This is a genomic window from Streptomyces sp. NPDC017979 (assembly GCF_044328175.1).
Lineage (GTDB): Bacteria > Actinomycetota > Actinomycetes > Streptomycetales > Streptomycetaceae > Streptomyces.
Map to the genome: position 1 here is coordinate 1,198,530 of NZ_JBIRGU010000001.1, position 56,987 is coordinate 1,255,516.

The 56,987-nt window shown below is 71.7% G+C and carries 52 protein-coding genes (1 of these 52 only partly in view); 14 read left to right on the plus strand and 38 right to left on the minus strand.

Annotated elements, in window-relative coordinates; all coding sequences use genetic code 11:
- Positions 1–201 precede the first annotated feature (201 nt).
- Positions 202–1,104: a hypothetical protein gene (locus tag ACH4E8_RS05175; RefSeq protein ID WP_398444423.1), complete on the plus strand. Its 903-nt coding sequence runs from the start codon at positions 202–204 to the stop codon at positions 1,102–1,104.
- Positions 1,105–1,125: 21 nt separating this feature from the next.
- On the opposite strand, the gene ACH4E8_RS05180 is transcribed toward ACH4E8_RS05175, so the two are convergent.
- Complete coding sequence (locus ACH4E8_RS05180) at positions 1,126–1,488, minus strand: DUF6401 family natural product biosynthesis protein (RefSeq protein ID WP_398444425.1); 363 nt, start codon at positions 1,486–1,488, stop codon at positions 1,126–1,128.
- Between the two features lie 597 nt (positions 1,489–2,085).
- Positions 2,086–2,709, minus strand: coding sequence for a CGNR zinc finger domain-containing protein (locus tag ACH4E8_RS05185; RefSeq protein WP_398444427.1), 624 nt, complete (start codon positions 2,707–2,709; stop codon positions 2,086–2,088).
- A 21-nt stretch (positions 2,710–2,730) separates the two neighbouring features.
- Between ACH4E8_RS05185 and ACH4E8_RS05190 the strand changes: the two genes are divergently transcribed.
- Together ACH4E8_RS05190 and ACH4E8_RS05195 are read left to right on the plus strand one after the other, a co-directional pair.
- Positions 2,731–3,180: a VOC family protein gene (locus tag ACH4E8_RS05190; protein ID WP_398444428.1), complete on the plus strand. Its 450-nt coding sequence runs from the start codon at positions 2,731–2,733 to the stop codon at positions 3,178–3,180.
- 316 nt (positions 3,181–3,496) lie between these two features.
- Positions 3,497–4,873 carry a M28 family metallopeptidase gene (locus tag ACH4E8_RS05195; RefSeq protein ID WP_398444430.1) on the plus strand — a complete coding sequence of 459 codons (1,377 nt, stop codon included), beginning with the start codon at positions 3,497–3,499 and terminating at the stop codon, positions 4,871–4,873.
- Positions 4,874–5,022: 149 nt separating this feature from the next.
- On the opposite strand, the gene ACH4E8_RS05200 is transcribed toward ACH4E8_RS05195, so the two are convergent.
- The 5 genes from ACH4E8_RS05200 to ACH4E8_RS05220 form a co-directional block, all read right to left on the minus strand.
- Positions 5,023–5,931, minus strand: a complete 909-nt coding sequence (locus tag ACH4E8_RS05200; RefSeq protein ID WP_398444432.1) for an ABC transporter permease — start codon at positions 5,929–5,931, stop codon at positions 5,023–5,025.
- Positions 5,918–6,862 carry an ABC transporter ATP-binding protein gene (locus tag ACH4E8_RS05205; protein ID WP_398444434.1) on the minus strand — a complete coding sequence of 315 codons (945 nt, stop codon included), beginning with the start codon at positions 6,860–6,862 and terminating at the stop codon, positions 5,918–5,920. The genes ACH4E8_RS05200 and ACH4E8_RS05205 overlap by 14 nt, the downstream gene beginning before the upstream one ends.
- Positions 6,863–7,073: 211 nt before the next feature.
- Entirely contained in the window at positions 7,074–8,456 is a 1,383-nt protein-coding gene (locus ACH4E8_RS05210; protein ID WP_398444436.1) for an outer membrane lipoprotein carrier protein LolA, read from the minus strand.
- A 209-nt stretch (positions 8,457–8,665) separates the two neighbouring features.
- Positions 8,666–9,451 (minus strand): nucleotidyltransferase, encoded by a 786-nt coding sequence (locus ACH4E8_RS05215; protein WP_398444438.1) that lies wholly within the window; start codon positions 9,449–9,451, stop codon positions 8,666–8,668.
- 205 nt (positions 9,452–9,656) lie between these two features.
- On the minus strand, positions 9,657–10,667 hold the full coding sequence (locus tag ACH4E8_RS05220; protein WP_398444440.1) for a polyprenyl synthetase family protein: 1,011 nt from the start codon (positions 10,665–10,667) through the stop codon (positions 9,657–9,659).
- 327 nt (positions 10,668–10,994) lie between these two features.
- Here ACH4E8_RS05220 and ACH4E8_RS05225 point away from each other — a divergent pair, with 327 nt between their 5' ends.
- From ACH4E8_RS05225 to ACH4E8_RS05235, 3 genes are all read left to right on the plus strand, one after another.
- Positions 10,995–13,223, plus strand: a complete 2,229-nt coding sequence (locus ACH4E8_RS05225) for a CocE/NonD family hydrolase (RefSeq protein ID WP_398444442.1) — start codon at positions 10,995–10,997, stop codon at positions 13,221–13,223.
- 149 nt (positions 13,224–13,372) lie between these two features.
- Positions 13,373–14,599 carry a fumarylacetoacetase gene (gene fahA / locus ACH4E8_RS05230; protein ID WP_398444444.1) on the plus strand — a complete coding sequence of 409 codons (1,227 nt, stop codon included), beginning with the start codon at positions 13,373–13,375 and terminating at the stop codon, positions 14,597–14,599.
- 112 nt (positions 14,600–14,711) lie between these two features.
- Entirely contained in the window at positions 14,712–15,335 is a 624-nt protein-coding gene (locus tag ACH4E8_RS05235) for a Uma2 family endonuclease (RefSeq protein WP_398444446.1), read from the plus strand.
- A 74-nt stretch (positions 15,336–15,409) separates the two neighbouring features.
- Here the strand turns inward: ACH4E8_RS05235 and nuoN are convergent, their stop codons facing one another.
- The 14 genes from nuoN to ACH4E8_RS05305 form a co-directional block, all read right to left on the minus strand.
- On the minus strand, positions 15,410–17,059 hold the full coding sequence (gene nuoN, locus ACH4E8_RS05240) for an NADH-quinone oxidoreductase subunit NuoN (RefSeq protein WP_361956441.1): 1,650 nt from the start codon (positions 17,057–17,059) through the stop codon (positions 15,410–15,412).
- Entirely contained in the window at positions 17,056–18,624 is a 1,569-nt protein-coding gene (locus tag ACH4E8_RS05245; RefSeq protein WP_398444448.1) for an NADH-quinone oxidoreductase subunit M, read from the minus strand. Before ACH4E8_RS05245 ends, nuoN begins: the two co-directional genes overlap by 4 nt.
- 5 nt (positions 18,625–18,629) lie before the next feature.
- Positions 18,630–20,525, minus strand: coding sequence for an NADH-quinone oxidoreductase subunit L (gene nuoL / locus ACH4E8_RS05250; protein WP_398444450.1), 1,896 nt, complete (start codon positions 20,523–20,525; stop codon positions 18,630–18,632).
- An 11-nt stretch (positions 20,526–20,536) separates the two neighbouring features.
- Positions 20,537–20,836 (minus strand): NADH-quinone oxidoreductase subunit NuoK, encoded by a 300-nt coding sequence (gene nuoK, locus ACH4E8_RS05255; RefSeq protein ID WP_093661653.1) that lies wholly within the window; start codon positions 20,834–20,836, stop codon positions 20,537–20,539.
- On the minus strand, positions 20,833–21,711 hold the full coding sequence (locus ACH4E8_RS05260) for an NADH-quinone oxidoreductase subunit J (protein ID WP_398444452.1): 879 nt from the start codon (positions 21,709–21,711) through the stop codon (positions 20,833–20,835). The genes nuoK and ACH4E8_RS05260 overlap by 4 nt, the downstream gene beginning before the upstream one ends.
- On the minus strand, positions 21,708–22,349 hold the full coding sequence (gene nuoI, locus ACH4E8_RS05265) for an NADH-quinone oxidoreductase subunit NuoI (RefSeq protein WP_398444454.1): 642 nt from the start codon (positions 22,347–22,349) through the stop codon (positions 21,708–21,710). The genes ACH4E8_RS05260 and nuoI overlap by 4 nt, the downstream gene beginning before the upstream one ends.
- Complete coding sequence (gene nuoH, locus ACH4E8_RS05270) at positions 22,342–23,769, minus strand: NADH-quinone oxidoreductase subunit NuoH (protein WP_398444456.1); 1,428 nt, start codon at positions 23,767–23,769, stop codon at positions 22,342–22,344. Before nuoH ends, nuoI begins: the two co-directional genes overlap by 8 nt.
- Positions 23,766–26,279, minus strand: coding sequence for an NADH-quinone oxidoreductase subunit G (locus tag ACH4E8_RS05275; RefSeq protein ID WP_398444458.1), 2,514 nt, complete (start codon positions 26,277–26,279; stop codon positions 23,766–23,768). The genes nuoH and ACH4E8_RS05275 overlap by 4 nt, the downstream gene beginning before the upstream one ends.
- The gene (gene nuoF / locus ACH4E8_RS05280; RefSeq protein ID WP_398444460.1) at positions 26,276–27,667 is read right to left on the minus strand and encodes an NADH-quinone oxidoreductase subunit NuoF; all 1,392 of its coding nucleotides are present in this window, start codon (positions 27,665–27,667) and stop codon (positions 26,276–26,278) included. Before nuoF ends, ACH4E8_RS05275 begins: the two co-directional genes overlap by 4 nt.
- Positions 27,667–28,425, minus strand: coding sequence for an NADH-quinone oxidoreductase subunit NuoE (gene nuoE, locus ACH4E8_RS05285; protein ID WP_398444462.1), 759 nt, complete (start codon positions 28,423–28,425; stop codon positions 27,667–27,669). The genes nuoF and nuoE overlap by 1 nt, the downstream gene beginning before the upstream one ends.
- Positions 28,422–29,744, minus strand: a complete 1,323-nt coding sequence (locus ACH4E8_RS05290; protein WP_398444464.1) for an NADH-quinone oxidoreductase subunit D — start codon at positions 29,742–29,744, stop codon at positions 28,422–28,424. Before ACH4E8_RS05290 ends, nuoE begins: the two co-directional genes overlap by 4 nt.
- Positions 29,741–30,469: an NADH-quinone oxidoreductase subunit C gene (locus ACH4E8_RS05295; RefSeq protein WP_398444466.1), complete on the minus strand. Its 729-nt coding sequence runs from the start codon at positions 30,467–30,469 to the stop codon at positions 29,741–29,743. The genes ACH4E8_RS05290 and ACH4E8_RS05295 overlap by 4 nt, the downstream gene beginning before the upstream one ends.
- Positions 30,470–30,563: 94 nt before the next feature.
- Positions 30,564–31,118: an NADH-quinone oxidoreductase subunit B family protein gene (locus ACH4E8_RS05300; protein ID WP_031035164.1), complete on the minus strand. Its 555-nt coding sequence runs from the start codon at positions 31,116–31,118 to the stop codon at positions 30,564–30,566.
- 39 nt (positions 31,119–31,157) lie between these two features.
- Complete coding sequence (locus ACH4E8_RS05305; RefSeq protein ID WP_073792966.1) at positions 31,158–31,517, minus strand: NADH-quinone oxidoreductase subunit A; 360 nt, start codon at positions 31,515–31,517, stop codon at positions 31,158–31,160.
- An 834-nt stretch (positions 31,518–32,351) separates the two neighbouring features.
- Between ACH4E8_RS05305 and ACH4E8_RS05310 the strand changes: the two genes are divergently transcribed.
- Positions 32,352–33,185 carry a C40 family peptidase gene (locus ACH4E8_RS05310; RefSeq protein ID WP_398444468.1) on the plus strand — a complete coding sequence of 278 codons (834 nt, stop codon included), beginning with the start codon at positions 32,352–32,354 and terminating at the stop codon, positions 33,183–33,185.
- A 166-nt stretch (positions 33,186–33,351) separates the two neighbouring features.
- Positions 33,352–33,795, plus strand: a complete 444-nt coding sequence (locus ACH4E8_RS05315; RefSeq protein WP_398444470.1) for a hypothetical protein — start codon at positions 33,352–33,354, stop codon at positions 33,793–33,795.
- Positions 33,796–33,869: 74 nt separating this feature from the next.
- On the opposite strand, the gene ACH4E8_RS05320 is transcribed toward ACH4E8_RS05315, so the two are convergent.
- Both ACH4E8_RS05320 and ACH4E8_RS05325 read right to left on the minus strand, forming a co-directional pair.
- Positions 33,870–34,682, minus strand: a complete 813-nt coding sequence (locus ACH4E8_RS05320) for an SDR family NAD(P)-dependent oxidoreductase (RefSeq protein ID WP_398444472.1) — start codon at positions 34,680–34,682, stop codon at positions 33,870–33,872.
- A gap of 27 nt (positions 34,683–34,709) precedes the next feature.
- Positions 34,710–35,615 carry an NAD(P)-dependent oxidoreductase gene (locus ACH4E8_RS05325; RefSeq protein ID WP_398444474.1) on the minus strand — a complete coding sequence of 302 codons (906 nt, stop codon included), beginning with the start codon at positions 35,613–35,615 and terminating at the stop codon, positions 34,710–34,712.
- Positions 35,616–35,801: 186 nt separating this feature from the next.
- Between ACH4E8_RS05325 and ACH4E8_RS05330 the strand changes: the two genes are divergently transcribed.
- Complete coding sequence (locus ACH4E8_RS05330) at positions 35,802–36,131, plus strand: winged helix-turn-helix transcriptional regulator (protein WP_398444476.1); 330 nt, start codon at positions 35,802–35,804, stop codon at positions 36,129–36,131.
- Between the two features lie 197 nt (positions 36,132–36,328).
- Positions 36,329–36,832, plus strand: a complete 504-nt coding sequence (locus ACH4E8_RS05335) for a hypothetical protein (RefSeq protein WP_398444478.1) — start codon at positions 36,329–36,331, stop codon at positions 36,830–36,832.
- Between the two features lie 150 nt (positions 36,833–36,982).
- Here the strand turns inward: ACH4E8_RS05335 and ACH4E8_RS05340 are convergent, their stop codons facing one another.
- Both ACH4E8_RS05340 and ACH4E8_RS05345 read right to left on the minus strand, forming a co-directional pair.
- On the minus strand, positions 36,983–37,930 hold the full coding sequence (locus tag ACH4E8_RS05340; protein WP_398444760.1) for a hypothetical protein: 948 nt from the start codon (positions 37,928–37,930) through the stop codon (positions 36,983–36,985).
- Positions 37,931–38,038: 108 nt separating this feature from the next.
- Positions 38,039–39,325, minus strand: a complete 1,287-nt coding sequence (locus ACH4E8_RS05345) for a geranylgeranyl reductase family protein (RefSeq protein ID WP_398444481.1) — start codon at positions 39,323–39,325, stop codon at positions 38,039–38,041.
- A gap of 100 nt (positions 39,326–39,425) precedes the next feature.
- Between ACH4E8_RS05345 and ACH4E8_RS05350 the strand changes: the two genes are divergently transcribed.
- Positions 39,426–39,965, plus strand: a complete 540-nt coding sequence (locus ACH4E8_RS05350; RefSeq protein ID WP_398444483.1) for a GNAT family N-acetyltransferase — start codon at positions 39,426–39,428, stop codon at positions 39,963–39,965.
- Between the two features lie 69 nt (positions 39,966–40,034).
- Here ACH4E8_RS05350 and ACH4E8_RS05355 read toward each other — a convergent pair whose 3' ends face one another.
- The 5 genes from ACH4E8_RS05355 to ACH4E8_RS05375 form a co-directional block, all read right to left on the minus strand.
- Positions 40,035–40,727 carry a demethylmenaquinone methyltransferase gene (locus ACH4E8_RS05355; RefSeq protein WP_398444485.1) on the minus strand — a complete coding sequence of 231 codons (693 nt, stop codon included), beginning with the start codon at positions 40,725–40,727 and terminating at the stop codon, positions 40,035–40,037.
- Between the two features lie 418 nt (positions 40,728–41,145).
- Positions 41,146–41,736 carry an imidazolonepropionase-like domain-containing protein gene (locus ACH4E8_RS05360; protein WP_398444487.1) on the minus strand — a complete coding sequence of 197 codons (591 nt, stop codon included), beginning with the start codon at positions 41,734–41,736 and terminating at the stop codon, positions 41,146–41,148.
- Positions 41,737–41,746: 10 nt separating this feature from the next.
- Entirely contained in the window at positions 41,747–42,946 is a 1,200-nt protein-coding gene (gene mqnC / locus ACH4E8_RS05365; RefSeq protein WP_398444489.1) for a cyclic dehypoxanthinyl futalosine synthase, read from the minus strand.
- 149 nt (positions 42,947–43,095) lie between these two features.
- Positions 43,096–43,893, minus strand: a complete 798-nt coding sequence (locus tag ACH4E8_RS05370) for a menaquinone biosynthetic enzyme MqnA/MqnD family protein (protein WP_398444491.1) — start codon at positions 43,891–43,893, stop codon at positions 43,096–43,098.
- 5 nt (positions 43,894–43,898) lie between these two features.
- On the minus strand, positions 43,899–44,066 hold the full coding sequence (locus ACH4E8_RS05375) for a hypothetical protein (RefSeq protein WP_398444493.1): 168 nt from the start codon (positions 44,064–44,066) through the stop codon (positions 43,899–43,901).
- Between the two features lie 332 nt (positions 44,067–44,398).
- Between ACH4E8_RS05375 and ACH4E8_RS05380 the strand changes: the two genes are divergently transcribed.
- A complete protein-coding gene (locus ACH4E8_RS05380; protein ID WP_030162033.1) occupies positions 44,399–44,602 on the plus strand; it encodes a cold-shock protein in 204 nt (67 codons plus the stop codon).
- A gap of 271 nt (positions 44,603–44,873) precedes the next feature.
- On the opposite strand, the gene ACH4E8_RS05385 is transcribed toward ACH4E8_RS05380, so the two are convergent.
- Entirely contained in the window at positions 44,874–46,199 is a 1,326-nt protein-coding gene (locus tag ACH4E8_RS05385; protein ID WP_398444495.1) for a M1 family metallopeptidase, read from the minus strand.
- Between the two features lie 93 nt (positions 46,200–46,292).
- A complete protein-coding gene (locus tag ACH4E8_RS05390) occupies positions 46,293–50,459 on the minus strand; it encodes a Pls/PosA family non-ribosomal peptide synthetase (RefSeq protein WP_398444497.1) in 4,167 nt (1,388 codons plus the stop codon).
- A 218-nt stretch (positions 50,460–50,677) separates the two neighbouring features.
- Here ACH4E8_RS05390 and ACH4E8_RS05395 point away from each other — a divergent pair, with 218 nt between their 5' ends.
- On the plus strand, positions 50,678–50,917 hold the full coding sequence (locus tag ACH4E8_RS05395; RefSeq protein WP_398444499.1) for a hypothetical protein: 240 nt from the start codon (positions 50,678–50,680) through the stop codon (positions 50,915–50,917).
- A 57-nt stretch (positions 50,918–50,974) separates the two neighbouring features.
- A complete protein-coding gene (locus tag ACH4E8_RS05400) occupies positions 50,975–51,826 on the plus strand; it encodes a MaoC/PaaZ C-terminal domain-containing protein (protein ID WP_398444501.1) in 852 nt (283 codons plus the stop codon).
- Between the two features lie 22 nt (positions 51,827–51,848).
- Here ACH4E8_RS05400 and ACH4E8_RS05405 read toward each other — a convergent pair whose 3' ends face one another.
- The 6 genes from ACH4E8_RS05405 to mqnE all read right to left on the minus strand — a co-directional run.
- Positions 51,849–52,496: a TetR/AcrR family transcriptional regulator gene (locus tag ACH4E8_RS05405; RefSeq protein WP_398444761.1), complete on the minus strand. Its 648-nt coding sequence runs from the start codon at positions 52,494–52,496 to the stop codon at positions 51,849–51,851.
- 625 nt (positions 52,497–53,121) lie between these two features.
- A complete protein-coding gene (locus ACH4E8_RS05410) occupies positions 53,122–54,474 on the minus strand; it encodes a dicarboxylate/amino acid:cation symporter (protein ID WP_398444503.1) in 1,353 nt (450 codons plus the stop codon).
- Positions 54,475–54,878: 404 nt separating this feature from the next.
- On the minus strand, positions 54,879–55,601 hold the full coding sequence (locus ACH4E8_RS05415) for a polysaccharide deacetylase family protein (RefSeq protein ID WP_398444505.1): 723 nt from the start codon (positions 55,599–55,601) through the stop codon (positions 54,879–54,881).
- 250 nt (positions 55,602–55,851) lie between these two features.
- Positions 55,852–56,208, minus strand: coding sequence for a DUF4229 domain-containing protein (locus ACH4E8_RS05420; protein WP_398444507.1), 357 nt, complete (start codon positions 56,206–56,208; stop codon positions 55,852–55,854).
- Positions 56,209–56,300: 92 nt separating this feature from the next.
- Positions 56,301–56,825 carry a GNAT family N-acetyltransferase gene (locus tag ACH4E8_RS05425; protein ID WP_398444509.1) on the minus strand — a complete coding sequence of 175 codons (525 nt, stop codon included), beginning with the start codon at positions 56,823–56,825 and terminating at the stop codon, positions 56,301–56,303.
- 11 nt (positions 56,826–56,836) lie between these two features.
- Positions 56,837–56,987, minus strand: partial view of an aminofutalosine synthase MqnE gene (gene mqnE / locus ACH4E8_RS05430; protein WP_398444511.1) — the 3' portion only. The gene runs 1,013 nt beyond the window's last position; the window shows 151 of its 1,164 coding nt (coding positions 1,014–1,164); its start codon lies off the right edge, out of view; its stop codon occupies positions 56,837–56,839.

Sequence of the window (56,987 nt, forward strand, 5' to 3'; positions counted from 1 at the left end):
GTCGTCCGGGCGGCGCCCGGCGACGGCCCCGCGGCCCGGCGACGTGCGACAACGGGCCCGCAGCCCACCGGAGCGGCGCAATCCGCCACCCGATCGGCCCTCGCGCGCATCCGGGCGCAGGCCCCGCGCCCCCGCCGGTGTTACGACCGAAGTCCGGGTCCCGGGACCGCCGGGGCCGTCAGCGGACGGAGTGAGTGCGCCATGTCCCTGCCCCAGCACCTGGCATCCCTGGGCCAGCCCCGGTCCGACCCCCTCGCCCTCTCCGTCGACTTCGGCGCGGGCTTCTCGCAGGCGTGGAACTCGGTGGCCGCGTTCATACCGAAGCTGATCGGCTTCCTCGTCATCCTGCTCATAGGTTGGTTCGTCGCCAAGGTGATAGCCAGGGTGGTCGACAAGCTGCTGCGCAAGGTGGGCTCGGAGAAGCTGGCCGAGCGCAGCGGGGCCGCTCACGCACTGCGGAACTCCACGTACGACGCCACCGGCATCATCACCAAGGTCATCTACTACGGCCTGCTGCTGATCGTGCTGCAACTGGCCTTCGGGGTCTTCGGCCCCAACCCCATCAGCGTGATGATCCAGGCCGTGGTGGCCTGGCTGCCGAAGGCGATCGTCGCCCTGGTGATCGTCGTGGTGGCGATGGCCATCGCGCGCGCCGTCCGCGACATCGTCCAGGACTCCCTGAGCGGGACGTCGTACGGGAAGGTCCTGGCCACCGTGGCCTGGGCGTTCATCGTGGCGCTCGGCGCGATCGCGGCGCTGGGGCAGGCGGGCATCGCGACCGCCATCACCGGGCCGCTGCTCCTCGCCGTGCTCGGCACGGTCGCGGGCGTCCTGATCGTCGGCGTCGGCGGCGGGCTCATCGGGCCGATGCGCTCGCGGTGGGAGCGCTGGCTGTCGAGGGCGGAGGAGGAGTCGTCGGGGGCTCGGGACAGGATCAGCGCGTACCAGCGCGGCCGGGAGGACGCGGCGGCCGGCCAGCCCGCGCCCGGCACGCGCACGACGGCCGGCGGTCAGGGCGGTACGGGTGGTACGGGTGGTGCCGGGCGTACGGGCGACGGCCGCACCGGTCGCCCGAACGACGAGGGTCCCTTCGACCCCATGTAGCCCGTACGGCCGCGGCGCAGCTCACCGCGACAACAGGTCGTGCTCGCGCACCAGCCAGCAGACCGCGGTGAGCCGCAGCGTGGCGAAGTCGTACCCCACGGGCTCGGTCCACTCCGCCTCCGCGAGCCGGTCCGTGAAGCCGAGGACGTAGTCCGCCAGGTCCTCCCGGCGTACGGAACCGGAATCCGACCAGCCGGGGCCCCGGCCCGCGCCCCGGCGCGGCCGCACCAGCGCGTCGCGGACGCTCGCGGCGTGCTGGTCGACCGCGGCGACGAGCCCCGGCTCGAAGGCGAACTCCGACAGCCGGGGCAGGTACGTGGCGACGACGCCCACCAGCGGGCAGTCGACGGCTCGGCCGTCGCCGTGTTCGGAGGGTTCGTGCATCGTCCCACCGTCGTCCGCGAGCCGATCCCGGACAAGTGGCCACGGTCGTGACATTCATCGCAGAACCACCGATCGCTCCCCGGTGCGGGGCTGAGCACAGCCGCGGCTTCCCTGCGGGAACGTTGCCCCCTGCGGCCCGGCGGGGGCTGTTCGCGTAGCACCCGCCTACGCCCAGAGGGCGTGGGCTTAGGTCGTGTCCGCAAGGTCCCGCGCACGTCCTTGTGCGTGTGGACGTACCCGCCGCAGTCCTGCGGGAGTGTTGGTCTCCACCGGCCGGTGGTGGGTTGTTCGCGCAGTTCCCCCGCGCTCCTAAACACCCTGCACTCAGCCTTCAGGCAAAGCAGCGGGGGAGGCACAACAGGGGCGCTGGGGGTCCCCCGTGCCCGCAGGGCACAGGGGACGGAACTGCGCGACAAGCCCACCACCGGGCCGCAGACGAACGGGGGTTTAGGGGCGCGGGGAACTGCGCGAACAACCCACCACCGGGCCGCAGGGACCAACGCTCCCGCAGGTAACGGTGCGTACGTCCAGGGGCGCTGGGGTCCCCCACGCGAACACAGGGGGCGGAACTGCGCGAACAGCCCCCGCAGGCGCCGCCTAGCTCGCGTCCGATTCGTCCGCGCCGCCCGCGGTCGCGTTGCGGGCGCGGTGGGCCCGCACCTTGTGGCGGTTTCCGCAGCGCTCCATGGAGCACCAGCGCCGGCGCCCCGGCCGGGAGGTGTCGACGAAGAGCAGGTAGCAGTTGTCGGTGGCGCATTCGCGGATCCGGTGGGCGTACGGCCCGGTGAACAGTTCCACCGCGTCCCGGGCCACCGCCGACAGCAGTTGCGTCCCGGTCGCGCCCGGCACCCAGCCCCGCGCGCCGTCCGCGCCGAAGCGCGGCACCGGCGGCGGCTCGGCCGCGGCCCGGTTGACCACCGCGAGGTCGTCCGAGGGCAGTTCCCGTCCGTGCGCCCGCGCAGCCGTCACGCGGTGCAGCGCGTCCCTGAGCGCTCGCGCCGCCTGTACCTCGCCCGGGGCGACCACCGGCGCCAGCCCGTCCGGCAAGCGGCTCCACTCGGCCCAACGCACCAGGTCGGCAGGCTCGTACAGCATCTCCCAGCGGGCCAACCGCCCCGGGCCGCCGGTGATGAGGAGATCGAGGCTGAGGGCGCCGGGGTCGAAGTGGAACGGGCGACCCGTCGGCGGACGGAGGACGAATCCCCTTGCGAGTTCGCTCATGTAACCACTATAAACGGTTTCATGGCACTGCACTGGAAAGTCACCATCGACTCCACGGACCCGCACGCCCAAGCCGACTTCTGGGCCGCCGCACTCGGGTACGAGGTCGAGGACCACAGCACCTTGATCGACTGGCTGCGCGGGGCCGGCCACCTGCCGGCGGACTCGACGCTCCGCCGGGCCGACCGCGACGCCTGGCGGGATTTCGCCGCCGTCCGGCATCCGGACGACCCGTACGACGAGCAGAAGGGCGTCGGGCTCGGCCGTCGACTGCTGTTCCAGCGCGTCCCCGAGGCCAAGTCCGGCAAGAATCGCCTCCACCTCGACGTCCACGTCGGTGCGGAACGGGTCGAGGACGAGGTCTCCCGACTCCAGGGGCTCGGGGCTTCGGTGCTGTACCGGCGGGAGCAGCACGGCGGATCGTGGACGACCATGGCGGACCCGGAGGGGAACGAGTTCTGCGTGGAGTGACCCTCGCACCGCAACGACGACTCCGTACGGTCCGCAACCCCACGCAATCCGTTCGGAGTTGTCCGTTCCGAATACGCGATGTGTCCGCTGGGCGAACACGACTGACCGGTTTCCGCCCTTGACGGTCCCGCCAACTCTCGCTGAACTCTGAGCACGCACCACGCGCCACTCCGTGCCACCCGCCCCACCCCGGTCTGTCACCGGGTGCACTGCTGCACGCTTTGCGCACCACCAGCTCCAGCGCCCTGGAACCCGCCGCTCCAGGGCGTCTCGCACGTTCCGTCCTGTCCCCGTACGGAATTCACGGAGCCCCCACATGAAGCTCTCCGTTCCCCTGCCGCGCGGTCCGCGGCGTCCCCAGCGCCCCAGACTCGTGCTGGCGACCGCGGCGACGGCCCTGGCCGGGCTGCTCGCCGCGGCGTCCCCCGCGGCCACTGCGGCAGCGACGCCGACCGCCCCTGCGTCGGCGACCTCCGCGGCCACCACCACCGCCGCCGCACCGGACATACCGCTCGCCAACGTCAAGGCGCACCTGAGCCAGTTCCAGTCCATAGCCCAGGCGAACGGCGGCAACCGCGCCCACGGCCGGCCCGGTTACCGCGCCTCGCTCGACTACGTCAAGGCCAAGCTCGACGCTGCCGGTTACACCACCTCCATCCAGCAGTTCACCTCGGGCGGCACCACCGGCTACAACCTGATAGCCGACTGGCCGGGCGGCGACCCGAACCAGGTCCTGATGGCGGGCGCCCACCTGGACTCGGTCAGCTCCGGCGCCGGCATCAACGACAACGGCTCCGGCTCTGCCGCCGTCCTGGAGACCGCCCTCGCCGTCTCCCGCGCCCAGCTCAACCCCACCAAGCACCTGCGCTTCGGCTGGTGGGGCGCGGAGGAACTGGGCCTGGTCGGCTCCCGGTACTACGTCAACAACCTCCCGGCGGCCGAGCGCTCGAAGGTCTCCGCGTACCTCAACTTCGACATGATCGGCTCACCGAACCCCGGCTACTTCGTCTACGACGACGACGTGGAGTTGGAGAAGGTCTTCAAGGACCACTTCGCCGGGCTCGGCGTCGCGACCGAGATCGAGACCGAGGGTGACGGCCGCTCGGACCACGCCTCCTTCAAGAACGTCGGCATACGCGTCGGCGGCCTGTTCACCGGGGCGGGCCGGACGAAGACGGCGGCGCAGGCGCAGAAGTGGGGCGGCACGGCGGGCCAGGCGTTCGACCGCTGCTACCACTCGTCGTGCGACACCACGGCGAACATCAACGACACCGCGCTGGACCGCAACAGCGACGCGATCGCCCACGCCGTGTGGACGCTGGGCACCGGGACGTCCGTCCCGCCCGGCGACAGCTACGAGAACGCCGCGGACGTCGCCGTGCCGGACAACGGCGCAGCCGTGACCTCCACCGTCACCGTCTCCGGACGCACCGGAAACGCCCCGCCCGCGCTCTCCGTCGGCGTGGACATCCGGCACACCTGGCGCGGTGACCTCGTGGTCGACCTGCTGGCGCCCGACGGCACCGCGTACCGACTGAAGAACTCCAGCAGCAACGACTCCGCCGACAACGTCATCGCCACCTACACCGTCAACGCGTCCAGCGAACCCGCCAACGGCGACTGGAAACTACGCGTCCAGGACGTCGGCCCGCAGGACACCGGCTACATCAACAGTTGGAAGCTCACCTTCTAGCTCCCCACCCCCCACACACGTCCCCGACCCTCGCCGGGCTCTCCCCGGAGCCGCCGCCCCCCACAGGCTGCATGCGTGTGCACCCACTGCACACGCATGCAGCCGTGTCCGGTCCCACCGGGCGATACGACCGGGCGTGATCAATACGGCTACGCGGTGATGTCCTTCGTGGTGAACCGCGCCCACGCCGCCGAGCCGAACACCGCCACGTACACCGCCTGGAGTCCGAGGTTCTTCTGCACCTCGTCCCAGAAGACCGGCTCCCGCAGCAGGTCCGAGAAGGACAGCCAGTAGTGCGGGAAGAGATAGGGGTGGATCTCGTCCAACTGCGGGATGGTGTCCAGGATCTGCACCGTGATCAACAGCCCGACGGTGGCGGCCATCGCCGCGATGCCGCTGCCCGTGAGCGTCGAGACGAACAGCCCGAGCGCCGCGAACCCCGCGAGCGAGGCCGCCACCACCCCGGCGACCAGCCCGGCCCGCACCAGCCCCTCGGTGAAGGGGATCGTCGTCCCGGAGATGGTGGTGACGTCCCCGAGGGGGAACAGCAGCGCCCCGACGGCGAGTGCCGACGCCGCCACGACCAAGGTCGCCACCAGACAGAACACCAGGGCCGTGGCGTACTTCGCGAGCAGCAGCCGGGTCCGTCCCGCGGGCGCCACCAGTAGGTACCGCAGGGTGCCGGCGGACGCCTCACCCGCGATCGCATCGCCCGCGACGACCCCGACCGACATCGGCAAGAAGACCGGCAGCGTCGCGGCGAGTGCGGCGAAGACCAGGAACAGGCCGTTGTTCGTGACTTGGGCGATGAAGGCGGGGCCTTCTCCGTCGCCGCCGGGTGGGCCGCCGCCCTCGCCACCGGTCTCGATCTTCACGGCGATGCCGATCAGGACGGGCACCGCCGCGAGCACCCCGAGCAGCGCCAGCGTCCGCCAGCGGCGCAGGGTGGTGACCAGTTCGGAGCGGAAGATCCCGAGGGTGCGCAACGGGCGCCCCCGCTCCGTCGCCACCGGCTCCACCGGCGCCGGGGCCCCGCCCTGCACATCAGCCCGCGACATCGAAGCCCTCCCCCGTCAGCGCCACGAACGCGTCCTCCAAGGACGCCCGCTCCACCCCGAAGCCGCGCACCCGCACGCCGGCTGCCACCAGCGCCGCGCTCAGCTCCGCCAACTCCGTCTCGGGGTCGGGCGGATCGCCGCTGACGCGTCCCTCCTCGGCTTCGACCGCCACACCCGTCACTCCCCGCTCCTTGAGGACCCGGGCGGCGTCGTGCGGGTCCGGGGTGAGGACCGTCAGCCGGCCGCGGGCCCTGGCCGCCAACTCGCCCACCGGCCCCTGCACCAGCAGCCGCCCCTGCGCCATCACGGCCGCATGGGTGCAGACCTGCTCGATCTCGTCCAGCAGATGGGAGGAGAGGAAGACGGTGGTGCCGTCTGCGGCGAGCTCCCGGACCAGGGAACGGATCTCCCGCATGCCCTGGGGGTCCAGACCGTTCGTCGGCTCGTCGAGGACGAGGAGCCGACGCGGGCGCAACAGCGCCGACGCCAGCCCCAACCGCTGCTTCATCCCCAGGGAGTACGCCCGGGCCTTCTTCCCCGCGGCCGAAGTCAGCCCCACCCGGTCCAGGGCGGTGGCGACGCGGACGCTACGGGTGCGCGGGTCGGCGGTGGGGTCCGCGGAGTCGTACCGCAGGAGGTTGTCCCGCCCGTTCAAGAACCCGTAGAGCGCCGGCCCCTCGATCAAGGCACCGACCTGCGGCAGTACGGTGCGGGCGGCCTTCGGCATCGCAGCGCCGAGCACCGTGGCGCTGCCGGCCGTCGGCTCGATGAGGCCCATCAGCATCCGGATGGTCGTCGTCTTCCCGGAGCCGTTCGGGCCGAGGAAGCCGAAGACGCTGCCCGCCGGCACGCTGAGGTCGAGCCGGTCGACGGCCAGCTGGCCGCCTCGGTAACGCTTGGTGAGCCCGCGCGTCTCGATCACCGCTGTCATTACGCTCCCCGTCCTCTCGGGCGCCCAGGTCGCCCGACCGCGGCGCCGTCCGCCCACCGTACGACCTGCACGGCGGGACGAACGGCAACCGCTGCGTCTGCCTGTCGGAGCCCGCGGCGGTGAGCGCAGGCGCCGGGCATCGGCCACTCGTCGGCGTCAGCCACTCGTCAGCATCGGCCACTCGTCAGCCTCAGCGACTTCTCCGCATCGGCTACTTGTCCGCGTTCGCCGCCTTCACCAGCTCGTCCTTGGTGACGGCGCCGACGTAGACCGTGCCGTCGTCCGTCATCAGGGCGTTCACCAGGCGGGTCTTGAAGACCGTGCCCGAGCCGAACTTCCCGCTGACGGGGTCACCGAAGGAGTTCAGGAAGCCCTCGGCCGCCGGCGGCAGCTCGCCCTTCTTCGGCGGAGCGAAGCCTTCGCCCGCGGGGGACTCGATCTTCCCGATCGTCGTCCAGCCCTCGCCGATCACCTGCGGACCGCCGAAGCCCTCAAGCCCCTCAAGACCCTCCAGGTCCTTCAAGCCCTCCGGGTCCTTGAGGCCCTCCAGATCCTTCAGGCCCTCGCCGCCCTTCAGGCCGTCCTTCAGCTCCTTCTCCAGTTCCTTCGGCAGCTCCGGCAGCTCGCCTTCCAGCTCCGGCACCCCGAAGTCCTCGGGCGACTGCTTCGCCAACTCGTCCGACTCCGTCACCTTCGCGCCCTTGGGCGGGGCGAAGTCGAAGGTGGACGCGGCGGGCCGGGAGAAGTCGACCTTGGTGAAGCCGACGTCGACGGCCGCCTTGCCGCCGCTGGACGGCAGCAGCGTGAACTTCAGCGGCGTACCCGTCTTGGAGTCCACCGCGACCTTGATCGAGCCGATCGTCGAGCCGCTCTGCTTGGGCTTGATGACCAGTTGGTAGGCGGAGCGGCCGGCCACCTTCGCGGTGCCGTCGACCGTCACCGACGTGGTCTTGTCGGCGGCCTCCAGCGCCTTGGCGGCGAGCTCCTTCGGCGTGGTCGGCAGGTCCTCGGGCCCGGCGAAGCCCTTCCCGTCGCCCTTGGCGCCGCCCTTGCCCGGGCCCTCGCCCTTGTGGTGCACGACCTCGTTCGCCTTGCTGTCGTACGCCCACACCTCGGCGCCGTTGCGGATCAGGCTGTACTCGGCGGTGTCCTCCAGGATGGAGAGCTTCTGCCGCTCCGGGCCGTCGACGGCGACGCGGAGCGTGTGCGATCCGGACGCCAGCTCCATCAACTTGGCGTCCGGGGACGCGGACGAGCCGCCCTTGCCCTCGCCACCCGCGCCGGCCTCGCCCATGCCGGAGAGGAAGGAGTCCGCCAGCCCGCCGAAGTCCGGCAGGCCCAGGTCCGTGTTGACCTTGATCGTGCCGGAGAGCTGCTGGGTGTCGGACGCGGCGATCTTCTCGATCAGCTCCTGAGCGCTGACCTTCGGCAGCTCCGGGTCGCCGGAGGCCGCGAGCGCGGGGACCAGACCGATGGTCGCCGCGGCCACCCCCGCCACCGCGACCGGGAGGGCGTAACGAGCCGCCTTTCGCCGGCGCACCGGGCCGGCGACTCCCGCCTCTTCGGTGGTCTGTGCGCTGTCGTTCGGTGCCATGGTGTGCCCTATCCTCCGTGAACGGTCACGAGCAGTAGTGCGGACTGGAGCAGTGGTTCGACTGATTCGAATGGTTCGAGCAGTGGTTCAATCTGACCAAATCGATGCCGCTCGGGCGTCAACCCCCGGGAGCAAGTTGGCGTACTGCTCAGGGATGAGGGATCCATCCGTCGCCTCCCCCGACCGATAGGGAACAGCCCTAGGGGGCATCAACCTTCGTCGTACGTATCCACGATCCACCGCAACTGTGGGCGTAGGAACGCCAACGTGAGCTGCGCCCTACGGTCCAACCACTCCGGCGAAGCAGGCCCGACGCCCGCCTCGGTCCCGTACCGCCGCCGTCTGATGTCCGCGACGACCTCGGCGGGCGCCCCGAGCCTGGCCAGGACGCCGAAAGCCTCGGCCTTCGTGATCAGGGTGCCGTCGCGCAGCGTCACCAGGGCCCGCGCCGACGACAACATCCCGTAGTCCACCCACGGGTCCTCCTGGAACAACTCCTCCCGCTCCAGACAGGGCAACAGGTACTCGCGCGCGTTCCGCACGATGTACTCCTTTAGTTGACCGTCGGTCACCTCGGGGAGTAGCCCGGCGACCGGCCGCCCGTACAGCACCCGCCCGAAGCGGTGCAGCTCGGCGCGGGTCACCGGGTCCACCGGGCGCCGGAAGAGCTCCCGCATGGCCCACGTGAGGTGGTCCCGCTCCGGCCCGGCCAGCTCTTGCCGCGGGACGTAGCTGCAGTGCAGCTTCTCCGCGAGCGGCCGGGCCCGCTCCAGTCCCTCGTGGAGCGCGGCGAGTTCCTTCTCCTCGGCGTCCGTGCAGGGCCGCTCCACGACCGCGATCAGGTCGAGGTCGCTGCGGCCCGGCTGGTAGTCCGCCCCGGCGGCGATGGAGCCGTGGACCCAGACCGAGACCAGCGGCACCAGTGGCCGGACCCCGTCGATGAAACGTTCGAGCAACTCGTTGGTGGCGGCATCATCCGTCGTCGCGAGAACCATGGTGACAGTCTGACCACCAGTTCCCGTTCGCGGCAGACCGCATCGGCCCATCCAGCCGGGACCACCGGCCCTGACGTGGCCGGGGACGTGCTCGGGGACGCTGCGCTACGGCTGCGTACGCACCCACGGCACCAGCACCTGACCACCCAGCACCCAGCACCCAGCACCCAGCACCCAGCACCCAGCACCCAGCACCGCAACGCGCTCAGCCCGCGCGGTGCACCACCGCGTCGCACAACTCCTCCAGCGCCGCCCGCGCGTAGCACTCCGGCAGCGGGGCCAGCATCGCCCGCGCCTCCTCCGCGTACCGCACGGTGTCCCGGCGGGCCTGCTCCAGCGCGGAGTGGGCGCGCAGCCGCCGGAGCACCTCCGCGTGCCGGCCGTCGTCGGTGAGGTCGCCCGCGAGCAGTTCGACCAGCTCCAGGTCTTCCGGCAGTCCCTGCGCCTCGGCTCGGGCGCGCAGGTGCAGCACCGGCAGCGTCGGGATGCCCTCGCGCAAGTCCGTGCCCGGCGTCTTGCCGGACTCGTGGGAGTCGCTGGCGATGTCGAGGACGTCGTCGGCGAGCTGGAAGGCGACCCCGAGCCGTTCCCCGTACTGGGTCAGGATGTCCGTGACGCCCTCGTCGGCGCCGGACATCATCGCGCCGAAGCGGCCGGAGACCGCGATCAGCGACCCGGTCTTGCCGCCGATCACGTCCAGGTAGTGCGCCACCGGGTCGCGTCCGTCCCGCGGCCCCGCGGTCTCCAGGATCTGCCCGGTGACCAGCCGCTCGAACGCCTCGGCCTGGATGCGGACCGCCTCCGGGCCCAGGTCGGCCAGTATGTGCGAGGCGCGGGCGAAGAGGAAGTCGCCGGTCAGGACCGCGACGGAGTTGCCCCAGCGGGCGTTGGCGCTGGCCACCCCGCGGCGCACGTCCGCCTCGTCCATCACGTCGTCGTGGTACAGGGTCGCGAGGTGGGTGAGTTCGACGACGACGGCGGAGGGCACCACGCCCGGTGCGTACGGGTCGCCGAACTGCGCCGCCAGCATCACCAGCAGCGGCCGGAAACGCTTGCCGCCGGCGCGCACGAGGTGCTGGGCAGCCTCCGTGATGAAGGGCACCTCGCTCTTGGTGGCTTCGAGCAGCCCCGCCTCGACGGCGGACAGTCCGTTCTGGACATCGGCCTCAAGAGCCTGGTCCCGCACGCTCAGCCCGAACGGCCCGACGACGGTCACGAGGGAGTCTCCTGTCTGCTGATAATCACACGGATTGTCGATCTGTCGCTGCATTCACTCAAGTCAGCGTATCCGGTCGTCTTTCGATCACCGTGAGCGCCTTCCCGCCTCCGCCGGTATGTTCGTGATCAGCACATACGCCCAGGGGTGAGCCTTTTCACCGGTATCCGGAAACCTCCCCGATCCAGGGCCGCGGCCAGGGCCGTCGACGGCCCGCGAACCGGGCCGCGACCCGCACCGGGCCGGGCCGGGAACCAGGTCGGGTCCGGAGTCGGAGCGCGAGCCGCACGAAGGGGTCACCCCGCACCCCGTGCACCGAGGCACGCCATGAACCACCCCCGTCCACCCGACGCACCATCCGTACCGTCTGCACCGCCTCCACCGCTACCCCCGCCGGGATCTTCGGTCCGCCACGACGACGTACGCATCCCCCTGCACGACGGCACCCTCCTCCACGCCCGCATCTGGCACCCGTCCGCCGACGACCCTGCCCCCGTCCTGCTGGAATACGCCCCCGAACGGCTCACGGACGCCACCGCGGCCCGGGACGCCCAGCGCCACCCCTGGTACGCGGCGCACGGATACGCCTCGGTGCGCGTCGACGCCCGCGGCCACGGCAACAGCGCCGGCTCCGCCGCCCCCGCCGACGACCCGACCGCAGCCGCGGCCGACGCCGCCGAGGTCGTCGAGTGGCTGGCCGCCCAGCCCTGGAGCACCGGCCGGATCGGCGCCTTCGGCCTGGGGGCTGGCGCCGACGTCGCCCTCCGCCTCGCCGCACTCGCGCCCGACCCCCTGGCGGCCGTGGTCGCAGTGGGCGCCACCGACGCCCCGTTCGACAACGGCGGCGCCTACCTGGGCGGCTCGGTCGCGGCCGACTCCCTGCACTCCGGCGCGACCGCCCTGCTGTCGGAGCTGTGTCGACCGCCCGACCCCGCCCACGCGGGCGACGCCTGGCGCGAGCTGTGGACGGCCCGCCTGGAGACCGTGACGCCACCCCTGCACACCCTTCTGGCGCACCAGCTCCGCGACGACTTCTGGGACGGCCGAGCCGTGGGAGGCGGCGCCGGCCTCGCCTCCGTACGGGTGCCCGTCCTCACCGCGGGCGGGTGGCACGAGCCGTACCGCGACACGGTCTTCCGGCTGTTGGCCGCGCTGCCGGCGGACCGGGTGCGCGGGCTGGTCGGGCCCTGGGCCCACCAGTACCCGGACCGCGGACACCCCGGCCCGGCGATCGGCTTCCTGCACGAGACGCTGCGGTGGTGGCAGCGGCACCTGCGCGATGCGGGCGGCCGCGGCGCCGGCGCGCCGGCCGACGAGGATCCGCTGCTGAAGGTCTGGCTGGCCACGCCCGGCGATCCCGACGGGCCCGGGCGCTGGATCGCCGAGGACGCCTGGCCGTCGCCGCGGGTACGGACCGTTCCGCACCCCCTCACGGGCGCTCCCCGCCCGGTCGCCGCACCGCAGCACACCGGCGTGGACGCGGGGCGCTGGCTTTCGACGACCGGCCGGGCGTGTGACCTCGCCCCCGATCAGCGGGGCGAGGACGCGCGCTCCGCGTGCTTCGAATTCCCCGTCGCGGGTGACCCGGAAGACGCAAGTGACCCGGAAGGGGTGAGTGAGGGGGAAGACACGAGTGACGTAGAAGAAAGGGGACGAGACGCAGCGGCCGGTGGCGTCACCGTCCTCGGCAACCCGCGGGTGACGCTGCGGCTGCGGATGGACGTGCCGCACGGCCAGGTCGCCGTACGGCTGTGCGACGTCGCACCCGACGGCGCGTCGACGCTGGTCACCCGGGGCGTGCTGAACCTGGCGGCGCGGCACGGCCGGGAGCGCGCGCACGCCTGGACGCCCGGCGACACGGAGGACGTGGCACTCGAACTCCACTCCATCGGGTACGTCTTCGCGCCCGGGCACCGCATCCGACTGGCGGTTTCGTCGGCGTACTGGCCGTGGGTGTGGCCGCAGACGGGCTCGACCGGATTCGTCCTCGTCCCGGAGGGCTCCCGGCTCGACCTGCCGGTCCTGCCCGACGAGAACGGCACGGACGGCACGGACGGCACGGACGGCACGAACGACACGGACGACGCCACCGCCCGGCTGCCGCACGCGGAACCGGAGCGTTCGCAGCCGCTCGGGATCAGCTCCCCCGTCCCCCTGGCCGAGCCCGGCGAAGAGCCGACGGAGCGCCGGGTGATCAGGGACGTCGACACCGGGGAGTGGCAGGTGGAGACCGATCCGCGCCCCCGGGACGCCCAGCGCGTACGCCGCCACCCGGACGGGCTCGAACTGTTCGACGAAGCCGTCGAGATCCGGACGATCCGTGCGGACGACCCGCTCAGCGCCCGCGCCGAGACCGAGTGGAAGACCCGCTTCCACCGCCCGGAGGACCCCCGCGACCCCCGGACCAGGCCCTGGACCGCCACGGTGGAAGTCCGCTCCTCCCTGACCTGTGACGCGGCGGACTTCATCGCCGAGGACGAGGTGATCTGCCGGGACGGTCAGGAGGCGGTGTTCCACCACACCTGGAAGAAACGATTCCCGCGAATCGCCGGCTGACCGTCGGACGAACGCCTGACGATCAGCGGACGATCGAGGGGGCAACGTCGGGGCGTCGACGGGTGATCGCGCCCTGCCGAACCCATGCGCCTCCCACGTAACGTGGACCCCACAGCGTGGATCCACCGCGGAAAGCGAGGCAGACACCGATGTCCGAGCAGAGCCCGCTCGACCTGGCCGAGGGCGACCCCTTCGGGCCGCACAACCTCCCGTACGGCGTCTTCACCACCGCCGCCGAACCCGACCGGCGCAGGCTCGGCGTCCGCATCGGCCGGCACGTCCTCGACGCGGGGGCGGCGGCGCACGCCCTCGGCTCCCCCTACACGGCGCTCCTCGACCAGCCGTCGCTCAACCCCCTGCTCGCCGCCGGCCGCACCTCCTGGCACGACGTGCGCCGCGCGCTCACCGCCTGGGTCACCGTCCCCGCGCACCGCGCCGACATCGAGCCCCTGCTGCACCCGCTCGACGCCGTCACCATGCACCTGCCGTACGAGGTCGCCGACTACGTCGACTTCTACGCCAGTGAGCACCACGCCACCAACGTCGGCCGGATGTTCCGCCCCGACGGCGACCCGCTGACGCCGAACTGGAAGCACGTCCCGATCGGTTACCACGGCCGCGCCGGCACCGTCGTCGTCTCGGGCACGGACGTGGTGCGGCCGCAGGGGCAGCGCAAGGCCCCCGCCGACGCGGCGCCCGTTTTCGGCCCCTCCGTCAAGCTCGACATCGAGGCGGAGGTCGGCTTCCTCGTCGGCGCGCCCTCGACCGCCGGCCGGCCGGTCCCCCTCGCGGACTTCCGCGACCACGTCTTCGGCCTCTTCCTCCTCAACGACTGGTCCGCGCGCGACATCCAGGCGTGGGAGTACGTGCCGCTCGGCCCCTTCCTCGCCAAGTCGTTCGCCACGTCCGTCTCGGCCTGGGTGACCCCGCTGGAGGCCCTGGACGCGGCCCGCACCGACCCGCCCCCGCGGGACGTCCCCGTCCTGCCGTACCTGGACGACTCGACGGACGAGGAGAAGGGCGGCTTCGACGTGCGGATCACCGTCGCGATCAACGGCCACGTCGTCTCCGAACCCCCGTTCGCCACCATGTACTGGACGGCCGCCCAGCAACTCGCCCACATGACGGTGAACGGCGCATCCCTGCGCACGGGCGACGTCTACGGCTCCGGCACCGTCAGCGGCCCCGAGGTCCGCCAGCGCGGCTCCCTGCTGGAGCTGACCTGGAACGGCCGGGACCCCCTCGAACTCCCCGAGGGCAAGCGGACCTTCCTGGAGGACGGCGACGAGGTGACGATGACGGCCTGGTCCCCGGGCCCGGACGGCGTACGCGTCGGCCTCGGCGAGGTCACCGGCCGCATCGTCCCGACGCCCTGACGGGAGCGGGCGCGTCAACACCACGCGCCCGTTCACCCGTTCCAACGGCCCCTCTCCGTTCCCGCCCGATAACCTGACCGCACCGGCGAGACTCCGTCGCATGGGAGCACTGATGAGCGTCGAACCCGAGCCCCCTCGGCCCGAACCCGCTCCGCCCGAGCCGGCCTGGCCGACGCCGCCCGCGGGCGGCTGGACCGCTGACGACCTGGACACGCTTCCGAACCTGCCTCCGCACACGGAGCTGATCGACGGGAGCCTCGTCTTCGTGAGTCCGCAGACTCTCTTCCACGCGCGAGCAGTCAGCTTCTTCGAGTGGCAATTGCACTCGCTCGCCCCCGGGGACTACGAGGTCGTCAGGGAGTTCACCATCGACATCGACCGGCAGAACCGGCCGGAGCCCGATGTCGTGGTGGTGCGGGCGGACGTGGTCGAGGACGCGGACCAGACGCGGTTTCCCGCCTCCGCCGTCCTCCTCGCCGTCGAGGTCGTCTCGGCGGAATCCTTGGGACGGGACCGCGAGACCAAACCCCTCAAGTACGCGCGGGCCGGGATCACCCACTACTGGCGGGTGGAGAACGACGAGGGACGGGCCGTCGTGTACGTCTTCGAACGGGAGCCCGCCACGGGCCAGTACGTGGCCACCGGCATCTTCCACGACCGGATGAAGGTCTCGGTCCCCTTCCCGGTGGACCTGGACCTCGCCGAGATCACCCCCAGGCGGTCGCGCAACTCCTGACGTCGTACGCGCGAGGGCCCGGCCCCCTCCCGAGATCCGGGAGGGGGCCGGGCCCTCGCGCGTGAACCCGACCGTCAGCGCACGAACACGCCCGCCTGGCTCGCCAGGTCCAGGAAGTACTGCGGGGCGACGCCCAGCACCAGGGTGACCACGACGCCCAGGCCGATCGCCGTCATCGTCATCGCCGACGGAACCGCGACCGTCGGGCCGTCCGCCTTCGGCTCGCTGAAGAACATCAGCACGATGACCCGGATGTAGAAGAACGCGGCGATCGCGGAGGAGATCACGCCGACCACCACCAGCGCACCCGCGCCGCCCTCCGCCGCCGCCTTGAAGACGGCGAACTTGCCGGAGAAGCCGGAGGTCAGCGGGATGCCGGCGAAGGCCAGCAGGAAGACCGCGAAGACCGCGGCCACCAGCGGGGAACGCCGGCCGAGCCCCGCCCACTTGGACAGGTGCGTCGCCTCGCCGCCCGCGTCGCGGACCAGGGTGACGACCGCGAACGCGCCGATCGTCACGAACGAGTACGCGCCCAGGTAGAAGAGGACGGAGGAGATCCCCTCCGGCGTCACCGCGATCACACCGGCCAGGATGAAGCCGGCGTGCGCGATCGAGGAGTACGCCAGCAGGCGCTTGATGTCCGTCTGGGTGATCGCGATGATCGCGCCCGCCAGCATCGTGACGATCGCGACGCCCCACATCACCGGCCGCCAGTCCCACCGCAGCCCGGGCAGCACCACGTACAGCAGCCGCAGCAGCGCCCCGAAGGCCGCCACCTTGGTCGCCGCCGCCATGAAGCCGGTGACGGGGGTGGGCGCGCCCTGGTACACGTCCGGGGTCCACATGTGGAACGGGACCGCGCCGACCTTGAAGAGCAGCCCCATCAGGACCATCGCCGAGCCGACGAGCAGCAGCGCGTCATTGCCCATGGTGTCGGCGAGGGCCGGGTCCACGGTGCGGACGGTGCCGTCGACGACGTCGGCGATCCGGGCGTACGAGACGGAGCCCGCGTACCCGTACAGCAGGGCGATGCCGAAGAGCAGGAACGCCGACGAGAAGGCGCCCAGCAGGAAGTACTTCACCGCGGCCTCCTGCGACATCAGCCGCTTGCGGCGGGCCAACGCGCAGAGCAGGTACAGCGGGAGGGAGAACACCTCCAACGCGATGAAGAGCGTCAACAGGTCGTTCGCCGCGGGGAAGACCAGCATGCCGGCGATGGCGAACAGCGCCAGCGGATACACCTCGGTGGTGGTGAAGCCGGCCTTGACGGCGGCCTTCTCGCTGTCGCTGCCGGGCACCGCCGCGGCCTGCGCCACGAAGGAGTCCACGCTCTGGCCGTGGGCCTCCGGATCCAACTTGCGCTCGGCGAAGGTGAAGACCGCGACCAGCGACACCAGCAGGATGGTGCCCTGGAGGAAGAGCGTCGGCCCGTCGATGGCGATCGCGCCCATCGCGGCGATGTTCACCTTGGACGTGCCGTACCCCGCCTCGGCGAGGCCGATGATCGCGGCGAACGCGGCGATCAGCGCGAACGAGGTGAGCACGATCTGCGCGTGGTAGCGCATCCTGCGCGGCAGGAACGCCTCCAGGAGCAGGCCGACGACCGCCGCGCCCACCACGATCAGCACCGGCGCCAACTGGCCGTACTCGATGTCGGGCGCATTGATCTTGTCGACCGGATCGGCCGCCGTCGTCCACAGGTTGTGGACCGCTGTCGGGCTCACTTGGCCTCCACCTCCGGCCGGGGGTCCTGCTTCTGTACGTCGGACAGCGTGTGCTCCACCGCCGGGTTGACGATCTCCGTCACCGGCTTCGGGTACACGCCGAGGAAGAGCAGCAGCGCGATCAGCGGCGCCACCACGGCGAGCTCACGCGGCCTGAGGTCCGGCATGCTCCGCACTTCCTCCTTGACCGGCCCCGTCATCGTCCGCTGGTAGAGGACGAGGGTGTAGAGCGCGGCCAGCACGATGCCGGACGTCGCGATGATGCCGGCGACCGGATAGCGCGAGAAGGTGCCCACCAGGACCAGGAACTCGCTGACGAACGGGGCGAGCCCGGGCAGTGACAGCGTCGCCAGACCGCCGACGAGGAAGGTGCCCGCGAGGACGGGCGCCACCTTCTGCACCCCGCCGTAGTCCGCGATGAGCCGCGAACCGCGCCGGGAGATCAGGAACCCGGCCACCAGCATCAGCGCCGCGGTCGAGATCCCGTGGTTGACCATGTAGAGCGTCGCGCCCGACTGGCCCTGCGACGTCATCGCGAAGATGCCGAGGACGATGAAGCCGAAGTGCGAGATGGAGGCGTACGCGATCAGGCGCTTGATGTCCCGCTGGCCGACCGCCACCAGCGCCCCGTACACGATGCTGACCAGCGCCAGCACCACGATGACCGGGGTCGCCCACTCCGATGCGTTCGGGAAGAGCTGGAGGCAGAACCGGAGCATCGCGAAGGTGCCGACCTTGTCGACGACCGCGGTGATCAGGACGGCGACCGGAGCGGTGGACTCCCCCATCGCGTTCGGCAGCCAGGTGTGCAGCGGCCACAGCGGCGCCTTGATCGCGAAGGCGAAGAAGAAGCCGAGGAAGAGCAGCCGTTCGGTGTTGGTCGCCATGTCCAGCGAGCCGCTGGCCCGGGCTTCGGCGATCTCGGAGAGCGAGAAGCTGCCCGCGACCACGTACAGCCCGATCACCGCGGCGAGCATGATCAGCCCGCCGACCAGGTTGTAGAGGAGGAACTTCACGGCCGCGTAGGAGCGCTGCGCCGCCGCGTTGGCGTCCGTGCCCTGGTGGGCCCGGTCCCCGAAGCCGCCGATGAGGAAGTACATCGGGATGAGCATGGCTTCGAAGAGGATGTAGAAGAGGAAGACGTCGGTGGCCTCGAAGGAGAGCACCACCATCGCCTCGACCATCAGGATCAGGGCGAAGAAACCCTGGGTGGGCCGCCAGCGGGAGCTGCCGGTCTCCTGGGCGTCGGCGTCGTTCCAGCCGGCCAGGATGACGAACGGGACCAGCAGCGCGGTGAGCGCGACCATCACGGCCCCGATGCCGTCCACGCCCAGTTCGTAGCGCACGCCGAACTCGGCGATCCAGGAGTGGGACTCGGTGAGTTGGTAGCGCGCGCCGCCCGGGTCGAACCGGACCAGCACGACCACCGCCAGCACCAGGGTGACCAGCGAGAACAGCAGGGCCAGCCATTTGGCCGCCGTCCTGCGCGCGGCGGGCACCGCAGCGGTGACGATCGCGCCGACGGCCGGGACCACCGCCGTCGCGGTAAGGAGCGGGAAGGACATCTCAGTTACACCGCCCTCATCAGCAGGGTCGCGGCGATCAGCACCGCCGTACCTCCGAACATCGAGACGGCGTACGAGCGGACGTAGCCGTTCTGCAGCTTGCGCATCCGGCCGGAGAGTCCGCCGACGGACGCTGCCGTGCCGTTGACGACGCCGTCCACCAACTTGTGGTCGACGTAGACCAGGGATCGGGTCAGGTGCTCGCCGCCGCGGACCAGGACCACGTGGTTGAAGTCGTCCTGGAGCAGGTCGCGGCGGGCGGCCCGGGTGAGCGCCGATCCGCGCGGCGCGGTGACCGGCACCGGCCGGCGGCCGTACATCCCGTACGCGATGCCGACGCCGATCAGCAGCACCACGACCGTGGAGGTGGTCACCGCGCCGGCGCTGATCGGGGGATTGCCGTGGGACTCCCCGGTCACCGGCGCCAGCCAGTGCACGAAGCGGTCGCCGATGGCGAAGAAGCCGCCCGCGAAGACCGAGCCGAAGGCCAGGATGATCATGGGGATCGTCATGGACTTCGGGGACTCGTGCGGATGCGGCAACTCGCCCTTGTCGTCCGGCTGCCAGCGCTGCTCGCCGAAGAAGGTCAGCAGCATCACGCGCGTCATGTAGAACGCGGTGATCGCGGCGCCCAGCAGGGTCACCCCGCCGAGGATCCAGCCCTCGGTGCCGCCCTTGGCGAAGGCGGCCTCGATGATCAGGTCCTTGGAGAAGAAGCCGGACAGGCCGGGGAAGCCGATGATGGCGAGGTAGCCGAGGCCGAAGGTGACGAAGGTGACCGGCATGTACTTCCGCAGGCCGCCGTACTTGCGCATGTCGACCTCGTCGTTCATCCCGTGCATCACGGAACCCGCGCCGAGGAACAGCCCGGCCTTGAAGAAGCCGTGCGTCACCAGGTGCATGATGGCGAAGACGTAGCCGATCGGGCCGAGGCCGGCCGCCAGGATCATGTACCCGATCTGGGACATCGTGGATCCGGCGAGCGCCTTCTTGATGTCGTCCTTGGCGCAACCGACGATCGCACCGAAGAGCAGCGTGACCGCGCCGACGATGACGACGACCAACTGGGCGTCCGGCGCCGCGTTGAAGATCGCGCCGGAGCGGACGATCAGATAGACGCCGGCGGTCACCATCGTGGCCGCGTGGATCAGGGCCGAGACCGGGGTCGGGCCCTCCATCGCGTCCCCGAGCCAGGACTGCAGCGGCACCTGCGCCGACTTGCCGCACGCCGCGAGGAGCAGCATCAGGCCGATGGCGGTCAGCTTGCCCTCGCTGGTCTCCCCGGTGGAGGAGAGGACCGGGCCGAAGGCGAACGTCCCGAAGGTGGTGAACATCAGCATGATCGCGATCGACAGGCCGATGTCGCCGACCCGGTTGACCAGGAACGCCTTCTTCGCGGCCGTGGCCGCGCTGGGCTTGTGCTGCCAGAAGCCGATGAGGAGGTACGACGCGAGGCCGACGCCCTCCCAGCCGAAGTACAGCAGCAGGTAGTTGTCGGCGATGACGAGCAGCAGCATCGCCGCGAGGAAGAGGTTCAGATAGCCGAAGAAGCGGCGGCGGCGCTCGTCGTGCTCCATGTAACCGATGGAGTACACGTGGATCAGGGTGCCGACGCCGGTGATCAGCAGCACGAACGTCATCGAGAGCTGGTCGAGCTGGAAGGCGATGTCCGCCTGGAAGCCCTCCACGGGGATCCAGCTGAACAGCTTCTGGTGCAGGGTGCGGTCGTCGGCGGACTTGCCGAGCATGTCCACGAAGAGGACCGCGCCGATGACGAACGAGGCGGCGGCGAGCGCGGTGCCGAGCCAGTGGCCCGTGCGGTCGAGGCGCCGCCCGCCGCACAGCAGCACCGCCGCTCCGAGCAGGGGCGCCGCGATGAGCAGCGCAATCAAGTTTTCCACGGGTCAGCCCCTCACAGCTTCATCAGGCTGGCGTCGTCGACCGAGGCCGAATGGCGCGAACGGAACAGCGACACGATGATCGCCAGGCCGACGACGACTTCGGCGGCGGCGACGACCATCGTGAAGAAGGCGATGATCTGGCCGTCGAGGTTGCCGTGCATCCGGGAGAAGGCGACCAGGGCGAGGTTGCAGGCGTTGAGCATCAGCTCGATGCACATGAACACCACGATGGCGTTCCGCCGGATCAGGACCCCTGCCGCGCCGATGGTGAACAACAGGGCGGCGAGGTAGAGGTAGTTGACCGGATTCACCGTGTGGCCTCCTCTTCGTCCCGGTCGCCGTCGCGTCCGGCCGCGCCCGCGCTCTCGCCCCGCCCCAAGCGCTCCTCGGAGCGCTGCTCCAGGGCCTTGAGGTCCTCCAGCGCTTCGCCGGACACGTCGCGGATCTGGCCGCGCTCGCGCAGGGTGCGGCTGACGGACAGCTCCGCCGGAGTGCCGTCGGGCAACAGGGCGGGAATGTCCACGGCGTTGTGCCGGGCGTAGACGCCGGGGGCGGGCAGCGGCGGGAGCTGCTTGCCCTCGCGCACCCGCTGTTCCGCCAGCTCGCGCTGGGTCTTGGCACGCTCGGTGCGCTCGCGGTGGGTCAGCACCATCGCGCCGACGGCCGCCGTGATCAGCAGGGCGCCGGTGATCTCGAAGGCGAAGACGTACTTGGTGAAGATCAGGGCGGCCAGGCCCTCGACGTTGCCCCCGTGGGCGCTGTTGGCCGCGCCGAGGCCGTTGAACGTATCCAAGGAGGCGTTCCCGATGCCGGCGATCAGCAGGACGCCGAAGCCGAGCCCGCAGGCCGCGGCCCACCAGCGCTGCCCCTTCAGCGTCTCCTTGAGGGAGTCGGCGGCGGTGACGCCGACCAGCATGACGACGAAGAGGAACAGCATCATGATCGCGCCGGTGTAGACGACGATCTGGACGATGCCGAGGAAGTACGCGCCGTTGGCGAGGTAGAAGACCGCCAGGATGATCATGGTCCCGGCGAGGCAGAGCGCGCTGTGCACCGCGCGCTTCATCAGGATCGTGCACAGCGCGCCGATCACCGCGACCGTGCCGAGCACCCAGAACTGGAACGCCTCGCCGGTGGACGTGGTGCTGGCGGCCAGGGTCTGCCAGGTGGCGGCGGTGCCGCTCATGCGTCCACCTCCTCGCCCTTCTCCCCCTTGGACGTGGCGACCTGCTGGACCGTGCCGGGCGCGGCTTCGGTGACCAGCCCCCGGTAGTAGTCCTGTTCGTCCATGCCGGGGTAGATCGCGTGCGGGCTGTCGACCATGCCCTCGTCGAGCCCGGCGAGCAGTTGCTCCTTGGTGAAGATCAGGTTCGCCCGGGAGGTGTCGGCCAACTCGAACTCGTTCGTCATCGTCAGCGCGCGGGTGGGGCACGCCTCGATGCACAGGCCGCAGAAGATGCAGCGGGCGTAATTGATCTGGTACACCCGGCCGTAGCGCTCGCCCGGGGAGTACCGCTCCTCTTCGGTGTTGTCGGCGCCCTCGACGTAGATCGCGTCGGCCGGACAGGCCCAGGCGCACAGCTCGCAGCCGACGCACTTCTCCAGGCCGTCCGGATGGCGGTTCAGCTGGTGGCGGCCGTGGAAGCGGGGCGCCGTGACCTTCTGCTGCTCCGGATACTGCTCGGTCAGCCGCTTCTTGAACATGGCCTTGAAGGTCACGCCGAAGCCGGCGACCGGATTCAGGAACTTCTCCCCCGACGTCGGGGAACCCTGCTCGGCCCGGGGATCTTGGGACCCCTGCGGCCCCTCTGCTCGCTCAGACACCGTCAGCCTCCTTTCCGTCACGAGAACGTCCGTCTCCGGGACCGTCACTCACAGTATTGACTCCGCCACTGACAATGAGCTCCCGCTCGTGGCGCGGACGCCTGCGCGGCACCGGCGGCAGGGTCTGCCCGGGCAGCGGCGGCACCGGGTACCCGCCCGCCATCGGGTCGAACGCCGGCGGGGGTTCCTGCCCGGCCGCGGCCTCCGCCCGCTTGTCCCGACTGCCGCGGAACAGGTCGGCGACGAAGGTGAGCAACAGGACGGCGATGATCGCGCCGGCCACGTAGAGCAGGATCTGTTGGAAGTCGTAGCCCTCGTTCCGCAGCGCCCGGACGGTGGCGACCAGCATCAGCCAGACCACCGACACCGGGATGAGGACCTTCCAACCGAGCTTCATCAACTGGTCGTAGCGGACGCGCGGCAGCGTGCCGCGCAGCCAGATGAAGAAGAACAGCAGCAGTTGGACCTTGAGGACGAACCAGAGCATCGGCCACCAGCCCTGGTTCGCGCCCTCCCAGAAGGTGGAGATGGGGTACGGGGCGCGCCAGCCGCCGAGGAAGAGGGTGACCGAGACCGCGGAGACGGTGACCATGTTGACGTACTCCGCCAGCATGAACATCGCGAACTTGATCGAGCTGTACTCGGTGTTGAAGCCGCCGACCAGGTCGCCTTCCGACTCCGGCATGTCGAAGGGGGCGCGGTTCACCTCGCCGACCATCGTGACGACGTAGATGATGAACGACACCGGTAGCAGGATCACGAACCACCGGTCCGCCTGCGCCTCCACGATCGCGGACGTCGACATCGACCCCGAGTAGAGGAAGACGGAGGCGAAGGCCGCGCCCATCGCGATCTCGTACGAGATCATCTGCGCGCAGGAGCGGAGCCCGCCGAGCAGCGGGTACGTCGAGCCGGACGACCAGCCCGCCAGCACGATGCCGTAGATCCCGACCGAGGCGATCGCGAGGATGTACAGCATCGCGATCGGCAGGTCGGTCAGTTGCATCGTGGTGCGCTGGCCGAAGATGGAGACCTGGTTGTCCGCGGGCCCGAAGGGGATCACCGCGATCGCCATGAACGCCGGGATCGCCGCGACGATCGGCGCGAGGACGTAGACCACCTTGTCCGCGCGCTTGACGATCAAGTCCTCCTTCAGCATCAGCTTGATGCCGTCGGCGAGCGACTGGAGCAGGCCCCAGGGACCGTGTCGGTTGGGCCCGATGCGCAGCTGCATCCAGGCGACGACCTTGCGCTCCCACACGATGGAGAACAACACCGTCACCATCAGGAACGCGAAGCAGAACACGGCCTTGATGAGGACGAGCCACCAGGGGTCGCGTCCGAACATCGACAGGTCCTCGGCGGCGAGGACGTTCAGCGGGGCCTGCGCGGCCCCGGTGGCCACCGTCTGGCCGATCATGAGCGCACCTCCGGCGCTTCCGTCGCCGCCCCGGACCGCGCGGGAGCGATGCGAACCAGTCGTCCGGGCAGCGCCCCCGTGTCCGAAGCGACGCCGCCGCCGGTGGAGTTCAGCGGCAGCCACACCACCCGATCGGGCATCTCGGTCACCGCCAGCGGCAGGGTCACCGAACCGGTCGGGCCCGTGACGGTCAGGTCGTCGCCGTCCTTGACGCCGATCTCGGCGGCGGTGGCGGCGGAGAGCCGGGCGACGGCGGCGTGGCGGGTGCCCGCCAGCGCGGCGTCGCCCTCCTGGAGTCGGCCCTGGTCGAGCAGCAGCCGGTGACCTGCGAGTACGGCCTCGCCCTCGCCCGCGCGGGGCAGCGGCTGCCCGGACTCCATCGGCTCGGTCGCCCGCGGCCCGCTCCACACGCCGAGCCGGTCCAACTCGGCGCGGGCGGCCCGTACGTCCGGCAGGCCGAGGGCGACGTCCATCTCGTCGGCCAGCATGTGCAGCACGCGCCCGTCGGTCGGCGGCAACGGGCGGGTCATCTGGTCCGGCTTCAGCGCCGCCTCGAACATCCGGGCGCGGCCCTCCCAGTTGAGGAAGGTGCCGGACTTCTCGGCGACGGCGGCGACCGGAAGGACCACGTCCGCCCGCTCGGTGACCTCGCCGGGCCGTAGCTCCAGGCTGACCACGAAGCCGACCGCGTCCAGCGCCGCGCGGGCCCTGGCCGGGTCCGGCAGGTCCGCCAGCTCCACGCCGGCGATCAGCAGCGCCCCGAGTTCGCCGGTCGCGGCGGACTCCACGATCTGGGCGGTGTCCCGGCCGTACCGGTGCGGCAGTTCGCGTACGCGCCACACCTCGGCGGTCTCCTCGCGGGCCCGCGGATCGGTCGCCGGCCGGCCGCCGGGCAGCAGGGAGGGGACGGCGCCCGCCTCCACCGCGCCCCGCTCGCCGGCGCGCCGCGGGATCCACACGAGCTGCGCGCCGGTCGCGGTGGCGGTGCGCACGGCCGCGGTCAGCCCGCCCGGCACGCCCGCGAGCCGTTCGCCGACGACGATGACCGCGCCGTCCTTGCGCAGGTCCTCGGCGGCCCGCGCGCCGGCGGGGTCGTCAGCCAGGCCGACGCTGCCGCTGAGCGCGTCCAGCCACTCGGTCTCGGTGCCGGGAGCGGCCGGCAGCAGGGTGCCGCCGGCCTTCGTCAGGCCGCGGGTGGCGTGGGTGGCCAGTGCGTACGTGCGCTGGCCGTGCTTGCGGTTCGCCTTGCGCAGCCGCAGGAAGACGCCGGGCGCCTCCTCCTCGGACTCGAACCCGACGAGCAGTACGGCCGGCGCCTGTTCCAACCGGCTGTACGTCAGCCCGCTGCGGTCCAGGTCGCGACCGCGGCCCGCGACGCGCGCGGCGAGGAAGTCGGCCTCCTCGGCGGAGTGCGCCCGGGCCCGGAAGTCGACGTCGTTGGTGTCGAGGGCGACCCGGGCGAACTTGGCGTACGCGTAGGCGTCCTCGACCGTGAGCCGGCCGCCGGCGAGCACCGCGGCGCGGCCGCGGGCGGCGAAGAGCCCGGCCGCGGCGGCGGCCAGCGCCTCGGGCCAGCTCGCCGGCTGGAGCACGCCGTCCGCGTCCCGCACCAGCGGGGTGGTCAGCCGGTCGGGGCGCTGTGCGTAGCGGAACGCGAAGCGCCCCTTGTCGCACACCCACTCCTCGTTGACCTCGGGGTCGTCGGCGGCGAGCCGGCGCATCACCTTGCCGCGGCGGTGGTCGGTGCGGGTGGCGCAGCCGCCGGCGCAGTGCTCGCACACGCTGGGCGACGACACCAGGTCGAACGGGCGGGAGCGGAAGCGGTACGCGGCCGAGGTGAGCGCGCCGACCGGGCAGATCTGGATGGTGTTGCCGGAGAAGTACGACTCGAAGGGGTCGCCCTCGCCGGTGCCGACCTGCTGGAGGGCGCCCCGCTCGATCAGCTCGATCATCGGGTCGCCGGCGACCTGGTTGGAGAAGCGGGTGCAGCGGGCGCACAGGACGCACCGCTCGCGGTCCAGCAGCACCTGCGAGGAGATCGCCACCGGCTTCTCGTACGTCCGCTTCTTGCCGTCGAAGCGGGAGTCGGGGTCGCCGTGGGACACCGCCTGGTTCTGCAGCGGGCACTCGCCGCCCTTGTCGCAGACCGGGCAGTCCAGCGGGTGGTTGATCAGCAGCAGCTCCATCACGCCCTTCTGCGCCTTCTCGGCGACGGGCGAGGTGAGCTGCGTCTTGACGACCATGCCGTCGGTGCAGGTGATGGTGCAGGACGCCATGGGCTTGCGCTGGCCCTCGACCTCGACGATGCACTGGCGACAGGCGCCGGCCGGATCGAGGAGGGGGTGGTCGCAGAACCGGGGGATCTCGATGCCGAGCAGTTCGGCGGCGCGGATGACGAGCGTGCCCTTGGGGACGCTGATCTCCGCTCCGTCGATCGTCAGCGACACCAGGTCCTCGGGCGGGACCGGGGCCTGACCGCCCCCGGAGGGAGCGCTGGTGGTCACTGTCATGCGGTCACCTCCGTGGTGGTGTTCCGGTCGGCCCAGAGGGTGGACTTGCGGGGGTCGAACGGGCAGCCCTGACCGGTCAGGTGCTGCTCGTACTCCTCCCGGAAGTACTGGAGCGAGGAGAAGATGGGGGCCGCCGCGCCGTCGCCGAGGGCGCAGAACGACTTGCCGTTGATGTTGTCCGCGATGTCGTTGAGCTTGTCGAGGTCGGAGGGGACGCCCCGGCCCTCTTCGATGTCGCGGAGCAACTGGACGAGCCAGTAGGTCCCTTCGCGACAGGGGGTGCACTTGCCGCAGGACTCGTGCGCGTAGAACTCGGTCCAGCGGGTGACGGCCCGTACGACGCAGGTCGTCTCGTCGAAGCACTGGAGCGCCTTGGTGCCGAGCATGGAGCCGGCGGCGCCGACGCCCTCGTAGTCCAGGGGGACGTCGAGGTGGGCGTCGGTGAGCATCGGGGTGGACGAGCCGCCGGGGGTCCAGAACTTCAGCCGGTGGCCGGGGCGCATGCCGCCGCTCATGTCGAGCAGTTGGCGGAGCGTGATCCCGAGGGGGGCCTCGTACTGGCCGGGGTTGGCGACGTGGCCGGAGAGCGAGTAGAGCGTGAAGCCCGCGGACTTCTCGCTGCCCATCGAGCGGAACCAGTCCTTGCCCCGGTTCAGGATCGCGGGAACCGATGCGATGGATTCGACGTTGTTCACCACAGTGGGGCACGCGTACAGACCGGCGACCGCGGGGAAGGGGGGTCGCAGCCGGGGCTGGCCGCGGCGTCCTTCCAAGGAGTCCAGCAGCGCGGTCTCTTCACCGCAGATGTACGCGCCGGCGCCGGCGTGCACCGTGATGTCGAGGTCGAGTCCGCTGCCCAGGACGTCCTTGCCGAGGTATCCCGCCGCGTACGCCTCCCGTACCGCCTCGTGGAGACGGCGCAGCACGGGGACGACCTCGCCCCGGAGGTAGATGAAGGCGTGGTTCGAACGGATCGCGTAGCAAGCGATGATCATCCCCTCGATGAGGGAATGCGGGTTCGCGAAGAGGAGCGGGATGTCCTTGCAGGTCCCCGGCTCCGACTCGTCGGCGTTGACAACGAGATAGTGGGGCTTTCCGTCTCCCTGCGGGATGAACTGCCACTTCATTCCGGTGGGGAAGCCTGCGCCGCCGCGGCCGCGCAGGCCCGAGTCCTTGACGTAGGCGATGAGGTCGTCGGGCGACATCGCCAGCGCCTTGCGGAGTCCTTCGTAGCCGTCGTGGCGGCGGTAGGTCTCCAGGGTCCAGGAGTCGGGGGCGTCCCAGAAGGTGGAGAGGACGGGGGCGAGGAGCTTCTCGGGGTTCACTTCCGCCCCGGGGCCGCCGGCTCCCGACCCTGCGGTGCTTCCGTGCTGGGTGGACAAGGTCATCACTCCCCCTCCGCGTCAGTCGGTCGGGACGGGCGCGGGGAGACCACCTTCGGGGGCAGTGCCTCGCCCTTGGCGAGCCGCAGTCCGACCAGGGACGCGGGGCCGGCGCCGCCGGTGGCCTCGACCGCGCCGGGGCGCTCGTCGGGGAAGCCGGCGAGGATCCGCGCGGTCTCCTTGAAGGTGCACAGGGGCGCGCCGCGGGTGGGGGCGACCTCGCGTCCGGCGCGCAGGTCGTCCACGAGCCGCTTGGCGGACTCGGGCGTCTGGTTGTCGAAGAACTCCCAGTTCACCATCACGACGGGGGCGAAGTCGCAGGCCGCGTTGCACTCGATGTGCTCCAGCGTGACGACGCCGTCGTCGGTGGTCTCGTCGTTGCCGACGTCGAGGTGTTCCTTCAGCGTCTCGAAGATGGCGTCGCCGCCCATGACCGCGCAGAGCGTGTTGGTGCAGACCCCGACCTGGTAGTCGCCGGAGGGCTTGCGCCGGTACATGGTGTAGAAGGTGGCGACCGCGGTGACCTCGGCGGTGGTGAGGCCGAGCACGTCCGCGCAGAACTGCATGCCGGTGCGGGTGACGTGGCCCTCTTCGGACTGCACCAGGTGGAGCAGGGGCAGCAGCGCGGAGCGGGACTCGGGGTAGCGGGCGATGACCTCCTTGGCGTCCGCCTCCAGCCGGGCGCGGACCTCGGCCGGGTAGGCGGGTGCGGGGAGCTGGGGCATCCCGAGCTGGACTCCCGGGTTCGACGACTGGGCCGTCATCGGTCGACGCCTCCCATCACGGGGTCGATGGACGCGACGGCGACGATGACGTCGGCGACCTGGCCGCCCTCGCACATCGCCGCCATGGCCTGAAGGTTGGTGAAGGACGGGTCCCTGAAGTGGACCCGGTAGGGGCGGGTGCCGCCGTCGGAGACGACGTGCGCGCCGAGTTCGCCCTTGGGGGACTCCACGGCCGCGTAGGTCTGTCCCGGCGGTACGCGGAACCCCTCGGTCACCAGCTTGAAGTGGTGGATCAGGGCCTCCATGGAGGTGCCCATGATCTTCTTGATGTGGTCGAGGGAGTTGCCGAGGCCGTCCGGGCCCAGCGCGAGTTGGGCGGGCCAGGCGATCTTCTTGTCGGCGACCATGACCGGGCCCGGCGCGAGGCGGTCGATGCACTGCTCGATGATCCGCAGCGACTGGCGCATCTCCTCCAGCCGGACGAGGAAGCGCCCGTAGGAGTCGCAGGTCTCCGCGGTCGGCACGTCGAACTCGTACTGTTCGTAACCGCAGTACGGGTCGGTCTTGCGCAGGTCGTGCGGGAGGCCGGCGGAGCGCAGGATGGGGCCGGTGGCGCCGAGGGCCATGCAGCCGGCGAGGTCGAGGTAGCCGACGTCCTGCATGCGGGCCTTGAAGATGGGGTTGCCGGTGGCGAGCGCGTCGTACTGCGGCAGGTTCTTCTTCATGGTCTTCACGAACTCGCGCAGCCGGTCCACGGTGCCCGGGGGCAGGTCCTGGGCGAGGCCGCCCGGACGGACGTAGGCGTGGTTCATCCGCAGACCGGTGATCAGCTCGAAGAGGTCGAGGACGAGTTCGCGGTCCCGGAAGCCGTAGATCATGATCGTGGTGGCGCCGAGCTCCATGCCGCCGGTGGCGATGCACACCAGGTGGGAGGAGATCCGGTTCAGCTCCATCAGGAGCACCCGGATGACGTTGGCCCGGTCCGGGATCTGGTCCTCGATGCCGAGCAGCTTCTCCACGCCCAGGCAGTACGCCGTCTCGTTGAAGAACGGCGTCAGGTAGTCCATGCGCGTGACGAAGGTGGTGCCCTGGGTCCAGGTGCGGAATTCCAGGTTCTTCTCGATGCCCGTGTGGAGGTAGCCGATGCCGCAGCGGGCTTCGGTGACGGTCTCGCCGTCGATCTCCAGGATCAGCCGGAGCACTCCGTGGGTGGAGGGGTGCTGCGGCCCCATGTTGACCACGATGCGCTCGTCGTCCGCCTTGGCCGCGGTCTGGACGACTTCGTCCCAGTCGCCGCCGGTGACGGTGTAGACGGGACCTTCGGTGGTCTCGCGTGCCGATGCTGAGGGGGTGCTCACGAGTACGACCTCCGCTGGTCGGGAGCCGGGATCTGCGCGCCCTTGTACTCGACGGCGATGCCGCCGAGGGGGTAGTCCTTGCGCTGCGGGAAGCCCTGCCAGTCGTCCGGCATCATGATCCGGGCGAGCGCCGGGTGGTCGTCGAAGACCAGTCCGAAGAAGTCGTAGGTCTCGCGCTCGTGCCAGTCGTTCGTCGGGTAGACGGCGACCAGGGACGGGACGTGCGGATCGGCGTCGGGGGCGGTGACCTCCAGCCGGATCAGCCGGCCGTGGGTGAGCGAGCGCAGGTGGTAGACGGCGTGCAGCTCGCGGCCCTTGTCCTCGGGGTAGTGCACCCCGCTGACGCCGGTGCACAGTTCGAAGCGGAGGGCCGGGTCGTCCCGCAGGGTGCGGGCGACCAGCAGGAGGTGCTCGCGCGCGATGTGGAAGGTCAGCTCGCCGCGGTCGACGACGGTCTTCTCGATCGCGTTCTCCGGGAGGAGGCCCTCCTCTTCGAGGGCGCCTTCGAGTTCGTCGGCGACCTCGTCGAAGTAGCCGCCGTAGGGGCGGCTGGCGGCGCCGGGGAGTCTGACGGACCGTACGAGTCCGCCGTAGCCGGAGGTGTCGCCGCCGTTGTTGGCGCCGAACATGCCGCGCTGGACGCGGACCTCTTCGCCGTGCTCACCGCGCTGGCCGGGAAGGTTCTGCTCGCTGAGCTCCTTCTCCGGGTTGGGTTCGTCTGTCACCGTGCTGCCCCTTTGTGAGCGTGTGCACCTGTCCTTGCCGCGGCGGGCCGGGGGTGGCCGTGCACGCCCCCGACCGGGCCGCGGGATGGGTCGGTCATCGCAGCAGGCCCTTCATCTCGATCGTCGGAAGCGCCTTCAGCGCCGCTTCCTCCGCCTCGCGGGCCGCTTCCTCCGCGTTCACGCCGAGCTTGGAGCCCTGGATCTTCTGGTGCAGCTTGAGGATCGCGTCCATCAGCATCTCGGGGCGCGGCGGGCAGCCGGGCAGGTAGATGTCGACCGGGACGACGTGGTCGACGCCCTGCACGATGGCGTAGTTGTTGAACATGCCGCCCGACGAGGCGCACACGCCCATGGAGATGACCCACTTGGGGTTGGGCATCTGGTCGTAGACCTGCCGCAGCACGGGCGCCATCTTCTGGCTGACCCGGCCCGCGACGATCATCAGGTCGGCCTGCCGCGGCGAGCCGCGGAAGACCTCCATGCCGAAGCGGGCGAGGTCGTAGCGGCCGGCGCCGGTGGTCATCATCTCGATGGCGCAGCAGGCCAGTCCGAACGTCGCAGGGAAGACGGATGACTTGCGCACCCAGCCCGCAGCCTGCTCGACCGTGGTCAGCAGGAAACCGCTCGGAAGCTTCTCTTCGAGTCCCATGGGTGCTCCTCAGCCCAGACGGGATTTGTCAGACACGGCCTAGTCCCATTCCAGGCCGCCGCGCCGCCACACGTACGCGTAGGCGACGAAGACGGTGAGCACGAAGAGCAGCATCTCCACGAGCCCGAATAGACCCAGGGCGTCGAAGCTGACCGCCCAGGGGTAGAGGAAGACGATCTCGATGTCGAAGATGATGAAGAGCATCGCCGTCAGGTAGTACTTGATGGGGAATCGACCACCACCGGCCGGAGTCGGCGTCGGTTCGATGCCGCACTCATACGCTTCGAGCTTCGCCCTGTTGTAGCGCTTTGGGCCGATCAGCGTGGCCATGACCACGGAGAAGATCGCAAACCCTGCCCCGAGGGCGCCGAGTACAAGGATGGGCGCGTAGGCATTCACCCTCCTCGCTCCTTCCAGTCGTCGCTGACCGTGGACCGCACCGGGCCGTTCGGCTCGCCGCCTCGAAGATCGCTTACATGTGAGGCAGTTCACAAGCCCGATTGCCCCGCATCCTATGCCCGTCGGTCTGTGATCTGCGACACGGGGTCGTGCATCGCCTTTGTGATCTCCACCACCCGCAAGACGATCATGCGCTCAAAAGAGGAGTGATCTTCGTACGTGAAGCGTTCATGGCGTCACATCGCGTGACATCCAAGGGAGTTGCCGCTGGTCGGAGGCATGATCCACTATCAGGGGGCAACCCATTCGGGCAAATTGGCGATCGACCGCTTCGGGTGATAAAAGGCGCCTCCCCGACATCGCCTCACCCACGCGGAGGTACGGGCGGACAGGGGTGGACGCGGGGCGAACCGGGGCGGCCCGGAAAGGGGCGCCGGACGGGACCCCGGCGCGCACCTCCACACCGCACCGCGACGACGGGATCACTCGTGGTGCCCGTGAGGTCGATGCGTGCACGAGTTCACGAACTCCTGTCGGCAAGGCACACAGGAGGCACAGGACTTCGTGACTTCCCCGTGACCCTGTGACCTGCGCCACACGCGAACGGGTGGCGGGAAAGCGGGCTTGGCCAACGGGGCGTCGAGGTGCTAGGCGAAGGGCAATTCGGACCTTTTATTGAAACCACATGCTCACGGGCGTGATCATGAATGTCCGTATTGCCCGTTACGGCGTCAATAAGGCTCGACCGGAAGCGGATTGGCTAATTCCGGTCGCAACTGTGGCGCACCCCACGTTTCTTGATGGCATCTATGTACGGCTGATAACGGTGTACTCATGTCCCACACCGCTCACATACCCAGCCACCGGAAGCCCCGCCAGCGCAGCGCCTCTGCACTCGCGCTGCGCGCCGGAGTTGCCGGTGGCGTCCTCAGCACCATCGCCGTGGCCGGTGCGGCGGCGCCGGCGAGCGCCGACCCCGTGACCGAGACCGTCGAGATGCCCGCGTTCGACGTGGCGTCCTCCATCTCCCACGTCGTCCAGCAGTCCGCGGCCAACTCGCAGCAGACCGCACTTGAGCAGGAATTGCGGCTCGCCGAGGACACCGCTGCGACCAAGGCGTCCGAGACGGCGAAGAAGACCAAGGCCGAGGCAGTCCGCAAGGCGGAGGCCGAGAAGGCCGAGGCGAAGAAGCGCGCCGCGGAGCAGGAGCGGGCCTCCCGCGCCGCCGAGCGCACCTCGCTCTCCGGCGCCACCACCACCGCGGGCTCCTCCGCCTCCTCCAGCAGCAGCAACAGCAGCTCCACCGCCGCCTCCGGCTCCGTGGGGAAGGTCATCGCCTTCCTCAAGGCCCAGGTCGGCGACGCCTACGTGCTGGGTGCCACCGGCCCCAACTCCTGGGACTGCTCCAGCCTGGTGCAGGCCGCGTTCCGCCAGGCCAACATCGACCTGCCGCGCGTCTCCCAGGACCAGTCCACCGCCGGCCGCCAGGTCGGCACCAGCAACCTCAAGGTCGGCGACATCCTCTACTGGGGTGCCGCGGGCAGCGCGTACCACACCGGCGTGTACATCGGTGACGGCAAGTACCTCGACGCCGCCAACTCCCGCAAGGGCGTGGTCATCCAGGACCTGTCGGGCTACCCGGCGACCGGCGCGGTCCGGGTGCTCTGACCCGTACCGCCCGCTCAACGCACGCACAGGGCCGCGGCTCCCCCGCTCGGGGGCGGAGCCGCGGCCCTGTCGCGTCTCCGCCCGGGCCGATGATCACTAAAGGAACGAGCGGTTCCGCGGAAGCTGGGTTAGTGTCCGGCTCGTGATCACCATACGAAGAGCCGTGATGACCATTGCCGCGACCGGCACCGTACTCGCCGGCACGGTGTTGCCCGCCGCCGCCCAGCCCGCCACCGTGGGTGTCCCGGCGCCCCAGGTGAAGGTGCTGTCGGCCACCGCCGACCCGAACACCTTCCACGTCGCCTACCGTTGCGCCCCGAACTCCGGCGTGGCCGCGATCGAGCTGCACGCCGCGCAGTCCGGCCCGGGCCACGAGCACTACGTGCGCACCACCATCGACAAGTGGGACGCCCCCGCCGGCAGCCCGACGCCCGGCGTTCCGCTGTGCGACGGCACCTGGCAGATCGCCAACGAGGTGGTCACCGGCTTCCTCCCGGGGACTACCCCCTTCCACGCCGGTGACCAGGCCACCGTGCAGTGGACGGCGTACAACGAGTCCAAGAACGTCGTCCTGGCCGAGGGCGAACAGCCGGGCGTCGTCTTCGAGTAGGGCCTGTCTGACGGGTCTTGTGACTGCGTGCGCAAAGCTGCTCCCCCGCCCGGAGGCAGGGGAGCAGTCGACGTTCAGTGCACGGACAACCCGCCGTCCACGAAGATCGCCTGCCCGGTGACGTACGCGGACGCCGCCGACGCCAGGAAGACCGCCGCGCCCGCGAAGTCCTCCACCAGCCCGTTGCGCCCGGTCATCGTGCGGGCCGCGAGGGCGGCGACCTTCGCCGGGTCGCTGGAGAGCCGGGCGTTGAGCGGCGTCATCACGAAGCCGGGCACCAGCGTGTTGACGGTGACGCCGTGGCGGGACCACGCCTCCGCCTGCGAGCGGGCGAGCGACTCCAGCCCGCCCTTGGAGACGCCGTACGCACCGCTGTCGACGAAGGCGCGGTGCGCCTGCTGGGACGTGACGTGGACGATGCGGCCGTGGCCGCGGGCCGCCATGGCCGGCCCGAAGCGCTGACCGAGGAGGTGCGGGGCGGTCAGGTTCACCGCCATCGTGGTGTCCCACTCCGCCTCGGTGAGTTCGCCCAGCGGCGGGCGGATGTTGACTCCGGCGGCGTTCACCAGGACGTCCGGCTCGCCGAAGGCGGCCACCGCCTCCTCGGCGGCGGTGCGCACCGCGGCGCGGTCGGCGAGGTCGGCGCTGACCCAGGCGGCACGACAGCCGGCCGCGGTCAGTTCGTCGACGGTGGCGACGAGTTCGGCCTCGCGACGGGCGAGGACCACGACGGAGGCGCCCGCGCGGGCGAGCGCGCCGGCGATGGCCCGGCCGATGCCCGAGCTGCCCCCCGTGACCAGGGCCGTTCGCCCCTGGAGGGAGAACAGTTCGGCGAGGTACGTCGGCGGCGCGGCGTTCGTCGGGGGCGTCGATGGCGTCGAGTTCATCAGGTGACCCTATCGACGCCCGCCGCCTCACTTGCCGCGCAGGACTTCGGTCAGGGCGGCGATGCTCTGCTCCGCGCGGCCCTCCGCGACCGCGCGCCGGATCAGGTCGTGCAGCGGCTCCAGCCAGGTCGTGTCCAGGCCGGCCAGTTCGGCCGCGCGGGTCTCGCTGGCCATTCCGTCGTGGAAGACGTTGACGGACGAGAAGGGGCGCGAGTAGTCGCCGGCGTCGATCTCCTCGGCGAGCGCCGGGAGGATCGAGGCGATCATCTGCACCCACTTGATGCTCATCGGCACCATCGAGCTGGCGGGCAGTCCGCGGGCGGTGACGAGCGCGGCGCCGTGGAAGAAGCCGACGAGCGCGGGCAGCAGCGTGGCGCCGACGGCCGACTCGTAGAAGACGGCGAGGTCGGGTTCGGTGCCGAGGTGGACGGTGTCGCCGCCGAGGACCTTCAACACCGGCTCGTGCGCGTCGTAGACGGCCCGGTCGCCGGCGAAGAGGAGTTGGGTGTCGGGCAGGCCGACCGCCTGGGGGACGTTCTTGACCACGCCGCCGAGGAAGCGCGCGCCGTTCGCCGCCGCCCATTCGGCCGTCTCCAGCGCGCCCTGCGACGAGCCGCTGTTCAGGGTGACCAGGGTGCGGTCGCGCAGGGCGGCGGCGGCCGGGGCGAGCGCGCCGAGGGTGGCGTCGTACGTGGAGAAGCAGGTGATCACCAACGGGCTGGCGGCAACGGCGGCTTCGACTGACGGCGCGTGGGTCGCCCCGCGGGCGGCCAGCGCCGCCCCCTTGGCCTCGGTGCGGTTCCAGACCGTGGTGGGGTGGCCGGCGGCGAGGAAGGCGGCGGCGAGGGCACTGCCCATCGAGCCGAGCCCCAGAACAGTGACGGGTGTGTTGGGTGTGGTGGAAGGGACGAGACGGGCGGCAGGCGTGGACATCTGGGGATCTCTCCGGTTCGTGGGCGCGCCGAATGGCACAAGGGCATGGCGGAACTGGGCAAAGGGTGGGAAGAAGGGGCGCGAATGACGCCTTCCACCATGCTGGAACGCCATCAAAAAATGATCAAGTACCTACAATTCTGTTGGGTACTCACACTTTTGTCAGGGCGGAGCTGAGCCAGCGCGATGAAACAGCGGAAATACACCTGCGGACTGGACGCCGCCATCACCGTCATGGGCGGCAAGTGGAAAGGGCTGATCCTCTTCTACCTGGCCGACGGGCCGCTGCGCTTCGGTCAACTACGGCGCGCGGTCGAGGGGATCAGCGAGCGGATGCTGATCCTGCAACTGAAGGAGATGGAGCACAGCGGGCTGATCCACCGCGAGGAATTCCCCCAGGTGCCGCCGAAGGTGGAGTACTCGCTCACCGAGTTCGGGCGTTCCCTCAACGCCGCGCTCGCCCCCCTCGGCGCTTGGGGCGAGGAGCACATGGAGCGCATCACGGCAATTCCGTGAGCCGGTACGCACGGTGTGACTTCTTCGCCCCCTCGGCGCCCCGCGGGCATTCCGCGCGCTCCCCACTTCGGGTGGTTCGGGGGGTACGTCCGGTGTGTCGGCGAAGGCGCGGGTAGACCAGCGGTCCGAGCACCGGTCGCCGCCGGCGGTCGGGACGAGGAACCGTGAGGGAAGCCGACAGCCGAGAGGTGACCGCAGTGTCCGACCAACCCAGCTTTCTGAAGATCAACGAGGATCTGGCCGCCGCCTGGTGCCACACCCCGTGGTCGGCCACCGACATGAGTTACGACGGCGTCGCCTACCACGGGGTGTTCGACGTGGACCTCACGGCGGACGTCAGCGAGAGCGCCCCGTACAGACCGGTGCTGCACGGCTCGATCCTGGCGCAGATCGTGTCGTACCACACCCTGGCGTCGATGCTCTACGCGTACACCAACGACCACATCTCGGCCTTCGCCACCCTCCCCAGGGTGGACCTGCCCGAGGCGCGCAAGCGCATCCTCGTCACCTCGCTGAAGCTGTCGCTGCACCGCCAGGTCGCCGAAACGCGGGTGCCGGTGCGGCTGACGATCGACCGGGTCACGGACAAGTGGGACAGCCACCGGATGGCGTTCGCCGCGGTGTCCGTGGACGTCGCGGGCGGCCGGCACACCGCCGAGTTGGAGGGCTGCATCAACTTCCGCGACCGCATCGAGCCGTGAGCGGTGCCGTGGGTGGTGCGGCGAACGGTGCGGCGAGCGCGCCGATGACCGGACCGTACGGTCAGGGGCGCGCCCGGTGCCACGGGCACGGCGGCCCGCGCTGGTTGAAGCGTCCGCGCGCGCCACCATCCCGCACCGCCGTGCCGACGGTCAGTCGAGGGCCGCCGCCAGCGTCCGCCGCAGCGTCTCGTACCCCGGTGCCAGTCGCGCCAGGCCGGCCCTCAGGCCGTCGTCGTCCCCGGTGACCAGCGGCTCCTGGAGCGATCCCAGGATCCGGGCCTGGCCCGCCGCCACCCGGGCCGCGGCCGTGAGGTCCAGGTGCGCCAGGCAGTCCGCCGCGTCGGAGAGGCGACGGGTGCCGACCCGGATCACGAACTCCGACAGCAGGCCGCGCAGTTCCGGGTCGAGCCCCTGCGCGACCAGTTCGGCCAGGCCCTCGACCGCGGCGGCGCCGCCGAGCGTGCCGGCCGGCATGGGCAGGTCGTCCCGCCCGGCCAGCCACGCCACCGCGCCCGGCAGCGAAGCGCGCAGCGCCTCCTCGTCCGTGACGTCCCGCTCCCGCACGAAGTCCGTCCGCAGGACGAACGGCTCGTCGACGTAGGCGACCTTCTCGGCGCACCAGGCTTCGACGAACGCGGCGGCGGACGTCGTCGCGTACGGGTGCCCCTGCGGGTCGTGCAGCAGCACCGTCGCCGACTCGTCCTCGGGTCCTTCGACCGCGAGCACCACCACGTAGTGGTCGCCGAAGCCGGGGTCCGGGGTGCCCGGGCGGTACAGCAGCAGCCCCATGTCCACCGGCCCCACCAGCACCGGCCCGCGGGCAGCGGCCTCCCGGAGCCGAGCCAGCGCCTCGGCCGGCGTGCCGCCGCAGGTGTGCCGGCAGGACAGCCCGAGGAGTTCGACCGCCTGGTTCAGACCCAGCTCGGGGTCCCAGCCGTACGGGTCGAACATCGGCAGCGTGCCGCCGATCAGCTGGACCCCGAAGGGGGATCCGGTCAGGGTCTCCACGACGGTGGGCGAGGGCATCCGCTCCGCCCCCACGGCCATCGTGAGCGAGTGGGTGTAGCAGTACGGTCCGGAGCCGGCGTACGACCTGATCATGCGAGGGGCCTCCTTGTGCTTCCCCGTGCCCACGAGCGGCACGGGCTCGGGCCCCACTGCACGCCTTCACACGGTGACAAGGTCAAGCCGCGGACCGCGCTCCGGTCACGCCTTGGGCGCCACCTTCGACAGCCCGTTGATGATCCGGTCCATCGCGTCGCCGCCCGTCGGGTCGGTGAGGTTGGCCAGCATCTTCAGGGTGAAGCGCATCAGCATCGGGTGGGTGAGCCCGCGCTGCGCCGCGATCTGCATCACCTTCGGGTTGCCGATCAGCTTCACGAAGGCGCGGCCCAGCGAGTAGTACCCGCCGTAGGTGTCCTTGAGGACCTTCGGGTAGCGCTGGAGGGCGAGTTCGCGCTGCGCCGCGGTGGCGCGGGCGTTGGCCTGCACGATGACGTCGGCCGCGAGCTGGCCGGACTCCATGGCGTACGCGATGCCCTCGCCGTTGAAGGGGTTGACCAGGCCGCCGGCGTCGCCGACGAGCAAGAGCCCGCGGGTGTAGTGCGGCTGGCGGTTGAAGGCCATCGGCAGGGCGGCGCCGCGGATCTGGCCCTGCATGTTCTCCTCGACGTAGCCCCACTCCTCGGGCATCGAGGCGCACCACGTCTTCAGCACCTCGCGCCAGTCCAGCTCCTTGAAGGAGGCGGAGGTGTTGAGGACGCCGAGGCCGACGTTGGAGGTGCCGTCGCCCATGCCGAACACCCAGCCGTAGCCGGGCAGCAGCCGGTCCGGGCCGGGGCCGCGCCGGTCCCACAGCTCCAACCACGACTCCAGGTAGTCGTCGTCGTGGCGCGGGGAGGTGAAGTACGTGCGGACCGCGACGCCCATCGGGCGGTCCTCGCGCCGGTGCAGCCCCATCGCCAGCGAGAGCCGGGTGGAGTTGCCGTCGGCGGCGACGACGAGCGGGGCGTGGAAGGTGACCGGCGTCTTCTCCTCGCCGAGCTTGGCGCTGACGCCGGTGATGCGGCGGGTGCGGTCGTCGACGATCGGGGCGGTGACGTTGCACCGCTCGTACAGCCGGGCGCCGGCCTTCTGCGCCTGCCGGGCGAGCTGCTCGTCGAAGTCGTCGCGCTTGCGCACCAGTCCGTAGTTCGGGTACGAGGCGAGTTCCGGCCAGTCGAGCTGGAGGCGCATCCCGCCGCCGATGATCCGCAGGCCCTTGTTGCGCAGCCAGCCGGCCTCTTCGGAGATGTCGATGCCCATGGCGACGAGCTGCTTGGTGGCGCGCGGCGTGAGGCCGTCACCGCAGACCTTCTCGCGCGGGAACGCGGTCTTCTCCAGCAGCAGGACGTCGAGTCCGGCCTTCGCGAGGTGGTAAGCGGTCGTGGAGCCGGCCGGGCCCGCGCCGACGACGATCACATCCGCGGTGTGTTCCGTTGGGGGCTCGGTCACGGCTGAATCTCCCGAAAACTCGGAATTGGGCGTGCTGAACGGCACGGGACATGGGCAGTCTATGTGGACCTGACGATCGACCGACTGAAGGGCTCCCCTCATGAGCAGGCCCCTCCCCGCCGTACGACTGCGCGTCCCCGCCGACGAGGACGCCGTGGTGTGGCACCGGATCTTCGACGACCCCGAGGTCATGAGGTTCCACGGCGGCCGGAGCGCGGCGCTCTACGAGTACGAGGAGCTGACGGCGCGGCAGCGGCGGCACGACGCCGAGTTGGGCTTCTGCCTGTGGACGATCCTCGACGAGACGGGCGCACCGATCGGGTTCACGGGCGCGCAGCCCTGGCCCCGCGAGGACTTCGGCCCGTACGGCGAGATAGAGATCGGGTGGCGGCTGACCAGGAGCGCGTGGGGGCGGGGGCTGGCGACCGCGGCGGCGCTGACGACGCTGGAGCGGGTGCGGGCCGCGGGCGTGGAGCGCGTGGTGGCGATGGTCGACGCGCGCAACGAGCGGTCGATCGCGGTGACGCGGCGGCTCGGGATGCGGCAGGCGGAGGAGTACGAGGTGCCGGGGAGCGACCCGGTGCGGCGGGGGTACTGCTTCCGGCTGGAGCTGGCGCGGGAGGCGGGGGCGGCGGCGTGAGCCCGGGGGTGTTCACGGGGTGATCGGCCCCCGGGCGCGCTGCGCTTCGGCTCCGTACGGCTTGGTGCGTTACGGCTTGGTGCCGCGGTGCAGGGCGACGATGCCGCCGCTGAGGTTGCGCCAGGCCACCTTGGACCAGCCGGCCTTCTGGAGCATGGCCGCCAGTTCGTCCTGCTCCGGCCAGGACTCGATGGACTCCGCGAGGTACTCGTACGCCTCCGGGTTCGAGCACACCTGGCGCGCCAGCGGCGGCAGCGCGCGCATCAGGTACTCCTCGTACACCGTGCGGAACGGGCCCCAGGTCGGGTGCGAGAACTCGCAGATGAGCACCCGGCCGCCGGGCTTGGTGACCCGGTTCAGCTCGCGCAGGGCGCGGTCGGTGTCCTGGACGTTGCGCAGTCCGAAGGAGATCGTCACCGCGTCGAAGACGCCGTCGCGGAACGGCAGCTTCGTGGCGTCGCCGGCGGTCAGCGGCAGCCACGGGTGGCGCTTCTTGCCCTCCTGGAGCATGCCGAGCGAGAAGTCGCACGGCACCACGAAGGCGCCGGCCTGCGCGAACGGCAGGGAGGACGTGCCGGTGCCGGCGGCGAGGTCGAGCACCTTCTCGCCGGGGCGGGCGTCGAGGGCGCGGGCGACCTGCTGGCGCCATCTGCGGTCCTGTCCGAGCGAGATCACGTCGTTGGTGAGGTCGTAGTTCTTCGCGACCCTGTCGAACATGGACGCGACTTCTCGGGGCTGCTTGTCCAGCGAGGCACGGTTCACGCCCCCATTCTGCCGCGCGCCCCCGACGCCCCGCGCGGGGCCCCGCCCACGGGCCGCCCGCGGCGGACCGGCCCAGGGACGCGGGGGTGGCACCCTCACCTGCCAGGCGACCTCGGCGGGAGGCGCCCCGGGGCGCGGGGCCCTTAGGCCCTTGTTCGTCCGCGGACCGTGGCGGGCTGGTCGCGCAGTTCCCCGCCCCTGTTTCGCTCCGCCGATCGTCCACCTGCGGGACAGCGGGTTCAGGGGCGCGGGGAACTGCGCGACAAGCCCACCACCGGCCGGTGGAGACCAACGCTCCTGCGGGAAAGCGGCGGGCACGTCAGGGGCGCACCAGCGCCGTTGTCGTTTACGTAGTGTCGGCGACTACAGGCCGTCTGTGGCTGGTCGCGCAGTTCCCCGCGCCCCCAACAGCGCACGCTTAGGCGCGGCGGAAGACGAGGCGGCCCGACAGAGTCGTTGCCTGGCGGGTCGTGGGGGTGGAGATCGTGAAGGTCGCTTGGGCGCCGGGGGTGAGGGGGGCGGCGTAGGCGGTGGGAGGGGGGCGCAAGGACGGGGCTTCGGGGGGCGACGGGCGCGGGCCCGGGAGCACCGTGAGACCCGCGCGGGTGACCGCGGCCGCGGAGTGGGGTCGGGACAGCGGACCGAGCAGCGCCGTCACGCCGTGCGCCAGCAGCCGCTGCACCCCGCGCCGCGCGCTCGCGCCCCAGCGGGCGTCGTCCGTGTCCAGCGCCGCCAGTGCCGCGCCGGTCAGCGGTTCGGTGCCGAGTTCGTCGGCCTCGCGCGGGTCCGGGTGGTACGCGTGCTCCAGCAGCCACGCGCCGTGCGGGTGGACGAGGCCGGGCGTGAGGGTGCCCGACCAGCGGCGTACCCGGGCCCGCGGGTGGGCCGCCGCGACCTCTTCGTACGGGCCGACCGCCGCGACCTCGCGGCCCGAGACCGCGAGCGCGCCGCCGGGGACGGCGGGCCCGGCCCCGGGCAGCAGCAGGTCCGCCGCGTGGATGGTCAGCACGCCGGGGTCGTCAGTTGGCGTTGAGGAGCTTCAGCTCCGGGTGCGCCGTGCCGCCCTCGATCGCGGTCGACGAAATGTGCGAGACCACGCGGTCGTCGGCGGGGTCGTTCGCCGGGTCGTCGTGCACGACGAGGTGCTCGTACGTCGTCGCCCGCTGCGCCGGCACCCGCCCCGCCTTGCGGATCAGGTCGATGATCTCCTGCCGGTTGGAGCGGTGCTTGGCGCCGGCCGAGGAGACGACGTTCTCCTCCAGCATGATCGAGCCGAGGTCGTCCGCGCCGTAGTGCAGGGAGAGCTGGCCGACCTCCTTGCCGGTGGTCAGCCAGGAGCCCTGGATGTGCGCGATGTTGTCCATGAAGAGCCGGGCGATCGCGATCATCCGCAGGTACTCGAAGAGCGTCGCCTGCGTGCGGCCCTTGAGGCGGTTGTTCTCCGGCTGGTACGTGTACGGGATGAAGGCCCGGAAGCCGCCCGTCCGGTCCTGCACGTCGCGGATCATCCGCAGGTGCTCGATGCGCTCGGCGTTCGTCTCGCCGGTGCCCATGAGCATGGTCGAGGTGGACTCCACGCCCAGCCGGTGCGCGGTCTCCATGATCTCCAGCCAGCGTTCGCCGGACTCCTTGAGCGGGGCGATCGCCTGGCGGGGGCGCTCGGGGAGCAGTTCGGCTCCGGCGCCGGCGAAGGAGTCGAGGCCGGCCGCGTGGATGCGGCGGATGGCGTCCTCCACGGAGACGCCGGAGATCCGGGCCATGTGCTCGACCTCGGACGCGCCCAGGGAGTGGATCACCAGCTCGGGGTGGGCGGCCTTGATGGCGGAGAAGTGCTCTTCGTAGTACTCGACGCCGAAGTCCGGGTGGTGGCCGCCCTGGAACATGATCTGGGTGCCGCCGAGTTCGACGGTCTCGGCGCAGCGGCGCAGGATGTCGTCGAGGTCCCGGGTCCAGCCCTTGGCGGTGTCCTTGGGGGCCGCGTAGAAGGCGCAGAACTTGCAGGCAGTGACGCAGACGTTGGTGTAGTTGATGTTCCGCTCGATGATGTACGTCGCGATGTGCTCCGTACCGGCGTAGCGGCGACGGCGCACGGCGTCGGCGGCGCGCCCCAGGGCGTGCAACGGGGCGTGGCGGTAGAGGTCGAGCGCTTCCTCGGGGGTGATGCGCCCGCCCTCGGCGGCACGGTCCAGCACGGACTGGAGGTCGGCCTTCTCGGTCACCGGCTGTCACCTTTCAGCGGTTTTCCTGGGGTTCCTGCGTTTCGTGGGGCTCGTACGGATCGCGCACGGGCCCTCCTGCGGGCCGCTCCAGCCTACGGCAGCCGCCCGAGGGCCCAGGTTGAGGGCCCGGGCCGGCGGAGGCGACGGCGTCAGCGGGGCGACAGCAGGTCGACGGTCACCTCGGCGGGGAACCCGGTCGTCGGGCCGGTGCGGCGGGCGAACTCCCGTACGCCCGCGAGCTGGTCGGCACCGAAGCGGAAGTCCAGGGTCCGGAAGTACCGCTCCAGCAGCTCCGCGTCGAACGCCTCCCAGCGCGCGACCTGTTCGGAGACCTTGGTGACCTCTTGCAGCGAGAGGTCGCGGGAGGCGAGGAACGCCCGGTGCACGTCGTGGACGACCTCGGGCTCGCGCGCCAGGTAGTCCTTGCGCGCCGCCCAGACCGCGAAGACGAAGGGGAGCCCGGTCCACTGCTTCCACATCTGCCCCAGGTCGTGGACCTGGAGGCCGAGCCGGGGCGCCTCGTGCAGGGCGGCCCGCAGCGCGGCGTCGCCGATCAGGACGGCCGCGTCCGCCTCCTGCATCATCAGCCCGAGGTCGGGCGGGCACGTGTAGTAGTCGGGGGCGACGCCGTACTGCTCGGCCAGCAGGAGCTGGGCCAGGCGCACGGAGGTGCGCGAGGTGGAGCCCAGCGCCACGCGCGCGCCGTCCAACTGCTCCAGGTCCACCTGGGAGACGATCACGCAGGACATCACCGGGCCGTCGCAGCCGACCGCGATGTCGGGGAAGGCGACGAGCTGGTCGGAGTGGCGCAGGAACTCCACGAGGGTGATGGGCGCGATGTCGAGTTCGCCGCGCACCAGCCGTTCGCTGAGCTTCTCGGGGGTGTCCTTCGTCAGCTCGAAGTCGATGAGGGTGCCGGTGCGGGCCAGGCCCCAGTACAGGGGCACGCAGTTCAGGAACTGGATGTGGCCGACGCGGGGCCGGGCGGGGCGGCGGTCGCGGTCGGCTGCCGGTGCCGCGGGCGGAGCCGAGGCCGGCGCCGGGAGCCCGGGTGCGGTGTCGGCGGCGCCTTCTCGGTCTTCTCGGCCTTCTCGGTCTTCTCGGCCTTCTCGGTCTTCACGAGGACTGTCCACATCGTGAGGCTAGCCCCGGGACCTGCGGTGCAGGGCGTCGGGGCGCGTACGGGTCGTCCGCCCAGGAGCGCGCCGGTCCGGTTCGCGCCCTACCTGACCAGGGAATCGTCAGCAAAAGGGCGATTGCCTCAGGCGTCCGAGTGAAGTGATCTTTCCCTCTACCGCTGGGAAGACCCTGCGTGCTACGCTCGACGCAAGTTGCAGTTTGGTTTCCCTTGCAGTACAGAGCCTGCGGAGCATGTGACCCGCAGGCTTTTGTAGTTTTCAGACTTGTTTGCAGGTTCTGGAGCAGGGCAACCCTTTGGCCCAAGGAGGGCTTATGGCTACCGGAACCGTCAAGTGGTTCAACGCTGAAAAGGGCTTCGGCTTCATCGCCCAGGACGGCGGCGGCCCGGATGTCTTCGTCCACTACTCCGCGATCAACGCGTCTGGCTTCCGCTCCCTGGAGGAGAACCAGATGGTGAACTTCGACGTCACGCAGGGCCCGAAGGGCCCGCAGGCGGAGAACGTCACCCCGGCCTAAGCGGTCAGGGTCGACGATCGCGTCGGCTGAGCAGTACCCAAGGAGCCCCGTCCGCGAGGAACGGGGCTCCTGCCTTTCCCGGCCCGTCCCCGTCGCATCGGGAGTCACGCCGGGAGTCACGCCCTGACGCGCACCAAGGGACGCAGCGCGCACCCCTCGCCGCATGTCGCGTTCATGGCGATCACCGGGAACTCCGAGCGAACGGACCCCCTTCCCCTCCCCAGGAAGAATTAATCCCCTCCGATGAATTCCTGGCGAATTCCTTGCCTGTTCAAATAAATGGAGGCGGGCGTTCCGGAAGGCCCGGGAGTTCCGGAAGGGCCGGCTCGTACAACCACGCCCCGAAAAGTCCGTCCAGGGACCGGGACGCGTGGTGCGCGGCGAGGGCCGTGAAGCCCTCCGTGGTGACCACCCCGTGGCGGTGGCGCTGCGCCCACTCCCGCAGCAGCGCCGTGAAGGCGATCGTCCCCAACTCGCACCGGAGCGCGTGCAGCGTCAGCGCGCCCCGCTCGTAGACCCGGTCGTCGAACATCCGCGCAGCTCCGGGGTCGGCGATCCGCAGGTCCTGGGGCAGCAGCGCGAGCCGGGACCGGGAGCGGGCGGCCAGCGCCGCGGCCGAAGGGCCGCCGCGCTCCTGGGACCAGAGCCACTCGGCGTACTTGGCGAAGCCCTCGTTCAGCCAGATGTGCCGCCAGTCGGCCACGGTCAGGCTGTTGCCGAACCACTGGTGGGCCAGTTCGTGCGCCACCAGGCGCTCGCTGCCGCGCCGCCCGTCGACGTGGTTGGCGCCGAAGACGGACAGCCCCTGCGCCTCCACCGGGACGTCGAGCTCCTCGTCCACCACCACGACCGCGTACCGGTCGAAGGGGTACGGGCCGAAGAGGTCCGTGAACAGGTCCATCATCAGCGGCTGGCGCGCGAAGTCGTGGGCGAAGCGGCCGAGCAGCGCGGGCGGCACCGCGGCGGACTGCGGCACCGGTCCCGCGTGCGCCAGCTCCACCCGCTCGTACGGGCCGATCTGCACCGTCGCCAGGTACGTGGCCATCGGCGCGGGCTCCTCGTACACCCAGGTCGTGGTGGACGCGCCCGCGGTGCGGGAGGTGAGGGTGCCGTTCGCGACGACGGCGTACGGGGTGGGCGCGGTCACCGCGATCCGGTAGACCGCCTTGTCGTCCGGCCGGTCGTTGCAGGGGAACCAGGAGGGGGCGCCGTGCGGCTGGGAGGCCACCAGCGCGCCTTCCGCGAGCTGCTCCCAGCCCAACTCGCCCCACTCGCGGGTGCGTACGGGGTGCGGCACGCCCGCGTAGCGCACCTCCACGGCGAAGACGGTGCCGGCGGGCAGCACGGCGGAGGGCGTGATGTGGAGCTTGTCGGCGCGGTGCCGCCAGGCGGCCGGGCGCCGGCCGTCGACGAGCACCTTGTGCAGCTTGAACCGGCCGAGGTCGAGCCGCAGCGCGATCAGGTCGCGGCGGGCGACGGCGTGGACGGTAGCGCGGCCGGCGAGGCGGCCGGTGTGCGGGACGTAGGCCAGCTCCAGGTCGTAGGCGGTGACGGCGTATCCGTCGTCGCCGTGGAGCGGGAAGTACGAGTCGCTCACCGGGGTCCCTTCCGTCGGCCGGTCGTCTGCTCGTGGGCCGGGCCCCGAGCAGGGCCGGACTGCTCAGGACCGGGCCGCTCGGGGACGGGCGGCTCAGGGCCAGGCGGCGATCGGGTTGCCCAGCCAGCGGGTGTCCGCCGGCACCCGCTCCCCGCGCATCACCAACGACGCGGGGCCCACCACCACCCGGTCGCCGAGGACCGTGCCGGGCAGCGCGATGCCGTGCGGGCCGAGCGTCGCACCGGCCCCGACGACGACGCGGTCCAGCCGCATGATCCGGTCGTGGAAGAGGTGCGTCTGGAGGACGCAGCCGCGGTTGACGCTCGCGCCCGCCCCGACGCTCACCAGGTCGGCCTCCGGCAGCCAGTGCGTCTCGCACCACGCGCCGCGGCCGACGCGGGCGCCGACGGCGCGCAGCCACAGGCCCGTCAGCGGAGTGCCGGCGGTCGGGCCGACCAGCCAGGGCACGGCCAGCACCTCCACGAAGGTGTCGGCGAGTTCGCCGCGCCACACGAAGGCCGACCACAGCGGATGCTGCGCCCCGCCGATCCGCCCGGCGACGAGCCACTTCGCGGCGGCTGCGACGAGGCACGCGACCAGGCCGGCGGCGAGCAGCAGCGCCCCGCCGAGCCCGGCCGCAACCACCGTCCCGTACCGCTCGGCGAGCGCGGCGAAGGCCAGGACCCAGAGCACCGCGAGGCCGACGGCGACGACGACCGGGACGAGCCGGCACAGCTCGACGGCGGCGCGCGCCCAGGCGAGCCTGCGCGGGGGTGCGTACGTGCGGCTGGCGTCGCCCTCCTCCGCCGCCCGCGGCAGCCTGATCGGCGGCATGCCGAGCCACGAGCTGCCGGCCTTCGCCCGCTTCGGGGCGGCGGAGAGCACGCCGACGAGCCCGCGCTTGGGCACCCGGCGGCCGGCCGCCGCCATGCCCGAGTTGCCGAGGAAGGCGCGCTTGCCGACCCGGGCGGCGGCGAGCCGCAGCCGCCCGCCGCCCAGTTCGTACGGCGCGACCATGGTGTCGTCGGCCAGGAACGCACCGTCGCCGACCGTGGTCATCGCCGGCAGCGCCAGTACGGTCGACGCCTCCACGCCCCGCCCCACCTTCATCCCGAGCGCCCGCAGCCAGCCGGGCGTGGCGAGGCTCGCGTAGAGCGGGAAGAGGTGCACCCGGGCCATGTCCATCAGCCGCTCCACGCCCCACGCGCGCCAGGCGACCGCGCCGTGCACCGGGTGGCTGCCCGCGCGCAGCCCGGCGCCCAGGGCGCGTACGCCAGCCAGCACCAGCAGGGCGTACGTCACCAGCCCGGTGACGGTGGCCAGCGGCACGGCCGTCAGCGGGCCCGGGCCCAGCCGCAGCACCAGCAGCGCCGGGAGCGCGGCGAGCGCCGGCAGCAGGCCCAGCAGCAGGGACGTCACGGCGTACGCGAAGGTCCAGCGGGCCCGGCGCGGCGGGCGGTCGGCGCGCCGGACGGCCTTGCCCGCCCGGCCGATGCGGGTGGCCGGGACGCCCGCCCAGCGCTCCCCCGCCGGCACCGTGCCGCGCACCCCGGACCCGGGCGCGACCTCGGCCCGCTTGCCGATCCGCGCGCCGGGGAAGAGGGTGCTGCGGGCGCCGACGACGGCGTCCGCGCCGATCCGCAGCGACCCGATGTGCAGCCGGTCGCCTTCCAACCAGTGCCCGGCGAGGTCCACCTCGGGCTCCACGGCCGCGCCCCGGCCGAGCCGCAGCAGGCCGGTGACGGGCGGCAGCGCGTGCAGGTCGACGCCGGCGCCGATGCGGACGCCGAGTGCGCGGGCGTAGTACGTCAGCCAGGCGCCGGCGAGGTTGGTCGCGCCGCTGGCGTCGGCGAGCCGTTCCGCGGTCCACAGCCGCAGGTGGACGGCGCCGCCGCGGGGGTACGTGCCCGGGCGCACCCCGCGCAGCAGCAGCCGGGCGCCGCCGGCGGCGAGCACGATCCGGCCCGGCGGGCTGGCCACCAGCAGCCAGCCGACGGCGATGCCCCACCAGGAGAAGCCGGGGCCGACGCCGATGACGTTGGCCGCGGCGGCGGCCGGCACGCTCCAGCGCAGCCCGGCGACGGTGAACAGCGGCAACAGCAGCGCGAGTTGTACGGCCTGCGCGGTGCGGGGCACCGGTCGGACCGCGGCCCGGGGCCGGGCGGGGCCGGCGTCGCGGGCGTCCAGGGCGGCGGCGAGCGCGCGCAGGGTCGGGTGTTGGTAGACGTCGCCGACGGATCCGGTGCCGCGGTGCTCGCGGATGCGCGAGACGAGTTGCGCGGCGGCGAGGCTGCCGCCGCCGTGGGCGAAGAAGTCCGCTTCGGGTTCGGTGACGGCGACTCCGAGGAGGTCGTGCCACTGGCGGGCGAGCCACGCCTCGGTGGGGGTGAGGGCGAGGCCGGGGGCGTCCTGCTGCGGCGGCGGCCAGGGCAGGGCGTCCCGGTCGACCTTTCCGGAGGTACGGGTGGGCAGCGCGTCAACCACGACGAGCAGCGGCACCAGCGCGGCGGGCAGCCGCTCGCGGAGGACGGCGAGGGCCCGTTCCCGGTCGAACGGCGCCACGTCGCCGGCCGGCGGCGCGCCGGCCGGGCGGGCGGCCACCGGGTCTCCGACGACCGGCCCCGCGCGGGTCTGCCCCTGGGCCGGCCCGTCCGCGGCCGAAGCGTCAGCGGGAACCTGCGCCCCGGCACGGGGCGCGGGCGATGCCGAGCCGGCCGGGTTCTCGGCCCCCTCGTTTGCCGCGGGGCCAGGGGGCGCAAATTCGCTCGGGACGGTCGCGCTGTCCGCGGCGGTCGCGGCGGTCGCGGCGGTCCCGGCGGTCGCGGCCCGGAACTCCGCCCCTGGCGGCTGGGGTGCACGGGAGCCGGCCGCTTCGGCACCGCCGTTCGGCGCGGACGCCTCGGGGAGCACGTAGCCGACCAGCACCCGGGTGCCCGCCGGGGTCGTACGGATCGCCGACGCGCCCGCCGCGACGCCCGGGAGCGCCCCCAGCGCCGCGTCCACCTCGCCCAGCTCCACCCGGCGTCCGCCCAGCTTGACCTGGTCGTCGGCGCGGCCGATGAACACCAGGCCCGCCTCGTCCGCGCGCACCAGGTCGCCCGTGCGGTACGCGCGGGGCCAGCCGGTCGCGGGCAGCGGGGCGTACCGCTCCGCGTCCTTGGCCCGCTCCAGGTAGCGCGCCAGGCCCACGCCCCCGATCACCAGCTCGCCGGTGGACCCGGTCGGCACCAGCTCGTCCCGGCCGTCCACGACCGCCAGTTCCCAGCCGTCCAGCGGCAGCCCGATGCGTACGGGCCCGTCGGCGGTCAGCGGGGCTGCGCAGGCGACCACCGTGGCCTCGGTGGGGCCGTAGGTGTTCCACACCTCCCGCCCCGGGACGGCCACCCGCGCGGCGAGTTCCGCCGGGCACGCCTCGCCGCCGAAGACCAGCAGGCGCACGTCGTCCAGCGCCCGCGCGGGCCACAGCGCGGCGAGCGTGGGCACGGTCGACACCACCGTCACGCGCCGCTGCGCCAGCCACGGCCCCAGCTCCGGCCCCGAGCGCACCAGTGCCCGCGGGGCCGGCACCAGGCAGGCGCCGTGCCGCCAGGCCAGCCACATCTCCTCGCAGGAGGCGTCGAAGGCCACGGAGAGGCCGGCCAGCACCCGGTCGCCCGGCCCGAGCGGCGCGTCCTGGAGGAAGAGCCGTGCCTCCGCGTCGACGAACGCCGCGGCGCTGCGGTGGGTGACGGCCACGCCCTTGGGCCGCCCGGTGGAGCCGGAAGTGAAGATCACCCAGGCGTCGTCGTCGGGGGTGGGCGGGCCCTGGTCGGCTGCCGGGGGCGTGCCCCGGAGCCCGTACGCCCGGCCCGCGCCGAGCACGCCCGCCACCTCGGCCTCGTCGAACACCTCGGCGGCCCGGGCGTCGGGGTCGTCCGCGTCGACGGGGACGTACGCGGCGCCCGCCGCGAGGACCGCGAGGACACAGACGTACAGGTCGGCCGTGCCGGACGGGACGCGGACGCCGACCCGGCTGCCGCGGGCGACGCCGTGTGCCGCGAGGACCGCGCGCAGCGCTTCGACCTCCGCGAGGAGTGCGCCGTACGTGAGCGGGCGTGCGCCGTCGTCGACCGCGAGGGCGTCCGGATGGCGCTCGGCCGTACGGGTGAGGACGTCGACGAGGGTGCGGGCGGGGGCGGCGGGGCCGGCCGCGTAGTGCGCGGGGGCGGCGGACGGCGTCGGCCCCGCGACGAGCAGGGCCGGCTGCGGGGCGAGGGTCACGGTGCGCACCCCTCGTCGTGGGCCCGCAGGCGGTCGTCGTCCATGTCTCGCTCCCCGTCCCTCGGTGTCATCGGATGCCGCGCACACGGCAAACGAGGAGTTTATTAGGGTTAATTACTCATCGCCTGTTATGTCCATCAGCTATGGCCGCTGTCGGTCAGGGCCGGGGCCGTACGTACGATGAGCGCGATCACCATGACGGGGGGGGGCGGGGCGCGATGAGTCGGCAGCGAACGGCGCCCACCCTCGCGTCGGCCCGTCGCACGGCGCTCTCCCTGCTCGTGTGGTGGGCCGGGTGCACGGCGGCGCTGTGGCTGCTGGGGGCGCTCCTCGACGGCCCGCCGTCCAGCCTCGCGGCCTGTGCCGCGTCCGCCGCGCTGCTGCTGGCGGTGGGCGAGGCCGGACATCTGCTGAGGCGCCGCTTCGCGCGCGGCCGGGGCCGCTCGACCCCGCGCTGACATCCGCGTAACCTTACGCGCCAGTCAGCGAGCCCCCAGCCTCCGGGAGTCCGGCCCATGGCCCTCGCACGCACCTTGGTACGCGGCGCACTGAGCTCTCCCTTCAAACGGCCGGGCCGCCCCGGGCGGCCGGCCGTCGCGCTCCCCGAACACCGAGCAACGGCGGGCGCGGTGCGCGTCGACGCCGCACGACTGGCCGCGTACGCCCGGCTCTGCGGCTTCCCGACCTCACCGGCCGGCGCGCTGCCGCTGCCCTATCCGCACGTCCTGGGCTTTCCGCTGGCGCTGCGGATCCTCGCCGCGCGCGACTTCCCGCTGCCGCTGCTGGGGCTGGTCCACACCTGGATCGACGTACGCGCCCGGCGCGCCCTGCACCGCACGGATTCACCCGAACTGACGGTGTACGCCACCGCCTTGACCCCCCATCGGCGTGGCACGGAGGTCACGATGGTGACGGAGGCGCGGTTGGACAGCGCGCTCGCCTGGGTCTCCCGCAGCAGGTACCTGTGCCGGCACCGGACCGCCCCGGAACGGAGCAGGGCGCCCGCGGACCACGCCGTCGGCGCCCCCGACTACCTGCCGGAGCGCGCCGAGTGGCAACTGCCGGGCGGGCTCGGCCGGCGGTACGGCGCGGTGTCCGGCGACCGGAACCCGATCCACCTCCACTCGCTGGCCGCGCGCGCCTTCGGCTTCCGCACCGCCATCGCGCACGGGATGTGGAGCTTCGCGCGCTGCCTGGCGGAGGCGGCGCCCGATCCGTACGCGCTGACGTACGCCCGCGCCGAGTTCCGCGCACCGGTTCCGCTGCCGGGGGCGGTGACGTACGCGGCGGCGCCGTCCGATGCGCACGGCACGGCGTTCCAACTGCGCCGCGGGGCGCGGATACACCTCGTGGGGGCGACGGAGTAGGCGGACGCGGCGGTCCCGTGCTTCAGCGCGGGGACCAGCGCTCGCCCGCCATGAGGTCACCGAGGCCGACCCAGGCGAAGTTCATCAGGGTGGCGGCGGCCTCCTTCGCCGACACGGCCCCGGGCCCGGCGTCGTTCATCCACCCCGCCAACGACTCCGCCGCACCCACCAGCGCTTGCGCCAGCGCGACCACGTCCCGCTCGGCCGGCGCGCCGGGCCCGGGCCGCGCGGCGTCCGCACCGGCGTCCGCACCGGTGTCCGGGCCGGCGTCCGTGCCGGTGTCGCGGGCCGCGGCGGCGAGCAGTACGGCCACGTAGTCGACGATCTTGTCCCGCATGGCGGCGACTTCGAGGGCGAAGGGCTCACCGTGCGTGCGGGCCTGCCGGTGCAGTACGGCCCAACCGTCCGGGTGCTCCGCGGCGTGCGTGAAGAACGCGGCCAGCCCCGCCCACAGTTGGCGGTCGGCGGGCAGGCCGGGGGCGACGGCACCGGCGACGGCGGCCAGCAGGGCGTCCGCCTCGCGTCGGATGCAGGCGGTGAAGAGGTCTTCCTTGGAGTGCAGGTAGAGGTACACCAACGGCTTCGACACGCCCGCGAGTTCGGCGATCTCGTCCATGGACGCGGCCCGGTACCCGCGCTGCCCGAACGTCCGCACGGCAGCATCCATCATGTCCCGCTCCCGCTCGGCCCTGGGGAGCCGCTTGGCCCTCGGCGGGGGCGCGGCCGCGACGCTTGCGCTCGCCGTTGCCGTGCCCGTGCCTGCGCCCTTGCCTGCGTCCGTGTCCGTGTCCACCGCGCTCATGCCGGCCGTCCCTCCACTGCGCCGAAACCCACCACTCCGCGTGCAGCCCCCTACTGCCGGGTAAGCCTACGACTCACCGCACCACCGTCCACCCGCCGCAGCCCTGCGAGTGCGCTGCCGGGTGCGGCCGGGTGGTGGGCTGGTCGCGCAGTTCCCCACGCCCCTACGCCCAGAGTGCCTGGGGCCCCCAGCGCCCCTGACCTACCCGCCGTTTCCCTGCGGGAGCGTTGGTCACCGCGGGCTGGTGGTGGGTTGCTCGCGCAGGGAAACGGCGCGACCGTCATGACGCGCCGAAGACGCCCACCCGAAGGGCGGGGCTTGGGGCCCTGGGGCCCTGGGCGTAGGTGGGGGGGGTAGGAACTGCGCGAGCAGCCCACCGCCGGGCCGCGGAGACCACCGCACCCGCAGGGGGAACGGCACCCGCCGAAAACGCAGCCGCGGCGCGCCGCTCCGGTAGGGAGTGGCGCGCCGCGGTGAGGCGTCGGGTGGGGGGTTACGCCGTCGCGGGGGACGGGATCTTCGCCGGGGTCTCCGCCGACGAGGGCTGCTCGTCGATCGGGGAACCGCTCGCCGAGTTGTACTGGTCGTGGTCGAGGATGTTCTCGCGCGCCGCGACGATCACCGGGACCAGCGCCTGGCCCGCCACGTTCGTCGCGGTGCGGATCATGTCGAGGATCGGGTCGATCGCCAGCAGCAGGCCCACGCCCTCCAGCGGGAGGCCCAGCGTGGACAGGGTCAGCGTGAGCATCACCGTCGCGCCGGTCAGGCCCGCCGTCGCCGCGGAGCCGACCACCGACACGAAGGCGATCAGCAGGTACTCCTGCACGCCGAGCTGCACGTCGAAGATCTGCGCGATGAAGATCGCGGCCAGCGCCGGGTAGATCGCGGCGCAGCCGTCCATCTTCGTCGTCGCCCCGAACGGCACCGCGAAGGACGCGTACTCCTTCGGCACGCCCAGTCGCTCCGTGACCTTCTGGGTGACCGGCATCGTGCCGACGGAGGAACGGGAGACGAAGGCGAGCTGGATCGCGGGCCACGCGCCCTTGAAGAACTGGACCGGGTTGACCTTGGCGACGGTGGCCAGCAGAAGCGGGTAGACGCCGAACAGCACGATGGCGCAGCCGATGTAGACGTCCGCGGTGAAGGTCGCGTACTTGCTGATCAGGTCCCAGCCGTAGTCGGCGATCGCGTAGCCGATGAGGCCGACGGTGCCCAGCGGCGCGAGGCGGATGACCCACCACAGGGCCTTCTGGAGCAGTTCGAGCACGGACTCGCTGAGGCTGAGGATCGGCTTGGCCTTCTCGCCGAGCGCCAGCGCGGCGATGCCGGCGACCGCGGCCAGGAAGACGATCTGGAGGACCTTCAGCTCGGCGAACGGCGTGATGACGTTCGTCGGGATGATGCCGGTGAGGAAGTCGATCCAGGAACCGGTGTTCTCCGGGGCCTTGCCGTCCTTCGGGGTCAGGCCGGTGCCCGAGCCCGGGTCGGTGAGCAGGCCGATCGCGATGCCGATGGCGACCGCGATCAGCGAGGTGATCATGAACCAGAGCAGGGTGCGGGAGGCCAGCCGGGCGGCGTTGTTGACCTTCCGCAGATTGGTGATCGAGACCAGGATCGCGAAGAAGACCAGCGGTGCGACGGCCAGCTTCAGCAGCCGGACGAAGATGGTGCCGATCTGTTCGAGGGTGTCCTTCAACCACCCGATGTCCTGGCCTCTGGCGAGCCAGCCGAGGAGCACGCCCAGCACCAGACCGGCGACGATCTGGACCCAGAACGGGATCTTCGGCAGACGGAGACCGGAGCCGGACGGCTTCTGGTCTACGGGGGACGTCGTGTTCGCGGACACGGACACACTCCAGTGGTGGCTGAGGGCGGGGAGGAAGCGGAAGGCGGCGCCCGTGCGCGAGGAGGTTCAGGGATCGGGGGGCCGCTGTGGTGCCGGGGTCAGATCGAGCGGGGACAGACCGCGGACATGCAGCGACAGAGGTCGACGTGCAGGCGCGCCACGAGCGGGGGGCTCGCGGCATCGTGGAGGCGCACTGCTGTCTGCATGCCGAATACGTTAACACTGCACCTTTGATGTCCTCAAAGGTCACCTTGGGGTCTCGGGCCGCCTTCACCGAGGAATCCTCGGCAAAAAGTGCACAAAACCCCATGAAACGCAGAAAACCCGGGTGGGGCGCCAAGGCCCCCACCCGGGGTGTGTGACTTATCCGATATTTACGTGCAGGCTCCGCCCGGGACGTCGGCTCACCAGGGGGCGGCCTTCGCGTGGTACGTCATGCCCGGCCACGCCTGGACCGGCTTGGCCGAGAAGACGACCTTGCCCGCGCACATCCCGCGCTCCGCGAGCCCCTCGACGATCTTCGGTATCGCGGCGATCGTCGCCGGCGGGCCCTCGTGGAGCAGGACGATGCCGCCCGCGCGCACCCGCAGCGCGTTCGCCACGATCTCGTCCGTGGGGATGCCCCGCCAGTCGAGCGAGTCCACCGTCCAGAGCACTTCGAGCATCCCGAGCCGGGCCACGTCCAGCCGGATCCGCGGGTTCGTGCTCCCGTACGGCGGCCGGAACAGCGTCGGCGCCTGCCCCGTCTCGGCCTTGATGGCCCGGCTGGCGTCCCGCAGCTCCTTGAAGGCCGCATCCGGTGTGAGGGTGTTGAGGTCGGGGTGGCTGTAGGAGTGGTTGGCGATCTCGTGCCGGTCGGCGGCGATGCTCCGGGTGTGCTCGGGGTGCGCGTGGACCATCCCTCCCGCCAGGAAGAACGTCGCCCGGACCGAGCCGGCGTCCCGCAGCGCCTTCAGCACCTGCGGCGTCGCCTCCGTCGGGCCGTCGTCGAAGGTGAGCGCCACGTACCCGCCGGGACATCGGTCGCCGGCGGAGTCGGCCTGCGCCACTCCCGGCGCCAGCACCAGGGACATCGCGGTCGCCACCACGGCGCCGAGCCACGCCCGCGTCCTGCTTCGCCTCGTCATTCGGACTTCTCCTCTCGATCGACGCGTGGTCGCCATTGAAACGAGTGGGGCCGGGCGGGTCAGTGGTGTTTACATAATTCGGCTGATCGACAACGGCCGACGGCGCGATAGCGCGCATCGGACCCGCGCAAAGCGCCGGAGAAGCCGCAGAGGGAAGGCATGCGAGAAGGGCCGCACCCGTGACGGGTGCGGCCCTTCTCGTACTGGCTGCTCTTCTCGTACCGCCCGGCTCGTACGCCGGGCGGTGGCGTTACGCCGAAGCCTGCGGCGCCGCGGTGGATCCCCCGGCGGACCGGGCCGCGGCAGCGGCGGCCGCGTCCACGGCCTCGTCCTCCTGCGACCGGTTCGCCGCCAGCCGCTCCTTCGCCTCGTCGACCTTGCCGGCGATCTGGTCGGACATCGCCTCGCGCTGCTTGCGCAGCAGGACGAAGCTGAGCGGCGCGGAGATGAGCAGCGCCAGCAGCACGACCCAGATGGAGTTGGACTCGCCGAGGCCCTTGGGCAGGACGCCGAAGTGGACGAGTACCGCCACGACGGCGAAGGAGCCCGCGAAGACCGCGAGCCGCATGCCGGTGTACTTGAGCGCGGCGTTCGACTTGGCTGACACGGGTGCCCCTTCTCTCGTCTTTCGTCTTTCGTCGTCCGAAGACGTCACTCCAGTGAAGCACGCACCGTTTTCGATCGGTGCAGCGGTGGCGCTCAGTGCAGCGGCAGCAGCATGAACACGTCGTCCCGGTCGTCGCCGGGCGCGACCCGGATCGCCCCCGGCACGCGTCCCACTTCTTTGTAGCCGCAGGAAGCGTAGAAGTCCTCCAGGCCCAGTCCGCCCCGGCAGGTCAGCCGGATCGCCTCGATGCCGTCGAAGCCGCGGGCCGCGTCGGCCGCCGCCGCCATGAGCTCCCGGCCGTGGCCGCCGCCCTGGAGCCGGGGGTGGACCATCACGGTGTAGAGCCAGACCCAGTGCGTCATCAGCCGGTGCTGGTTGAAGGTGAAGAACGCGGTGGCCGCGACCTCCCCTTCCGCGTCGTGGCCGACGACCAGTCGGGTGCGGCCGTCCACCATCGCGGCGAAGTGCCGCCGCAGCTCCGGGCGGATCTGCTCGGGGGTGACGGGCGGTACGAAGCCGACCGCGCCGCCCGCGTTGCTGACGTCCGTCCACAACTGGAGGACGCCGTCGCGCAGCGCGGGGTCGACGGACGGGTCGAGGGTGTACGTCAGGCTCATCGGCTCCGCCCTCAGACCCGCATCGGCTGCGGCGACTCGCGCCGGTCCCCGTCCGGGCCCGGGTACTCCCGGATGACCTCGTAGCGGGTGTTGCGCTCGACGGGTCGGAAGCCGGCGTCCCGGATCAGCTCCAGCAGGTCGTCCCGGGTGAGCTTGTTCGGG

Bases quoted from the DNA above. Each gene is read 5' to 3' on its own strand.
- ACH4E8_RS05175 (WP_398444423.1), top strand. From the start codon at position 202: ATGTCCCTGCCCCAGCACCTGGCATCCCTGGGCCAGCCCCGGTCCGAC.
- ACH4E8_RS05180 (WP_398444425.1), bottom strand. From the start codon at position 1,488: ATGCACGAACCCTCCGAACACGGCGACGGCCGAGCCGTCGACTGCCCG.
- ACH4E8_RS05185 (WP_398444427.1), bottom strand. From the start codon at position 2,709: ATGAGCGAACTCGCAAGGGGATTCGTCCTCCGTCCGCCGACGGGTCGC.
- ACH4E8_RS05190 (WP_398444428.1), top strand. From the start codon at position 2,731: ATGGCACTGCACTGGAAAGTCACCATCGACTCCACGGACCCGCACGCC.
- ACH4E8_RS05195 (WP_398444430.1), top strand. From the start codon at position 3,497: ATGAAGCTCTCCGTTCCCCTGCCGCGCGGTCCGCGGCGTCCCCAGCGC.
- ACH4E8_RS05200 (WP_398444432.1), bottom strand. From the start codon at position 5,931: ATGTCGCGGGCTGATGTGCAGGGCGGGGCCCCGGCGCCGGTGGAGCCG.
- ACH4E8_RS05205 (WP_398444434.1), bottom strand. From the start codon at position 6,862: ATGACAGCGGTGATCGAGACGCGCGGGCTCACCAAGCGTTACCGAGGC.
- ACH4E8_RS05210 (WP_398444436.1), bottom strand. From the start codon at position 8,456: ATGGCACCGAACGACAGCGCACAGACCACCGAAGAGGCGGGAGTCGCC.
- ACH4E8_RS05215 (WP_398444438.1), bottom strand. From the start codon at position 9,451: ATGGTTCTCGCGACGACGGATGATGCCGCCACCAACGAGTTGCTCGAA.
- ACH4E8_RS05225 (WP_398444442.1), top strand. From the start codon at position 10,995: ATGAACCACCCCCGTCCACCCGACGCACCATCCGTACCGTCTGCACCG.
- fahA (WP_398444444.1), top strand. From the start codon at position 13,373: ATGTCCGAGCAGAGCCCGCTCGACCTGGCCGAGGGCGACCCCTTCGGG.
- ACH4E8_RS05235 (WP_398444446.1), top strand. From the start codon at position 14,712: ATGAGCGTCGAACCCGAGCCCCCTCGGCCCGAACCCGCTCCGCCCGAG.
- ACH4E8_RS05245 (WP_398444448.1), bottom strand. From the start codon at position 18,624: ATGTCCTTCCCGCTCCTTACCGCGACGGCGGTGGTCCCGGCCGTCGGC.
- ACH4E8_RS05260 (WP_398444452.1), bottom strand. From the start codon at position 21,711: ATGAGCGGCACCGCCGCCACCTGGCAGACCCTGGCCGCCAGCACCACG.
- nuoH (WP_398444456.1), bottom strand. From the start codon at position 23,769: ATGATCGGCCAGACGGTGGCCACCGGGGCCGCGCAGGCCCCGCTGAAC.
- ACH4E8_RS05275 (WP_398444458.1), bottom strand. From the start codon at position 26,279: ATGACAGTGACCACCAGCGCTCCCTCCGGGGGCGGTCAGGCCCCGGTC.
- nuoF (WP_398444460.1), bottom strand. From the start codon at position 27,667: ATGACCTTGTCCACCCAGCACGGAAGCACCGCAGGGTCGGGAGCCGGC.
- nuoE (WP_398444462.1), bottom strand. From the start codon at position 28,425: ATGACGGCCCAGTCGTCGAACCCGGGAGTCCAGCTCGGGATGCCCCAG.
- ACH4E8_RS05300 (WP_031035164.1), bottom strand. From the start codon at position 31,118: ATGGGACTCGAAGAGAAGCTTCCGAGCGGTTTCCTGCTGACCACGGTC.
- ACH4E8_RS05310 (WP_398444468.1), top strand. From the start codon at position 32,352: ATGTCCCACACCGCTCACATACCCAGCCACCGGAAGCCCCGCCAGCGC.
- ACH4E8_RS05315 (WP_398444470.1), top strand. From the start codon at position 33,352: ATGACCATTGCCGCGACCGGCACCGTACTCGCCGGCACGGTGTTGCCC.
- ACH4E8_RS05320 (WP_398444472.1), bottom strand. From the start codon at position 34,682: ATGAACTCGACGCCATCGACGCCCCCGACGAACGCCGCGCCGCCGACG.
- ACH4E8_RS05325 (WP_398444474.1), bottom strand. From the start codon at position 35,615: ATGTCCACGCCTGCCGCCCGTCTCGTCCCTTCCACCACACCCAACACA.
- ACH4E8_RS05330 (WP_398444476.1), top strand. From the start codon at position 35,802: ATGAAACAGCGGAAATACACCTGCGGACTGGACGCCGCCATCACCGTC.
- ACH4E8_RS05350 (WP_398444483.1), top strand. From the start codon at position 39,426: ATGAGCAGGCCCCTCCCCGCCGTACGACTGCGCGTCCCCGCCGACGAG.
- ACH4E8_RS05380 (WP_030162033.1), top strand. From the start codon at position 44,399: ATGGCTACCGGAACCGTCAAGTGGTTCAACGCTGAAAAGGGCTTCGGC.
- ACH4E8_RS05395 (WP_398444499.1), top strand. From the start codon at position 50,678: ATGAGTCGGCAGCGAACGGCGCCCACCCTCGCGTCGGCCCGTCGCACG.
- ACH4E8_RS05400 (WP_398444501.1), top strand. From the start codon at position 50,975: ATGGCCCTCGCACGCACCTTGGTACGCGGCGCACTGAGCTCTCCCTTC.
- ACH4E8_RS05405 (WP_398444761.1), bottom strand. From the start codon at position 52,496: ATGATGGATGCTGCCGTGCGGACGTTCGGGCAGCGCGGGTACCGGGCC.
- ACH4E8_RS05415 (WP_398444505.1), bottom strand. From the start codon at position 55,601: ATGACGAGGCGAAGCAGGACGCGGGCGTGGCTCGGCGCCGTGGTGGCG.
- ACH4E8_RS05425 (WP_398444509.1), bottom strand. From the start codon at position 56,825: ATGAGCCTGACGTACACCCTCGACCCGTCCGTCGACCCCGCGCTGCGC.